Here is a 57,517-nt window from a genome sequence, read left to right as displayed (position 1 = left end):
CCAGGGCCACCTTGCGCGCCAGGCGGGCGCTGCCGCCGATGTCGGCGCGGCGGTACCAGCGTTGGAAGTAGGCGGCGTCGTAGGTCTTGTCCATGGGGCGGTGCGCGATCGGGGAAAACGGCGCCTATCGTACGGTGTTGCGGCGCGCCATGCGTCGATGTGTCGCGGCGGGCGTGCCTGCGGCGGCTTCGCCACGGCATGCGAGAATGGCCGCCAACCTACGCCAGCCGCCGGAGCGAGCGCATGCAGAGCTACTACTGGGTCAAGACCTTCCACATCGTGTTCGTGGTGGCGTGGATGGCCACGGTGTTCTACCTGCCGCGCATCCTGGTCAACCTGGCCGAGACCGCGGGCCAGCCGGCGGTGAGAGAGCGCCTGCAGCTGATGGGCCTGCGCCTGTACCGCTTCGGCCACTCGATGTTCGGCCTGGCGTTCCTGCTCGGCCTGGTGCTGTGGCTGGGCTACAAGGTCATCCCCGATTTCCCGACCATGGTGGCTCCGGGAGCTGCCGGCTGGCTGCACGCCAAGCTGGGGCTGGTGGTGGTGCTGCTGGTGTACTTCGGCTGGACCGGTCGCCTGCTCAAGGGCGTGGCCAAGGGCCGGGCGCTGCCGTCGTCGCGCGCGCTGCGCTGGATCAACGAGATCCCGCTGCTGGCGTTCATTCCGATCGTGTGGCTGGTGCTGGCCAAGCCGTTCTGAACGGGGCGCGCAGCGCATCGCACAGATGCATCCACGCATGGCGTGGATCTACTGGGTGCAGCTGTGGCTTTTGATGTTCAGGTCCGCCATGAGCGAGCCGAGCATCGCAGGTGATACAGGGGCGAAGAGGCGCCGATGTCTGAGCGCAGCGAGTTCGGCGCCGTCCCCTGATTCACCGAGAAGCGCAGGGAACCGGTGCGTGGCACCGGCTCGCGTTCGGCGGCGTGTTCTTTGGTTACTTTCTTGCACGAGCAAGAAAGTAACAAGCCGATGAATCAGGCTGCTTCGTACGTGCCGTAACTGCGCAGGCGCGTGTAGCGCTGCTCCAGCAGTTGCTCGGTGGAGAGCTTTTCCAGCGCGTCCAGCTCGTTCAGCAGCACGGCCTTCAGGCGCTTGGCCATCTGGGTCGGGTTGCGGTGGGCGCCACCGGTCGGCTCGCGCACGACCTTGTCGACCAGGCCCAGGCTCTTCAGGCGCGGGGCGGTCAGGCCCAGTTGCTCGGCCGCTTCCTTGGCCTTGCCCGCGTCCTTCCACAGGATCGAGGCGCAGCCTTCCGGGGTGATGGTCGAGTACACCGCGTATTCCAGCATCACGGTGCGGTCGCCCACGCCCAGTGCCAACGCACCGCCGGAGCCGCCTTCACCGATCACGGTGCAGATGATCGGCACCTTCAGCTCGGCCATCTCGATCAGGTTGCGCGCGATCGCTTCGGACTGGCCGCGCGACTCGGCGTCGATGCCCGGCCAGGCGCCGGCGGTGTCGATCAGGGTCAGCACCGGCAGGCCGAAGCGCTCTGCCATCTTCATCAGGCGCAGCGCCTTGCGGTAACCCTCCGGCTTGGGCATGCCGAAGTTGCGCTTGATCTTTTCCTTGGTGTCGCGGCCCTTCTGGTGGCCGATCACCATTACCGCGCGGCCATTGATGCGGGCCAGGCCGCCCATGATCGCCTTGTCGTCGGCGAAGGCGCGGTCACCGGCCAGCTCCTGGAACTCATCGAACATGACGCGGATGTAGTCGGCGGTGTACGGACGCGACGGGTGCCGGGCCAGCTGCAGCACCTGCCACGAGGTCAGGTTGCGGAAGATCTGCGCGGTGCGCATGCGCAGCTTGTCCTGCAGCGCGTGCACTTCCGCCTCGACATTGACCGCCGGCCCGGCACTGGCGTTGCGCAGTTCCTGGATCTTGGCTTCCAGGTCGGCGATGGGTTGCTCGAAGTCGAGGTAGTTCGGATTCATCGGAAGCCGTCGTGTAAAGAAGGGGGCAATTCTAGCCGAATGCGTGCAAACCACCCGTACGCCTTCGTCTGGAAGGCGACGGTAGCGCAGCCGGGCAGGCGGCGCCAGTCAGCTCAGGGCACCACCAGGGCGCTGCGGCCCATCAACTGGCTGCGCCGGGAAACGAAGTCGTTGTAGGCCTCGTTGGCCTCCCGGCCCAGGCCGCTGCCCAGGGTGGCGGTGGCCGAGGTGAAGGCCATCTGCGCAGCGAAGTCCTGCTTGCGCAGGGCCTTCTGTTCATCGGCGGTGGTGGCCTTCAGCCACTGCGCGTAGACCTCGCGCAGCGGCGCGGCATGCGCCTCGAAGGCCGGTGCCAGCGCCGGCAGGCTGGCCGGTGCCGGTTCAAGGCTGTATGCCGGGGCCACGTAGCCGGCCGGCTGTTCGCGCTTGAACGCGCCCGGCTCGCCCATGCCTTCCTCGACGTAGGCGATGAAATCCGGTGCCGTGAACACCTTGGCGACGATCTGGCCACCACTGGAATCGACGTGGGCGACCACCTTTTCCTTCGGGAACGGTTCGCGCACGCCGTAGGTCCAGGTCTTGTCGATGAACAGTTCGTGGCTCTTCTCGAACGGGCCCTCGAAGTCGACGCCGCCCAGCTCGATGCCAGCCTTGCCGGTGCCGAAGTTCTTCAGCTTGCTCTCGTCGGTGACATAGACCTCGCGAGCGATCACGTACTCGCTCAGGGTCGGGTTGATCAGGCCGCCGCGGCCATCGACGTAGACGATGAAGCGCACATCGCCGAGCGTGTCGGTGTGCAGGCGATGCTCGCCAATGGCCAGGGAGACCGGGCGCGAGCCGTGCGCAGCCACTGGCAGGTCCTGGCCGTCGATGCTCAGCGCCAGCGGCGTGTCGGTCGGGTTGTCGATCTGGAACTCGATCTTCGACGGCGAGCAGGCGGCCAGCGCCAGTGTGGCAACGAACGGGAACAGCAGGGTCTTCATCGGCAATCGTCCTTGATGACTGGAACGGGAAAACAGGAACACGAAGCAGCCAGCCTCAGCTGGCCCACGGCGGGCTGTAGCGCACCTTCAGCGTGCGTACGGCCGGGTCGGCGCGCAGCGCCTCCATCAGCTTGGAATCGATGCGCACTGCGCTCTGCCCGGAGACATCCAGCATGCCGGCGACACCGCCGTGCGGGCCCTTCAGCAGCAGGTCCAGGCGCAGCGGCGTCCGCCCCGGGCGATGGCGGTCGAGCAGGGCATTGATGCGCTCCCAGACCGGGCGCTGCTGGCGCAGGTCCAGGCGCAGCGACAGCCGCGTGGCGTAGTTGGCGCAGACTTCGTCGAAGTCCCAGCACTGGCGGATGCGCAGCGCGTAGCCACCGTTGAACTCGTCCTCGCGCAGGCCGCCCTTGACCACCAGGATGCGGTCCTTGGTCATCAGGTGGCCGAACTCGGCCATTGCATCGGAGAACGCACTGCACTCGACGCGGCCGCGGCCATCCTCCAGCTGGATGAAGATCTGGCTTTCGCCCTTGCGGCGCACGCCGACCACCTGGCCGGCCAGCACGGTCTGCACCTCCGGGCGCCAGCGCTTCTCGCCGCCACCGCCGCCACCGCTGTTGGCGCTCCAGATTTTCTCCACCGAACCCAGGTCGTTGCCTACCAGATCGCGCACATCGTCGCGCCAGGGATCGAACGGGTGGCCGCTGAGGTAGAAGCCCAGCGTATCGCGCTCGCCGTTGAGGCGCTGCAGCAGCGGCCATTCTTCGGCTTCCGGCAGGTCCAGCTGGATCGAAACGGTGCTCGGATCGGGCCCGCCAAACAGCGAATTCTGCCCGGACGCACGCTCGCGTGCCATCTGGTCGGTGGCCTTGATCACTTCCGGCAGCTGCAGCATCAGCGAGGCACGGTTGCGGCCGAGTTCATCGAGCGCACCGCAGTTGATCATCGCTTCCAGCGTGCGCCGGTTGAGCTTGGCCGAGCCGACGCGGGTGCAGAAGTCCAGCAGATCCTTGAACGGTCCGCCCTTCAGTCGTTCCTCGACCACCGCTTCGCAGGCGCCCTGGCCGACGCCCTTGATCGCGCCCAGACCGTACTGGATCGTGTCCGGCGTGACCGCTTCGAACATGAAGGCCGACTGGTTCACCTTCGGCGGCAGCACGGTCAGGCCGAGGTTGCGCACCTCGTCGAGGAAGCCAACCACCTTGTCGGTGTTGTCCAGGTCCGAAGACAGCGTGGCCGCCATGAACTCGGCCGGGTAATGGCGCTTCAGCCAGGCGGTCTGGTAGCTGACCAGTGCGTATGCAGCGGCGTGCGACTTGTTGAAGCCATAGCCGGCGAACTTCTCCATCAGGTCGAAGATTTCGTCGGCCTTGGGGCCGTCGACGCCGCCCTTGGCTGCACCTTCGCGGAAGATCTCGCGGTGCTTGGCCATTTCCGCCGGCACCTTCTTGCCCATCGCGCGTCGCAGCAGGTCAGCGCCGCCCAGCGAGTAGCCGCCGACGATCTGCGCCATCTGCATCACCTGCTCCTGGTACACCATGATGCCGTAGGTGTCCTTCAGGATCGCTTCGGTGCGCGGATCGGGATAGATGATCTCTTCCTGGCCGTGCTTGCGCGCGTTGAAGGAGGGAATCAGGTCCATCGGGCCGGGGCGATACAGCGACACCAGCGCGATCAGGTCTTCGAAGCGGTCGGGGCGCGCGTCCTTCAGCAGGCGGCGCATGCCCGAGGATTCGAACTGGAACACCGCGCCGGTGTTGCCGTTGGCGAAGATGTCCTTGTAGGTGGGCGCATCGTCGAGCGGGATCGCGGCAATGTCGACCGGCGGAATGCCCGCGCGTTCGTGGCGCTTGTTGATCGCCTTCACTGCCCAGTCGATGATGGTCAGCGTGCGCAGGCCGAGGAAGTCGAACTTCACCAGGCCCACTTCTTCCACGTCGTTCTTGTCGAACTGGGTGACCGGGTTCTTGCCGAGCCCATTTTCGTCGTGTTCGGCGTACAGCGGGCAGAACTCGCTCAGCGGCTCGGGCCCGATCACCACGCCACCGGCGTGCTTGCCGGCGTTGCGGGTCAGGTCTTCCAGCTGCAGCGCCAGATCGATCAGGTCGCGGACATCGTCCTCGGTCTCATAGCGCTGGATCAGTTCGGCCGAGGCCATTTCCGAGCTCGGGCCTTCCTTGCCCTTGCCCAGCGCATCCTTCAGGTGGATGCCCAGGATGTTCGGGATCAGCTTGGAAACACCGTCGACCAGGCCATACGGGAAGCCGAGCACGCGGCCGGAGTCGCGCACCACCGCCTTGGCGGCCATGGTGCCGTAGGTGATGATCTGGCTGACGCGCTCGCGCCCGTACTTGCGGGCGACGTAGTCGATCACCTCGTCGCGGCGGTCCATGCAGAAGTCGATGTCGAAGTCGGGCATCGACACGCGTTCCGGGTTCAGGAATCGCTCGAACAGCAGGTTGTACGGCAGCGGGTCCAGATCGGTGATCTTCAGCGCCCAGGCCACCAGCGAGCCGGCACCCGAGCCGCGGCCGGGACCGATCGGGATGCCCTGGTTCTTGCCCCACTGGATGAAGTCGGCCACGATCAGGAAGTAGCCGGGGAAGCCCATCTTGATGATGGTGTTGAGCTCGAACTCCAGGCGCTCGAAGTACTCCTCACGGGTCTTGCCCGGCGCCAGCGGATTCTTCTCCAGGCGCTCTTCCAGGCCGTCGCGCGACATCTTCTGGATCCAGGTGTCCAGGGTCTCGTCGTCGGGCACCGGGTAGTTGGGCAGGAAGTAGGTGCCCAGCCGCATCTCGATGTTGCAGCGCTCGGCCAGCGCCAGCGTGTTGTCGATCGCATCGGGGATGTCGGCGAACAGCGCGCACATCTCCTCGGCCGACTTCAGGTACTGCTGGTCGCTGTACTCGCGCGGACGCTTGGGATCGTCCAGCACGCGGCCGGTGGAAATGCACACGCGCGCTTCGTGCGCGCTGAAATCCGACGGCGACAGGAAGCGCACGTCATTGCTGGCGACCACCGGCAGGCCGCGCTGGCCAGCGGCCATCAGCGCGAACTGGTTGAAGGTTTCCTCGCCCTCGCGGCCGGTACGGGTCAGCTCCAGGTGCAGGCCATCGCCGAATACGCGCTGCCAGTCGGCCAGCTGCTGCTCGGCCAGTTCATGCTTGCCGTCCAGTGCCAGGCGCCCGGCCAGGCTCTGCCGGCCGGCCAGCGCGAACAGGTTGGCGTTGCCGGCCTTCAGCCAGTCCGGGTGGATGGCCACACCGCCTTCCGGGCGATGGCCTTCCATCCAGGCGCGGGTCAGCAGCCGCGACAGGCTCAGGTAGCCCTCGCGGTCGCGGCACAGCAGGGTCATCCGCCACGGGTCCTGGCCTTCCTCGGCGATCAGCACGTCGGCACCGGCGATCGGCTTGATGCCCACGCCTTCGGCGGCCTTGTAGAACTTGACCAGGGCGAACAGGTTGTTGAGGTCGGTCACCGCCAGCGCAGGCAGGCCGAGCTCGACCGAGCGCGACAGCAGGTTGGCCTGCTTGGCCTTCTTCGGGTCCGCCTGGTCCGGCTTGGCCGGCACGCGGATGGTCGAGTCCGCCAGCGAGAACTCGGTGTGGACGTGGAGATGTACGAAGCGGGAGTTGGACATGCCGGACCAGGTTGGAGCGCGCGGGCCCCGGGTGCTGACGGAGGTTCGTCGCCGGGGTCGGGAAGCGCTGGAATGCCCGGTCAGGGTAGCGAGGGCAGGGGGTTGCCACAAGGCTTGACAGGCCCCGGAGGACGACCGGGTTCAGGCGTGCGGGAGCCCGTTTCCTGTAGAGCCGAGCCCACGCTCGGCTGCTGCGGAAAGCCGAGCATGGGCTCGGCTCTACAAGGTCAACCGAGGCACTCCCGCACCGGGGCGAAGCTGCGCCGGTGCTCCACGCAGGGGCCGTGCTCGCGCAGGGCGGCCAGGTGGGCCGGAGTGCCATAGCCCTTGTGCTGCTCGAATCCATACTGAGGGTGGCGGGCGTGCACGGCCTGCATGTAGCGATCGCGCGAGACCTTGGCCAGGATCGATGCGGCCATGATCGCGCGGTCGATGCCATCACCGCCGACCAGCGCCTGCGCCGGCAGTACCAGGCCCTTGGGCACCACGTTGCCGTCGATGCGGGCGAAGCCGGCCACATGGGCGACCGCTGCAACGACGTCACGCATGCCCTGCAGGGTGGCCTGGTAGATGTTCAGGCGGTCGATGGTGTCCACGTCCACCAGCACCACATGCCAGGCCAGGGCGCGCTCGATGATGCGGTCATGCAGCTGCTCGCGGCGGGCAGCGGTCAACTGCTTGGAATCATCCAGGCCGTTGATGCGTGGCCGTGACGGATCGAATACCACCGCCGCCACCGCCACCGGCCCAGCCAGCGGGCCACGCCCGGCCTCGTCGACACCGGCGACCAGGCGCTCCGGCTCGATCACTGCCGTACCGTCGAACAGGGTCAGGCTGGCTGCTGCGGCGTGGCGGCGGCTCATGCCTGCGCCTGGTCGCGCATCAGCAGCTCGCCGACGGCATCGGCGGCACGCGCCGAGGCGTTGCGTCGCAGTCGCTGGTGCAGGCGCACGTACGTGTCCTGCAGGTCGCTCACCCGCTGCGGGTGGTCGAACCACTGCTGGATGGCCGAGGCCAGCCTGTCCGGCGTGCAGTCGTGCTGCATCAGTTCCGGCGCCAGGTCCTGGCCGGCCAGGATGTTGGGCAGGGCGAAGCGGTCGACCTTGATCAGGCCAAGCGCCTTGACCAGTCGATAGGTCAGTTCGTTGACGCGGTAACCGACCACCATCGGCCGCTTCACCAGCATGGCTTCCAGGGTCGCGGTGCCGGAGGCCAGCACCACCACGTCGGCGGCGATCATCGCGTTGCGCGCCTGGCCGTCAAGCACGTGCGAGTAGGCCACCGGCAGCGCCGAGCGCGACAGCTGTTCTTCGATCAGCTGCCTGCAGGCCGGGTTGGCGGCAGGCACCACCACATGCAGGCTCGGAATGCGTTCGGAGACCTGCCAGGCGGCTTCGAAGAACGGCTCGCCCAGGCGCGAGATCTCGCCGAGGCGGCTGCCCGGCAACACCGCCAGCACCTTGGCCGAGGCCGGCAGGCCGAGCGCGGCGCGTGCTTCCTCGCGGTTGCCCTGCAGCGGAATGTCATCGGCCATCGGGTGGCCGACGAAGCGCGCGTCGATGCCGTGCCGGGCATAGATCGGCGGCTCCATCGGGAACAGGCACAGCACCAGGTCGGCGCTGCTGCCGATTTTCTCGGCGCGCTTTTCGCGCCAGGCCCAGACTGACGGGCTGACGTAATGGACGGTGCGCACGCCGCGCTGTTTCAACCAGCGCTCGATGCCCAGGTTGAAGTCGGGGGCGTCGATGCCGATGAAGACGTCCGGCTGCCAGTCCAGCGCACGCTGGCGGAATGCCGAGCGCAGCTTGAGCAGGCGCGGCAGGTGGCGCAGCACTTCGGTCAGGCCCATCACCGCCAGCTCGCTGGCATCGTGCCAGGTCTGGCAGCCGGCGCTGCGCATGGCATCGCCGCCGATACCGGCGAACTCGGCATTCGGGAAGCGCGCCTTCAGTTCACGCACCAGGCCCGCACCGAGCAGGTCGCCGGAGGCTTCACCGGCAACCAGCGCGATCCGCAACGGGCGCTCGCTGAGCACCCGCTGCGCGGGAACGCTGCCGGCCATCGAGGCCAGCGGGATCACCGCGGCGCCGGCCGGCGCCTGGCCGGTCGAGCTGCTCATCGCAGCAGGGGCCTCTCGGCGTGCTCGATGAAGTCCAGCATCGCCTTCACGTCGTCGCTGTCACGCGCCTGTTCGGTCAGCTGCACCTTGGCCTCTGCCAGCGGCAGGCCCGCAACGTACAGCGTGCGGTACGCACGCTTGATGGCCGAAATGCGGTCAGCGTCGAAGCCGCGCCGCTTCAGGCCTTCACTGTTGATGCCACGCGGGCGTCCCAGCGAATCGGTACCGACCATGGTGAACGGCGGTACATCACCATTGGTCAGCGCGCCCATGCCGAGGAAGGCATGCGCGCCGATGCGGCAGAACTGGTGGGCACCGGCGAAGCCGCTGATGATCACGTAGTCGCCCACGGTCACGTGGCCAGCCAGAGTGGTGTTGTTGGAGAACACGCAGAAGTTGCCGACATGGCAGTCGTGCGCCACGTGCGTGTAGGCCAGCATCCAGTTGTCGTTGCCGATGGTGGTGATGCCGCCGCCGCCGCCGGTGCCACGGTTGAGCGTGACGAACTCGCGGAACACGTTGCGATCGCCGATCACCAGTTCGGTGCGCTCGCCGCCGAACTTCTTGTCCTGCGGCTCGCCACCGATCGCGGCATGGCCGACGAAGCGGTTGTCGCGGCCGATCCGGGTCGGGCCGTGGATGCTGCAATGGGGGCCCACCACCGTGCCGGCACCGATTTCAACGTCGGGGCCGATCAGGGTGAAGGCGCCCACCTGGACATCGTCGGCCAGGCGTGCGGCCGGGTCGATGACGGCGGTGGGGTGGATCCGCGGTGCGTTGTCAGTCATTGCTGCCTCCAGTGGATCAGCCCTTGGCGCCGGCACACATGACCTCGGCCGACGCGACGACTTCGCCGTTGACCTTGGCTTCGCCGTAGTACCAGCCCATGTTGCGGATCAGGCGCTTCATCTGCACGTCCAGCATCAGCACGTCACCGGGCACGACCTGCTTGTTGAAGCGGGCGTTTTCCACCTTGACCATGTAGAACAGCTTGGACTGCGCATCGCGGCCGAGCGTGAGCTGGGTCATGACGCCGCCAGCCTGCGCCAGCGCTTCGATGATCAGCACCCCGGGCATGATCGGGCGGCCCGGGAAGTGGCCCTGGAAGAACGGCTCGTTGATGCTGACGTTCTTCTGCGCCAGGATCCGCTTGGCCTCGACGTCGAGTTCAAGCACCCGGTCCACCAGCAGGAACGGGTAGCGGTGCGGAAGCAGTTCCTGGATCTGGCAGACGTCGATCGGAAGCTGCAGCGAATCGTTCATTCTTTCTCCTTGCCAGCAGCCAGAACGCGGCGAGCCAATGCGTCCAGCTGCTTGAAGCGCGCGGCGTTCTTGCGCCACGTGCGGTTGTCGGTCAATGGGGTGCCGGACGAGTACTCGCCCGGCTCATGGATGGAGTTGCGGACCACCGACTTGCCGGTGATCACGACCTTGTCGCAGATCTCGAGGTGGCCGACCACGCCAACGTGGCCGCCGAGCAGGCAGTAGCGGCCGATCTTGGCGCTGCCGGCGATGCCGGTGCAGCCGGCAATGGCCGAGTGCGCGCCGATCTGCACGTTGTGCGCGATCTGCACCAGGTTGTCCAGGCGCACGTCTTCGTCCAGCACGGTGTCTTCCAGCGCACCACGGTCGACGCAGGTGTTGGCGCCGATCTCGCAGTCATCGCCGATGCGGACGCCGCCGAGCTGCGGCACCTTGATCCACTTGCCGGCGTCCATCGCCAGGCCGAAGCCGTCGGCGCCGAGCACGGCACCGGGATGCACGCGCACGCGCTTGCCCAGCCTGACCCGGGTGACCAGGGTCACGCGTGCGATCAGCTCACAGCCGGAATCCAGGCTGCAGTCCTCGCCGATCACGCTGCCGGTGCCGATGATGCAGTTCTCGCCGACGACGCTGCGCGCACCCACTGAGACGAACGGGCCGATATGGGCGCTGGCCGCGACCTGGGCGCTGGGATCGATCACTGCGCTGGGATGGATGCCCGGCGGGCGGGTCGGCGCGATGTCGAACAGTGCGGCAATCTTGGCGAATGCGGTGTACGGGTCCTTGGCGACGAGCGCGGCGCCGGGGGCGGCCTCGACGTCATCGGCACGCAGGACCACCAGCGAGGCCTGGCTGTCGGCCAGCTGGGCGCGGTAGCGCGGGTTGGCGAGGAAGGTCAGCTGGCCAGGGCCGGCATGGGCGAGGGTGGCCACGCCATGGATGGCGGTAGCGGGATCGCCATGGACCTGCAGGCCGAACTGCGCGGCGAGTTGCTGGGCGGTGTAGGTGGGAGTATTCACGGCGGGAGTTTAACGTGTGACGCCATTGCGGTCATGCGGGGGGCATATGCAGCCAACGGCAGGGCCCCTCGCGGCCGGCAGAGCCAGTGTCATGGGCTGGGTCGGACGGGGCGGGACTGCGGGGGGCGGCGCAAGTACGTCCATGTAGCCTTGGTCGCCGCATCCATGCGGCTCACACCCCCGCAGCCCCGCCCCATCCGACCTCCGACGGCTTGGCGCGAGTGCCAGCCACGGAAAAACAGAAAAGATCAAAAGCAGAGCGGACGCTTCCGGCATCCAGGCCAAACGAAAACGCCGGGCAGAGCCCGGCGCTTCGCACCCCGTTTGGTGGAGAGCCCCCCTTTGTTAAGGGGGGCGCGCCAGCGGCGCGGGGGATAGGTGAAATGCGCGGGCAATTCACCGGAGGTGGATCAGTTCTGAGGAACAAAGTTCCTCAGAACTGGCCACCGAACGTGAATTGCAGGCGCTCGATCTTGTCATCGTCTTCCTTCTTCAACGGGAAGGCGTAGCTGATCGAGATCGGGCCGACCGGGGCGCGCCACAGCAGGGCCACACCGGTGGATACGCGCAGCTCGTTGGCCTTGAAGTTGTCCACGCCGGTATACACGTTGCCGAAGTCGACGAAGGCCGACACGCGCGCCGACGGGCTGTCGAACAGGCGCGGGAAGTAGGCTTCCACCGAACCGACGGTCTTCAGCGAGCCACCCAGCGGCTGGCCTTCCGGATAACCAGTGGTGACTTCGCGCGGGCCGAGGGTGTTGTCCTCGAAGCCGCGTACCGAGTTGGTACCACCGGCGTAGAAGTTCTCGAAGAACGGCAGGCCGCTGGCGGTGACGGTGCGGGTGGTGCCATCCGGATTGGTCAGCGTACGGGTGTAGTCCTTGCCGTAGGCATCGCCGTAGCCGATTTCGGCGCGGGTGTTGATCACCAGCGACGGCATGATCGGCCAGTACTTGCTGATCTGGTAGTTCAGCTTGTAGTACTCGATGGTCGAACCCGGCAGTGTGGTTTCCAGGCCCACGCGCTGGTAGGTACCGCGGGTCGGCATGAAGTAGTCGTTGCGCGAGTCGCGCGCCCAGCCCAGCTCGGTGCGCCAGGCATGGAAGGTGCGCTTACCGACGGCGTTGATGTAGTCGATGATCGACTGCGGGGTCGAGCCCTGGTAGGTGGTGATCTGGTTGCTGTCGATGCCGAACATCAGCGAGACGGTATCGGTCTCGGTCAGCGGCACACCGAACACCACCTGCGCGGCACCGTTGGTGCTGTTGTACTGCGCGGTGTTGAAGTCGGAGTAATCCAGTTCGCGCCAGGACAGGTTGTAGCCCAGCGACACGCCGTCATCGGTGAAGTACGGGTTGGTGTAGCTGAAGCCGTAGCGCTGCAGGTAGCTGCTGCGCGAGGCTTCGACCGACACGCGGTTGCCGCCGCCGAGGAAGTTGTTCTGCGACAGCTGCACCGAGGTGGTCATGCCGTAGGACTGCGAGTAGCCCAGGCCGAACACGAAGCTGCCCGAGGTGGTTTCCTTGACGTTGTAGACGACGTCGACCTGGTCGTTGCTGCCGCTGACGGCCGGGGTCTCCACTTCCACCGATTCGAAGTAGCCCAGGCGCTGCAGGCGGATCTTGGAGCGGTCGATCGCGGCCTGCGAGTACCAGCTGTTCTCGAACTGGCGCATTTCGCGACGCATCACTTCATCGGACGTGCGGGTGTTGCCGCGGAACAGGATGCGGCGCACCGACACGCGCGGGCCGGGCACGACCTGCATGTTGATGGCCACGGTCTGCTCGGCGCGGTTGGTGGTCGGGATCGGGTTCACCTTGGCGAACGCGTAGCCGATGTTGGACAGCGAATTGGTGATGGTGTCCGAGCTGAATTCCAGCAGGGCACGCGAGAACGTGTCGCCGGACTTCTGGATCACCATGCGCTCGACGTCCTCCTGCGGGAGGATGGTGTCGCCGCTGACCTTGATCTCGGAGATCTTGTACTGCGCACCCTCGGTCACGCCCGCGGTCAGGAACATGTCGCGCTTGTCGGGGCTGATCGAGACCTGGGTGGAATCGATGCTGAAATCGACGTAGCCGCGATCCAGGTACCAGGAGTTGAGCTTTTCCAGGTCGCCGGACAGCTTTTCCTTGGAGTACTGGTCGTCACGGCGGTACCACGACGCCCAGTTGTGCTCCTTGGACTCCCAGGTCTCCAGGATGTCCTTGCTCTCGAACTTTTCGGTGCCCACCAGGTTGACGTGGCGGATCTTGGCGGCCTTGCCTTCCTTGATGGCGATGGCGATGTCCACGCGGTTGCGGTCCAGCGGGCTCACCGTCGGGGTGATGTCGACGTTGTACTTGCCACGGTCGTTGTACTGGCGGCGCAGTTCCTGGGTCACGCGGTCCAGGCTCAGGCGATCGAAGGTGCCGCCCTCGGTCAGGCCGATGTCGGACAGGCCCTTGAGCAGCTGGTCGGACTTGATGTCCTTGTTGCCGGTCACGGTCAGCTTGTTGATCGCCGGGCGTTCCTTGACGGTCACCACCAGGATCGTGCCCTGGCGGTCCAGCTGCACGTCTTCGAAGAAGCCGGTCTTGTACAGGGCGCGGATCGTCTCGCCGACCTTGTTGTCGGTGATCGTCTCGCCGCGTTCCACCGGCAGGTAGGTGAACACCGTGCCCGAGCTGATGCGCTGCAGGCCATCGACGCGGATGTCGCTGACAGTGAAGGGCTCGGCTGCCTGGGCCAGGGCGGGAGCGCCGGTGACGGCGGCGAGGGCGAGGGCCAGCAGGCGGCGATTGGGGAGTCGCGTCATGTCACGTCCGGTAGGAAGGTCGATTTCATTGGTGCGGGATGCCGACGCTGTAGACGGCAACAACGTGGAAAAGTTCATCGCGGGACCAGGCCGAGGATGTCGTTGTAGAACGCCAACCCCATCAGCCCGGCCAGCAACGCCAGGCCGATGTATTGGCCGGCGGCGATGGCACGCTCGCTCAGCGGGCTGCCCTTGACCAACTCGATAAGGTAATACAGCAGGTGGCCGCCGTCCAAGATCGGGATCGGCAGCAGGTTGATGATGCACAGGCTGAGCGACAGCAGGGCAAGGAACTGCAGGAACCAGTCGAGGCCGCGCTTGGCCGAGACATTGGCCACGCGGGCGATCGTGACCGGCCCGGAAACGTTCTGCAGCGAGGCCTTGCCGGTCACGATGCGGCCCATCATGCCCAGCGAGTCGGCGGCCAGGCGGCCGGTCTCGCGCACCGCCACGGTCACCGCATCCAGCGGGCCATAGCGCAGCAGGGTGTCATAGGAGGGGCTGTAGCTGGTGGGGAAGCCGACGCCGATCTGCCAGACCGGATTGCCCTTGCCGTCCTTGCCCTGGCGCGGGGTGACTTCCAGCGCCAGGCGCTCGCCGCCACGCAGGACCTCGATCATTCCCGGCCCGCCGGCACGGCCCAGGGCCTGGATCTCGCCGATCACCTGGTCGACGCTGTCGATGCGCTGGCCGTCGATGGCCACGATCAGGTCGCCTGGCTGCAGTTGCCCTGCCACCACGGAGTCCGCAGTCAGCGACTCCACTTGCGCCGGCTGCAGCCACGACTGCCAGTGCAGGCCAGCCAGGATCGGCACCCGCCGCTCATCGAAACCCGCCGGCAGCTGCGACAGCGGCAGGGTGCGCGTGCGTACCTGGTCGGCCGTATCCAGCACTTCCAGCTTCACGTCGCGGCGGTCCATCGCGGCTGCGGTCAGCGCCATGCTGGCCTCGCCGAGGGTGACCACCTGGCGGTCGTCCACGCGCAGCACGCGGTCGCCGCTGGCCAGGCCGGCACTGGCGGCGATGCCGCTGACACGGCCGATGGTGGGCGAGTAATCCTGCTTGCCGATCACGAACATCGCCCACAGCAGCAGGATGCACAGCAGCAGATTGGCGATCGGGCCGGCGGCAACGATCGCGATGCGCTGCCAGACGGTCTTGTGGTTGAAGGCCTGGCCGCGCTCGTGCGGGTGGACTTCGACCTCGCGTTCGTCGAGGAACTTCACGTAACCGCCCAGCGGGATGGCGGCGATGGCGAACTCGGTGCCGTGCCGGTCGCGGCGCGACCACAGCGGCCGGCCGAAGCCGACCGAGAAACGCAGGATCTTGACCCCGCACAGGCGCCCGACCCAGTAATGCCCGAACTCGTGAAAGGTGACCAGCAGCCCGAGGCTGACGATCATCCACCAGACCGATCCGATGAAGTCAGTCATGCAGGCTCACAGTGGTGGGCAAGGGCGGCGGCGTCATGCTGGGCGAGGCGGTCGTTCAGGCGGCGTCGATGGCGTTCAGGGTGAGCTGGCGTGCCCGCTGGTCGGCGGACAACAGGACCTCCAGTGTATCGGCTGGCTGGGTCGGCAGTGTTGAAAGAGCGTTAGCAACCAGCTCCGGGATCGTCAGGAAACCGATCCGGCCCTGAAGAAACGCTGAAACCGCCTCTTCATTGGCGGCGTTCAGCACTGCCGGCGCGGTGCCGCCGGCCTGCATCGCCTGCCAGGCCAGCGCCAGGCAGGGGAAGGCGTCGGTATCCGGGGCCTCGAAATCCAGGCGGCCCTGGGCCAGCAGGTCCAGCCCGGCCACGCCCGATTCGATGCGCTGCGGCCAGCCCAAGCCAACGGCGAGGGTGGTGCGCATGTCCGGCAGGCCCATCTGGGCCAGGGTCGAGCCATCGACGAACTCGACCAGCGAATGGACCAGGCTCTGCGGGTGCACCAGCACCTCGATGCGCTCGCCTGGCACGCCGAACAGGTGGTGGGCCTCGATGACTTCCAGGCCCTTGTTCATCAACGTCGCCGAATCGACCGAGATCTTCGGCCCCATCGACCACTTGGGGTGGGCAACGGCCTGGGCGGGGGTGACCTGGGCCAGCTCGGCGCGGCTGCGGCCACGGAACGGGCCGCCGGAGGCGGTCAGCAGGATCCGGCGCACGCCGGCGCCGTCGACACTGGCATCGCGCGAGCGCAGGCACTGAAAGATCGCGCTGTGCTCGCTGTCGATCGGGATGATTTCGGCACCGGCACGTTCGGCCGTCCGGGTCAGCAGTTCGCCGGCCAGCACCAGCGATTCCTTGTTGGCCAGCAGGATGCGCTTGCCGGCGGCGGCGGCAGCCAGGGTCGAGGACAGGCCGGCCGCGCCGACGATGGCCGCGACCACGGTATCGCAGGCATCGCTGGCGGCCAGCTGGTCCAGCGCGGCCTGCCCGGCATGGGCCTCGGTGGCCAGTCCGGCCTCGCGCAGGCCGTCACGCAGCTCGGCGAACAGCGATGCGTCGGCGATCACCGCGTGCGCGGGTTTGTGCTGGCGGCACAGCGCCAGCAGCGCCTGCACCTGGCGGCCGGCAGCGAGCACCGTGGCCTGGTAGCGGTGCGGGTGGCGGGCGATCACGTCCAGCGTGGAGGCGCCGATCGAGCCGGTAGCGCCGAACACGGCGACCCGGCGCAGGTCTGCAGCTGCATTCATGGTCAGAACCCGAAGATTTCCTTGCCCAGCGCGAACACCGGCACGGCGGCGAGGACGCCGTCGACTCGGTCGAGCACGCCACCGTGGCCTGGGATCAGGTGGCCCGAGTCCTTGGCGCCTGCATGGCGCTTGATCAGGCTCTCGAACAGGTCGCCCAGGACCGAGGCGAACACCGCCACCACCGCGGTGATCAACAGGCCGGGCAGGTGTGCGGCATCGATGCCAGCCAGCCAGCCCAGGCCGAGGGCCACGGCGACACCGGCCAGCAGGCCGCCGAACAGGCCTTCCCAGGTCTTGTTGGGGCTGATCCGCGGCGCCAGCTTGTGCTTGCCGAAATGGCGGCCAGCGAAATAGGCGCCCGAGTCGGCCGCCCACACCAGCGCCAGCGCAGCCAGCAGCCACAGGTGGCCCTGCTGGCCCGGCGGATCGCCGCCGGCATGGATCAGCACCAGCGCGGCCCACGCCGGCACGATGGCCAGGGTACCGGCCAGCATCTTCAGGATCCGCGAGGGTGCCGACGGCTGCGCACCGAAGTTGAAGAAGCGCAACCAGACCAGCGCGGCCAGCCACCAGGCAACGCCGGCCAGCGTGGTTATCTGGAACAGGACCAGGGTGCTGCCATCGGCCCAGACCAGCAGCACCATCAGCAGCAGGTTCAGCACCAGCAGCACAGTGCGCGCCAGGGTGTCTTCGATACCGGCCAGCTTCAGCCATTCCCACAGGCCGATCAGCAGCACGGCGGCGGCGGCGGCGGCCAGCCATTGCGTAGGCAGCAGCAGGATCGCCGCAATGGCTAGCGGCGCCATGATCAGCGCGGCAAGGACTCGGGTCTTGGTCATGGGCTGGAAGTCTCGGTGGCCAGTGCGGCAATCTGGGCGCTGGTCAGGCCGAAACGACGCTCGCGACCGGCATAGGCGTCGAGCGCCTGCTGCAGCTGCCCGGCGTCGAAGTCCGGCCACAGGGCCTCGGTGAACCACAGTTCGGTATAGGCGAGCTGCCACAGCAGGAAGTTGCTGATGCGGGTGTCGCCGCCGGTGCGGATGAACAGGTCCGGAGGCGGCAGGTCGGCCAGGGCCACCTGGCTGCCCAGCAGCGATTCATCGATCTGCTCGGGCAGAAGGCGACCGGCCGCCACTTCGACGGCCAGGGCGCGCGCGGCGCGGGCGATGTCCTGGCGGCCACCGTAGCTGGCGGCGATCGACAGGGTCAGGGTGGTGTTGTCGGCGGTGCGCTGCTCGGCCAGCTGCATGCGGCTGACCAGCCCGGCGCCGAAGCGCTCGCGTTCGCCGATGAAGCGCACGCGCACGCCACGCCGGTGCAGCTCGTCCACTTCGCGGTCGAGTGCACCGAGGAACAGCTTCATCAGCGCGTCCACTTCCTCCTGCGGCCGGCCCCAGTTCTCGCTGGAGAAGGCGAACAGGGTCAGCGCCGGAATGCCCAGTTCAAGGCAGCGCTCGATGGTGCGGTTGACCGCGCGCGCGCCGGCACGGTGGCCGATCACGCGGGGGCGACGGCGCTGCTGTGCCCAACGCCCATTGCCATCCATGATGATGGCAATGTGGCGGGGCAGGGAGGCAGGCAACGGAGGCGGGACTGAAGGCATCGACTTCAGACCGACAGCAGTTCTTTTTCCTTGTCGGAAACGACCTTGTCGACGTCCTTGATGTTGGCGTCGGTCAGCTTCTGGATGTCGTCTTCGCCGCGCTTCTTCTCGTCTTCGCTGATCGCCTTGTCCTTGACCAGCTTGGCGATTTCCTTGTTCGCGTCCTGACGGATGTTGCGGATCGCGATCTTGGCGCCTTCCCCTTCCTTCTGCACCTGCTTGACCAGCTCCTTGCGGCGCTCTTCGGTCGGCGGCGGCATGTTGATGCGGATCGCGGTGCCCAGCGTGTTCGGAGTGAACTCGGCGTTGTAGAGACCCTTTTCGATCTCCTTGATCATGCCTTTGTCGAACGGGGTGACCAGCAGCGAGTGGGCGTCGGCGTTGGAGATCGACGCGACCTGGTTCAGCGGGGTGCTGGCGTTGCCATAGGCGCTGACCGTCACGCGGTCCAGCAGGGCCGGGGTGGCACGGCCGGTCCGGATGGAGGTGAGGGTGTGCTTCAGAGCGTCAATGCTCTTGGCCATGCGCGTCTGCGCGTTGTTCTTGATGTCGTTGAGCATCGCCCGGTCCTGGATGTATCTGGAATCGGGCGATTATAGGCGAATACGGGACGCTGCCGGGCCTGAATCGGCCCGGTTGTCGCTTTGCGCTCAGGCTCAGGCCGGGTCGCGGCCCTGGACCAGGGTGCCGATGTTCGCGCCGTTGAGGATCTTCAGCAGTTCGCCCGGCTGGCCCATGTCGAACACGCGCATCGGCAGGTCGCTGTCGCGGGCCAGAGCGAAGGCCGCCGTGTCCATCACTTCCAGGCCGCGGCGGATCACTTCGTCGTAGCTCAGGCTGTCGAAGCGGACCGCATCGCTGTGCTTGTTCGGGTCCTTGTCGTACACGCCATCGACCTTGGTGGCCTTCAGCAGCAGGTCAGCGCCGATCTCGATCGCGCGCAGCGCGGCGCCGGAGTCGGTGGTGAAGAACGGGCTGCCGACGCCGGCAGCGAAGATCACCAGGCGGCCCTTTTCCAGGTGGCGGATGGCGCGGCGGCGGATGTAGTCCTCGCACACGTCGTTGATCTTGATCGCGCTCATCACCCGGGCCTTGGCACCCAGCTTCTCGAGGGCGTCCTGCATGGCCAGGGCGTTGATGACGGTGGCCAGCATGCCCATCTGGTCGCCGGTTACGCGGTCCATGCCGCCGGCGGCCAGACCGGCGCCGCGGAAGATGTTGCCACCTCCGATCACCAGCGCGACCTCGGCACCGGCCTGCTGGGCTTCGATGACCTCACGGGCGAGGCGATTGATGATCTTCGGGTCGATGCCGTAGTCCTCGTCTCCCATCAGCGCCTCCCCGGACAGTTTCAGAAGGATGCGGCGATAGGCGAGCTTGGACATGGGGACCTCGGGTGCGTGGAAATCGCGGGCGATTCTACGCGCATGCGGCGTTGTGCCAAAGTGTTTTGTGCACTGCGGCGCAGAATCCGGTGGTTCGCCCGGTCGGCCGGGGCGTCCCGTTCAGCCCAGTTCGGCGCTGGCCGTGGCCGACAGCTCGTCATGGCCCAGCGCCCCCGGCGAGCGGGCGATCACCCGGTTGCGGCCCAGGTTCTTGGAGCGGTACAGCACGTCGTCGGCCGCGCGCAGCAGGTCCTGGACGTCGGCGAAGCGCTCGTAGCCGCCTTGGGTGGCCACGCCGGCGGAGAAGGTGACGAACAGCGGACCACCCTCCAGCTCGGCCATCGGCGTGGCGACGATGTTGGCCAGCACCCGGCGGATCACGTCCAGGGCCACGCTTTCGCTGGTGTTGGGCAGCAGCGCGACGAACTCCTCGCCGCCGAAGCGGGCCACGGTGTCGCTGTTGCGCAACTGGCCCTGCAGCTTGCCGGCGAAGGCGCGCAGCACCTCGTCGCCGGTCAGGTGGCCGTGGGCGTCGTTGATCTTCTTGAAGTCGTCCAGGTCGATGAAGGCCACCGACAGTGGCCAGCCCTGGCGGCCGGCACGCAGGAATTTCTCCTCCAGCACCGCTTCCAGCTGGCGGCGGTTGAGCACGCCTGTCAATGCATCACGATGGGCCTGGTCGGCCAGGCGCTTGGCGCGCGCCTCGAATTCGTCGGCACGGCGGCGTGCCTGGTCGGCATCCTGCAGTTCGCGCAGGTTGCGCAGCGTGGCCAGTTCCTGCGCGTGATCGATCAGCTCGCGTACCCGCGCCGGCGAATTGAGGCTGGCATCGAACAGGCTGGCGATGTCGGGCAAGGCCTCGCTGATGCGGGCCAGCACCTGGTCGAAGCGCGCGCTGTCCAGCTCCAGGCGGTCGTGCACCTGCTGCAGTGCGCGCTCGCGCGCGGCATCGGCATCGTTATCCAGCCAGATGTCGGCCACTGCGCCGGACAGTTGCACGCAGACCTGGAATGGCGATTCGGCGGCGTCCTCGTCCTCGCTGTGGCTGATGCTCTCCACCAGGTAACGTGGCAGGCCCCATTGCTCGGCCACCCAGGCGCCGACGTCGGCGTGGCTGCAGCCCAGCGCCTCGCGCTCGCGGGAAACCAGGTCGATGTTGTCGCGTGCCTCGCGCAGCAGTGGCAGGTAGCGCTCCGACTCGGCCTGGGCCAGGCACAGCACGCCCAGGTCCTGCAGCAGTCCGGCCAGCATCAGCTCCTCCAGCCGGCGCAGGCCGCGCGCCTGGCCCAGTTGGCTGGCGGCCAGGGCACTGAGGATGCTGCGCTTCCACGCGCGCTGGCGCAGGTCATGATCGGCGCCACCGCCGGTCAGGCCCTGGGTGACGGTGAAGCCGAGGGCGAGGCTGATCGTGGCGTTCAGGCCCAGCATGGTCAGCGCCTGGCCGAGGTTCTCGATGCGGCGGCGGCTGGCATACAGCGGCGAATTGGCGATGCGCAGCATGCGAGCGCTCAGCGCCATGTCGATGGCGATGATGTCGGCGGCGGTGGCGATGTCCGCTTCCGGGTCCTGAGCCAGTTCGATGATGCGCAGGGCAATACCGGGTGGCGAAGGCAGGTTGCGGCAGAGCGCCAGGGCAGCTGTCAGCTCGGGAGGCATGTCGGGTCGTTCAATTCCATTGGGACAAGAATACCTAGGAATGCATCACAGTCCGCGATTTTCGTTCCTGCTAAGTGACTGAGGATTCCCTGCGACTGAGTATCGGCTTGATTCGAGCGCAACGCAAAGGTGCCGGTTGTGCGCACCGACGGTGCGCACCCACCGATGGGCCATGGGTTAATCCCTGGGCCCATGCATAAAAAAAGAGCCGCGGTTTCCCGCGGCTCCTTCTGGTCGCTTCACAGCCGGAGGGCTGGAATCAGACCTGCATCGCCTTGGCAACTTCGGCGGCGTAGTCTTCCACCACCTTTTCGATGCCTTCGCCGACGATCAGCAGCTTGAAGCCTGCCACGTCCGCACCAGCGGCCTTGACCACCTGCTCGACGGTGGTGTCGCCCAGCACGTAGGTCTGGCCGTACAGGGTCACGTCGCTGACGATCTTGTTGATCTTGCCGCTGATGATCTTTTCCAGGATGTCGGCCGGCTTGGCCTTGTCCTTCTCGGTCATCTTGGCCAGCTCGATTTCCTTTTCCTTTTCAACGAACTCGGCCGGAACGTCCGCAGCCTTGTTGTGCGGCGGCTTCAGCGCGGCCACGTGCATCGCCAGGCCACGGGCCAGCTCGACGTCGCCGCCGATCAGGTCGACCAGCACGCCAACCTTGCCGTTGGTGTGGACGTAGGCACCGATGTTGCCGGTGGTGTCGACCTTGACCATGCGGCGGATCTGGATGTTCTCGCCCAGGGTCTGCACGGCGGTGGCGCGGGCTTCTTCAACGGTGCGGCCGTCGGCCAGCGTGGCGGCCTTCACGGCTTCGACGTCGTTGGCGCCCGATGCCAGGGCGGCAGCGGCGACGGCGTTGACGAAGGTCTTGAAGTTGTCGTCGTTGGCGACGAAGTCGGTTTCCGAGTTGACTTCGACCAGCACGGCCTTGCCGCCGTCCTGGGCCAGGCCCAGACGGCCTTCGGCGGCCACGCGGTCAGCCTTCTTGTCGGCCTTGGCAGCGCCGGACTTGCGCATGGCTTCAGCAGCGGCGTTGATGTCGCCGTTGGCTTCGGTAAGCGCCTTCTTGCATTCCATCATGCCGGCGCCGGTGCGCTCGCGCAGTTCCTTGACCAGGGAAGCAGTGATTTCCACGGGATTACCTCACGAAAGAAAGGGGTTGGGCCGGCATGGTGGCCGGCCCGTGTGACACGGTCCTGTCACGCGCCAGGGGCTGCGTGCAGGGAGGGTGGACGCCGGGCGTCCACCCGGGGCCTGGATCAGGCCTGGGCGTCGTCGCCCTTCTTGGCAGCCTTCTTGGCCGGAGCGCGGCGGGCCGGCTTCTCTTCGCCTTCAGCAGCGGCTTCCGCGAACTCTTCCTCGCGCACCGAAGCGGCGTGCGGCGCAGCGGCCTTGCCTTCCAGCACGGCGTCGGCAGCGGCGCGGGCGTACAGCTGCACAGCGCGGATGGCGTCGTCGTTGCCCGGGATGGCGTAGTCCACCAGTTCCGGGTTGTAGTTGGTGTCGACCACGGCGATGACCGGAATGCCCAGCTTCTTGGCTTCCTTGATCGCGATGTCTTCGTGGCCGATGTCGATCACGAAGATGGCGTCCGGCAGACGGTTCATGTCCTTGATGCCGCCCAGCGAGGCTTCCAGCTTGTCGCGCTCGCGACGCAGGCCCAGCACTTCGTGCTTGACCAGCTTCTCGAAGGTGCCGTCGGTTTCACCGGCTTCCAGTTCCTTCAGGCGGGCAACCGACTGCTTGACGGTACGGAAGTTGGTCAGGGTGCCGCCCAGCCAACGCTGGTTCATGAACGGCATGCCGCAACGCTCGGCTTCTTCCTTGATGGTTTCGCGGGCGCTGCGCTTGGTGCCCAGGAACAGGACGGTGCCGCGCTTCTGGGCAACCGACGAGATGAAGTTCATCGCATCGTTGAACAGCGGGACGGTCTTTTCCAGGTTGATGATGTGGATCTTGCCGCGGGCGCCGAAGATGTACGGAGCCATCTTCGGGTTCCAGTAGCGGGTCTGGTGGCCGAAGTGGACGCCGGCTTCCAGCATCTGACGCATGGTGACCTGGGGCATTGCAATACTCCTGATATGGAACCAGCGATTCCGCCCGCGGGATAGGTATGCGGGACGCGTGGAAGCGCGATCGGTTCCGGGGTTGGGCTTCCCTGTTGCCTCCGTGGCCGAACTCCTTGCGGAGCACCCCGGCACGGATGGGGGCAGCAGGTGTGGATTCACCGGTGACGTCCGGTGTGGACGGGCTCCCGCGCACGCAGGCGGCAGGAATCCGGTCGATTATAGCCCGCTGGGGGCGTCCGCTGCAATGGCAGGGTCAGATGCGGCCAGATCGACCTCGCGGCCGTCCTGCAGGCGGGCCCGGAAGTGGCCGCCCACATAGCCATCGGGGCGGGCAGGCAGGGGCCAGCGGCGTTCATGGCCTGCGAGGATGTAGCCGGCCAGCCCGGCCACCAGCAGCGACGATTGGCCGTCGGCCGCTGTGAACCGCAGATCGTGCAGGCGGCCATGCAGCGTACTGGAATTGCTGAGTCGCAGCATGGCCTGAGGCCCATGTGCCTCGACGCGGGCCTGCAGCCGGGCCTGCAGCGCTGGCGCCGCTGGGCCGCGGAACAACGGCAGCGAGTAGCGGGGCAATCCCGGCAAGGCCGGCGCCAGTACGATCCGATAGGCCTGTTCACCCACCGATGCTGGCGGACCGCCTGGCAGCAGCCAGACGCGCTGGGTGCTGCCAGGGGCCAGGTCCAGCCGCGCGGGGCTGACCCGGATCCGGTCGCTGGGCTGCAGTCGTTCGGCGTCCAGTTGCTGCTCCCAGGCCAGCACCTGCACCTGGCCCTGCCAGCGGCCGGGCCCCGGATTGCGCAGCCATAGTTCGGCGCGGCCGCCTTCGGCGGGTAGCTGCAGGGTGGTCGGCAACAGCTCCAGCGCCGCCGAGGGCTGCGCCAGCAGCAGTCCAAGCAGGATCAGCAGCGCGCGCATCAGTAGATGAGGGTCACGGAGGGCATTGCGCTGTCGTCTGTCGCCGGTGGTGCGAGGTCGCGGACCTGGGGCGGCACCTTGGGGGCGTCACTGCGCTGGTGTGGCGCCGCGCAACGGGGAGCGCCGGCATCGTCGCTGCAGGATTCGACCACGGTCAGCCGGATCTGCAGCGTGCTGCTGCGCGGTTCGGCGCGGGCCGGCGTGCTGGCGACCAGCATCGCCCCGATCAGAAATGCGCGAACCACCTGCCACCCACCGTGCTGAAAGACTCGCTGCGCGGTATCGGCCGGATGCGCCGCAACTGTAGCGCCGAGCCCGCGCTCGGCACGGCCTTCGTCCGGTGGGTGCCGACCGTTGGTCGGTACGCAGGTCAGTAGGTGATCGTCACCGTCACCAGGTCGTTGTAGGTGCCGGCCGGGGGCTGGCCGGTGACCGGCGGTACCCGGCCGTAGATGGTCAGCTGCTGTGCGCTTCCGGTGCCGGTGCTGCTGGCCGTGTCGACCGTCAGGGTGTTGCCCCAGCGCTGGCTTCGTGCCGGATCCCGGTACAGCTCGTAGGGCAGGTAGTAGGTGCCGCTGCCGATGGTGGTGGCCATGCGCCGGGTGGTGGTGGCGGCGGGATTGTTCTGGCCGTTGTTCAGGCCGACCTGGAAGGCGGTGTTCTTCAGGCAGGTCAGGGTCAGGGTGGCGGTCTGGTCGATGTTGGCCGGGATGCCGCCGGTGACGTTGCCGAAATTCATGTTGGTGGTGACGTAGCTGCCGCACTGCGGCAGCACGTTGGCGGTGGCGGTGAAACTGAAGGCCGCGCTCGCGCTGTTGGTACCGGTGGCGCCGCCGTTGCAGGTGGCGGGAACGGTGGCGGTGCCGAGCAGGACTTCGTTCCAGGCCCAGGTCAGCACCACGCTGGCGCCGCTGAAGGTGCTGCTGTACGCGCCGGAGGCCAGGACCTGGTTGGCCGGAATCTGACCGAACAGCTGCACAGTCTGCGCACCACTGCCGCCGGTCAGCAGCGGTACGTTGTAGCTCATGGTCAGCTCCTGCGCTGGCGGCGTGCCGCGCGGGACCAGGCCAGTGACCTGGCCGAAGCTGGCGTTGTTATATAGCTGGAAATTCATCGTGTCGCCGGTGGAGGTGGCCATCGTGCGGAACGTGGAACTGCTGCCGCCGCCACTGCCTGCGCCGATGCCCACGCAGACGCGCACGCCGGTGGTGGCCAGCAGGCTCAGCGCGGCGGTGGTGCAGGTCACCGTGATGTTGAGGTTGGCCGTGCTCGGGCCGGGTGCATTGCTGTTGATGTTGCCGAACGGCAGGGTCGGATTGGCGACCGCCGTGCAGACCGCGGTGGCACCGGCCGGCGCCGCTGCCAGCAGGCCGGCCCACAGCAGCAGGACGAGCAGCAGCACCTTCATGGCGCCACCTCCGGAATGCACTGCTGCGGTGCCGGCTTCGGGCGGGCACCGGACGCCACCACCTTGGGCGGGTCCGGTACCTTCACCCGGCACGGGCCATGGCTGGTGGTGACGTACAGCACGCTGCCGGCGGCGACGTCTTCCAGATAGAGCAGGCCGTCGTAGCCGACCGTGGCCTGGCGACCGTCAGGCAGCTGCACCTCGCTGCCCACCTCCAGAGGCTGGCCGTCCATCGCCAGCAGGGTCAGGCTCAGTGACGACCGCGAACGCAGCTGGAAGGTCACGCGGGTGCCGGCGCGCTGGCGCGGCGTGACCCAGTCCTCGATGCGGTCGGCACGCATGTCTTCGGGCAGGTCCAGGGTGTCGATCGAGACCCGGTTGCGCTGCCAGGACAGCAACGGACTGACCAGCAGCAGGCCGCGATCGTCGGTGACACCGATCAGGCGGTTCTCCAGCCGTACCGGGACGCCGCCGACGCCACTGGTGCTGATCACCGCGAACGCATCGGATACCTCGCGCGTGGCGAAGGCGTGCCCGCCCATCCACACCAGGCTGCCGCTGGCACTGGCGTAGGCATGGTTGAGCCCGCCCTGGCGCGAGGCACCGAAAGAATAGCGGCCGACATCGTTGAGGATGCCGACCTCGGCCAGGCCGCCGTTGCCGTCCTCGCCGTGGCGCAGCTGCGCGCGCCAGCCGACGCCGCCGGCGCTGCCATCGCCGGGCACCGGCTGGGTCACGTCCGCGACCCAGCTCTGGCTGTCGCCGTTGCGCTGGCTGGAGAGGCTGGCCTGGCGATTGTTGCCCAGGCTGGCAGTCATCGACAGGTAGATGCTGCGGTCATCGCTGCGGTCGAGGTTCTGGTTCACTGACAGGTAGGCCGACCAGCGTTGGCTCCAGGTGCGCGACCAGAACAGGCTGGCATAGCGATTGTCGTCGCCGTCGGGGTAGCGCAGGCGCAGATAGCTGGCGCTGAGCGTGCCCAGCCGCAGCAGGTCCAGGCCGACCGTGGCCTGCTCGCTGATGCTTGGTGGCAGGTTGCCCTGCAGCGCGCCCAGGTCGCGGTAGTCGCCGTGGCTGCGCACGCTGCGCAGATTGACGTTGAAGCGACGGTTGTTCCAGCTGTAGCCCAGCGCCCATTGCCCACCCTGCAGGCCGTGGTAGTCACTGTGCGCATAGGCGGCATTGAACACGCCGGCGGCGCCGAGCAACCACCAGCCGCCAATGCCGCCCTGGGCCAGGCCGCCGCCGCCTTCGGCATGCGCCTCGCCGGTGAACGTGTCGGTGACACCGCCGCGCCAGCTGGCGCTGGCCACCGTGCGATCGTCATAGGCGAAGGAGCGCTCGCCGAAATCCCGGCGCAGGTGGCCGACGCCGACCGACCAGTCCGACAGGCCCTTGGCCAGCAGCTGCTGGGTGCCGTAGAAGCTGAAGTCCAGCGTCTGCATGCGGCCGAATGCGTCGGTCACCACCACCTGCGCGTTGCCGGTGCCGCTGATGCCGGGCTGTGCTGCGAGCTGGAAGGGACCGATCGGCACCTGCCCGCTGTACTGGCGCAGGCCATCGACATACAGCTCGACAGTGGAGGGCACCACGGCCTGGCCGAGGAAACTCGGCGTGGGCGTCAGCACGCGGTAGGGCTGCAGGCCATAGTTGCGGCCGATCTGCAGGCCACCCAGGCGCACGGGGCGGGTCCAGTCGACGAACCCGCTGTAGAAATCGCCGATCTCCAGGGTCGTTGCGCTATCGGGGAAATCCAGGCTCCAGCGCGTGTCCAGGCGCACGCTCTCGCCGCGCCAATGGCGGTCGCCGGGTTGCTGGTAGCGGCGGCTGATGGCGGTGTTCTCGAAAGTGCCATTGCCGACGCCGAATACGCGCAGCTCCGAGCTCAGGCTGAGGTTGCCGAGCGTGTCCACCCGGCTGCCGTAGACGTTGTAGTTGAGCAGCACGCCGGGCGAGGCGCTGCTGGTGGGGGCGCGCGTCTGCGGGCGGCTGAGCACGGTGGTCGGCAGTGTCAGCTGGTCCAGCGGCACGTCCAGCGCCAGGGTCTGCATGTGGGCGTCGTAGCGCACCACCGCACCGCTGATCTGGTCCAGGTAGACCGGTGCATCGCCGCTGGCGTTGAAGCCGAGCTGGCGCAGCACTTCGGGGCTGGCCTGCAGCCGGCCACGGTTCTCGGTGAACGGCAGCAGGCCGCGCGGCGTGCTGTTGAGCGACACATCCAGGTACAGCGTCTGGCTGGCGGTCAGTGGGGTGGGGGCGGGCAGGATCGCATCGGCCGACACGCCGGATACATCAGCCGCCGTGGCCACGCCGGACACATCGGCGGCCTCGGTCGCCGCGGGAGCCAGGGCAGCCAGCAACGCGCCCATCAACGCCTCAGCGAGCCGGTGGGGGCGACAGTGGCGTCTGTTCCGACTCGCCATTGAGCTTGGCCGTGATCTGGTCGTTGTCGCGGTCGATCGCCGTGCGTTCGATCGGCCAGCGCATCACCTGACCGGGCAGTACGTAGCCCAGCAGTCCAGGATGGACGATGCGTGGGCGCGTGGCGCTGCCCAGCGCGAGATCGGCGATCTGAGCGTAACTGTTGCCCGAATTGGCTACTTCGACGCCGTTGCGGCCGTCCGCCAGCTTTACCAGCCGGGCCTGCAGCTGCGGCGCCAGCGTGCCGGCCGAGGGCTGCACGAACACCGGGATCGAATAGCGCAGGACGAACTGCATGCCACCCGCGCGGATGGCCAGGTCGGGCACCTCGTCAACGATCAGGCGGTAATGTTGCTGTGCCGCTGGCGGTTCCTTGTCCGCACGCATGACCCGCACCAGCTGCTGCTGTCCGGCGGCCAGTTCCTGCATTGGCGGAGTGGCCATCAACGCATCGGTGGGCAGCAGCTGTTCCTGGCCGTCCTGCTGCACCCAGCGGAACACGCGTACCTGCAGCTTCACCGGTGAGGTGCCGCTGTTGGTCAGCCACAATTCGCCGGCACGCTGGCGGGCTTCCAGCTGCAGGCTGGTCGGGGCCACCTGCAGGCTGGTGGCGCCGGCGGCCGCGATGGCAAGCAGGTACAGGGCGAGCAGCGCCACGCCGGTGGCGCGCCACGGGCGGGATCCGGCCATGCGGGCGTGCTCCATCAATAGGTGATCGTGGCGGTAACCGTATCCAGGTAGCTACCGGCGGCCGGGTTGTTGGTGCTCAGGTTCAGGATCTGGCCGTAGACGATGTAGGGCACGGCCAGGCCTGTGCCGATGCCGGCCTGGGTGTTGGTGCCGGTTGTGGCACCCCAGACCAGGGTGTGTGCGGCATCCTGGTAGAGCTGGTAGCCGACATAGTTGTTGGCGGTCACCGCGGCGTTGGTGTTCTTCATCCGGCGGGTGGTGACGTCGTTGGCGGTGCCGGCATTGGCGCCCGCATTCAGCGAAATCGTGTACGGGGTCAGTGCCGAGCACTGCGCGGTCACCGTGCCCTGGCCCAGGGTGGGCGTGGCGGTGGTCGAGGCCGCGGTGCCGAAGTCCACGTTGGTGGCCGCCGCCGCGGTGATGGTGCAGGCCTTGGTGACCACCAGGGTGACATTGAAGGTGGTGGTATCGGCGGCCAGTGCCGGGCTGGACAGCAGGAACCCGGCCACGGCCCATGCCAGCGGGGATCGAACTGGGGATCGCATGAACAACCTCCCTGACCCGAAGGTCCGTTGAACAAGGCGAAGACGGCACGTTCGGTGCCGCTTTGACGACGGTGGATCCAGCTTAGGAGGCGTAAGTGTCTGTAATCCGTGATAATTAGGCAGACGAAAGAGCGGAGACCATCACGCTTTCACTTTCCTTGCCGGAACCGTGCATGACCCGGATCGGCAGTTGGGTGGCGTTCGTTCAGATTGCGGCCGGATCGGCGATAATGGGTGCCATGAGCGTGAATCTGAAAACCCCGCAGGAAATCGAGATGATGCGCATCGCCGGCCGCCTGGCCAGCGAAGTGCTCGACATCGTCACCCCCCACGTCAAGCCCGGTGTCACCACCGAGGAACTGGACCGCATCTGCCACGACCACATCGTGAACGTGCAGGGCGCGATTCCGGCCAACGTCGGCTACCGCGGCTTCCCGAAGACCGTGTGCACCTCGGTCAATAACGTCATCTGCCATGGCATCCCCAGCGAAGGGAAGGTGCTCAAGGATGGCGACATCATCAACATCGACGTCACCGTCATCAAGGATGGCTGGCACGGCGACACCAGCCGCATGTACTTCGTCGGCACCCCGTCGGTAATGGCCCGCCGCCTGGTGGAAACCACCTACGAAGCCATGTGGCGCGGCATCCGCGCGGTGCGCCCGGGCGCCACCCTGGGCGACATCGGCCATGCCATCCAGAGCTATGCCGAAGGCGAGCGTTTCAGCGTGGTGCGCGAGTACTGCGGCCACGGCATCGGCAAGGTCTACCACGATGAGCCGCAGGTGGTGCATTACGGCCGCCCGGGCCAGGGCCTGGTGCTGCAGCCGGGCATGACCTTCACCATCGAACCGATGATCAACGAGGGCACCCGCTACAACAAGGTGCTGCCGGATGGCTGGACCGTGGTGACCAAGGACCGCAAGCTGTCGGCGCAGTGGGAGCACATGGTCGCGGTCACCGAGACCGGCGTCGACGTGCTGACGCTGTCGCCGGGCGAGTCGCAGGTTTCCTGACGATGCTGCCGGCGAGTTCGCTGCTGGACACGCCGGCCGCGTCGCTCAACGACCCGGACTGGGCTGCTGCCGCGCGCCAGGCGCTGCAGCAGGCCGACGCGCGCCTGTATCGCCGCTTCGACCAGGGCGACAACATTGAGCGCCTGCTGGCGCTGCGGGCGCGCGCGGCCGACCATCTGATCCGCCTGGCCTGGCAGCGTTGCCTGCCGGCCGACAGCGGCCTGTCGCTGTTCGCGGTCGGTGGCTATGGCCGGGGTGAACTGTTTCCGCGTTCGGACATCGACCTGCTGGTGTTCGGCGACCCGCCCGCACAACGGGCGCATGAAGCGGCATTGGCACGCCTGTTCGCGCTGCTGTGGGACTGCGGATTGGCGGTCAGCCATGCGGTGCGTTCTGCATTGCAGTGCCGCGAGGCGGCGGCTGACCAGACCGTGCTGACCGCGCTGATCGAGGCGCGTCCGATCCTGGCTGATGATGCAGCGCGCCGTGCGCTGCGCGAGGCCATCGACGACCGCGAGCTGTGGCCGGCGCGTGCCTTCTTCCTGGCCAAGCTGGAAGAGCTGCGCAACCGCCACCAGCGCTTCGGCGACACTGCCGACAACCTGGAACCGGATCTCAAGGATGGTCCCGGCGGCCTGCGCGATCTCAACACGCTGGGCTGGATGGCGCTGCGCGCCTTCGGCGTACGCGACCTGGAAGCGCTGGTCGGCCTGGGCCACCTGGGCGCCGACGAAGCGGCTGCGCTGAAGCGCGAGCGTGCGGTGCTGGCGCGGCTGCGCTTCGGCCTGCACCTGGTCGCGCGCCGCCCGGAAGAACGGTTGCGCTTCGATTACCAGAAGACCCTGGCCGCGCGCCTGGGCTTCGAAGACGATGCCGAGAATCTCGGTGTCGAGAAAATGATGCAGGGCTTCTACCGCGCCGCACTGGTGGTGCGCCGGATCAGCGACCGCCTGCTGCAGCGCTTCGAGGAGCAGTTCGATGGCGAGGCCCAGCCGGAACCGCTGACCGTAGGCTTCTCCCTGCGCCGCGGCTACCTGGCCGCGAACGAGGCCGACTGGCCGCGCGGTGACATCGGCCAGGTGTTCGCCCTGTTTTCCAGCTGGGCCAACAATCCACAGGTGCGAGGCCTGCATTCGCTGACTGCGCGCGCGCTGGCCGAAGCACTGCCGTTGTTGCCGGCCTACGACCAGGCCGATGCCGATGCACGCGAGCAGTTCCTGTCCCTGCTGCGCGGCCAGCGCCCGGTCGACACGCTTTCGCGCATGGCGCGGCTGGGCGTGCTTGGCCAGTGGATCCCCGCGTTTGCCCAGGTCAGCGGGCGCATGCAGTTCGACCTGTTCCATGTCTATACGGTCGACCAGCACACGCTGATGGTCCTGCGCAACATCGGCCTGTTCGCCAGCAGCCGTGCCGACGAGCGCTTCTCGATCGCGCACGAAGTGTGGCCCCGCCTGCGCAAGCCGGAACTGCTGCTGCTGGCCGGCCTGTTCCATGACATCGCCAAGGGCCGCGGCGGCGACCACTCGGAGCTGGGTGCGGTGGACGCGCGTGCGTTCTGCCAGGCGCATGCGCTCAGTGGCACCGATACCGAGCTGGTGGCATGGCTGGTCGAACAGCATCTGCGCATGTCGGTGACCGCGCAGAAGCAGGACATCGCCGATCCGGTGGTGATCCATCGCTTCGCCACCCTGGTCGGCAGCCGCGACCGCCTGGACTACCTGTACCTGCTGACCTGTGCCGACATCGCCGGCACCAGCCCGAAGCTGTGGAATGCCTGGAAGGACCGCCTGCTGGCCGACCTGTACTTCGCCACCCGGCGCGCGCTGCGCGAGGGGCTGGAGCATCCGGTACCGGCCGCCGAACGCGTGGCCGAGGCACGTGACAGCGTGCGCGCACTGGTGCGCGAGCAGGGTTACGACGACGCCACCATCGATCGCCAGTTCGCGGTGATGCCGGATGAGGGCTTCATTCGTCTGCGCCCCGAGCAGCTGGCCTGGCAGGCAGCCGCGCTGGTACCGGTGAAGCAGGGCCAGGCGCTGGTGAAGGTGCGCCGGATCAGTGTGGATGACCCGGCGCTGGAAGTGTTCGTGCACTCGCCCGACCGCGACGGCCTGTTCGCCGCGATCGTGATGACCCTGGACCGCAAGGGCTATGGCATTCACCGCGCACGCGTGCTGGACGGTCCGGCCGATACCATCTTCGATACCTTCGAAGTGAACCCGGCCGACACGTTTGCCGATGGCAGCAGCGCCAACCTGGAGGCGGCGCTGCGCGAGGCACTCAGTGGTGACCTGTCGCGCCTGCGGCCGTCGCGCCGTGTGGTACCTCGGCAACTGCGGCACTTCCGCTTCGCCCCGCGCATCGAGTTCCGCGATGAACCGGGCGCAACCCGTTTTGCCCTGGTCGCTCCCGACCGTCCCGGCCTGCTGGCCGATGTGGCGTTCGTGCTGCGCAACCAGGGCCTGCGCGTGCATGATGCGCGCATTGCCACGTTCGGCGAGCGCGCCGAAGACACCTTCGTGATCAGTGACGAACACGACCTCCCCCTGACTGAACCTGCCCGGCAGCAGCTGCATGACGCAATGCTGGCCTGCCTGGACCCTGATCGAAACGCCGGAGACCCCGCCTGATGGCCACCAAGCCCGCCAAGAAGACCGCCGCGACCCCGAAGAGCGCAGCGGCCCGGAAACCTGCTGCAGCCGCACCGGCCGCAAAGAAGGCCACTGCGCCGAAGAAGGCCGCTGCGGTGAAGGCCCCGGCGAAGAAAACGGCTGCGGTCAAGCGTGCTGTGAAGAAGCCGGCCCCGGCCAAGAGCGCCGAAGCCGTCCGCGCCGAAACCATCGCCCGCAAGTCGCTGCGCAAGCCGTCGGCACCCGGCGTGGAAGAACTCAGGTTCGGCATCGAGAGCGCCTTCGAGCGCCGCGCCACCTTGACCCTGCATGAGCTGGAAGGCTCGACCAGGCCGCTGGTCAACCGCGTGATCGACGGTCTCGAGAGCGGTGAATTCCGCGTCGCCGAGCCGGACGGCCAGGGCGGCTGGAAGGTCAACGAGTGGCTGAAGAAGGCCGTGCTGCTGTATTTCCGCGTCAACGACATGGCGGTGGTCGATGCACGACCGGCACCGTTCTGGGACAAGGTCGAATCGCGCTTCGCCGGCTATGACGAAGCGAAGTTCCGCCGTGGCGGCGTGCGCGTGGTGCCCGGTGCGATCGCCCGCCGCGGCACGTACTTCGGCAAGGACGTAGTGTTGATGCCGAGCTTCACCAACATCGGCGCCTACGTCGGCGAAGGCACCATGGTCGACACCTGGGCCACCGTCGGTTCCTGCGCGCAGATCGGCCAGCACTGCCACCTGTCCGGCGGCGCCGGCATCGGCGGCGTACTGGAGCCGCTGCAGGCCAGCCCGACCATCATCGAGGACCACTGTTTCATCGGTGCGCGTTCGGAAGTGGTGGAAGGCGTGGTGGTCGGCCACCACAGCGTGATCGGCATGGGCGTGTTCCTCAGCCAGAGCACCCGCATCTACAACCGCGCCACCGGCGAGATCAGCTACGGCTACATCCCGCCGTACAGCGTGGTGGTGTCCGGCTCGCTGCCGAGCAAGGACGGCACCCACTCGCTGTACTGCGCGGTGATCGTCAAGCAGGTTGATGCCAAGACCCGCAGCAAGACCAGCGTCAACGACCTGCTGCGCGGCCTGGCCGACTGAAGGTGAGTGCGCCGGAGGACCTGGCGCAGTCCGCGATCTACCTGCATCCGTCCGACAACGCGCTCGGACGGATGCTGCCGCGCCTGCTGCACGCTCCGCGCTGGACCCGGTTGCGCCGGGCACTGTCGCGGCGCTGGCCGATGCCGGTGCTGGCCAGCGACGTGCGCGACGTGATCTACGCGAGCTGGTGGGTCGATGTGCGCCATGCCCCGCCAGTGCCACCTGGCCATCACTACGTGGTCCATGCTGGACGCACGCCTTACACCGTTCTCAGCTATCGCCATGGCCATTTCGGGCCGGTGCTGGCGGGACCGTTGCGCTGCTTGATGCCGTCGCCAAGGCAGAGCAACTGGCGCTGGTACCTGCGCCGTGACGATGATCCAGGCGGGGCCCCGGTGGTGCTGTTCGATCGCAACGTGATGGACCAGCTGGCCTTCGTCGCCGGCGCGCGCGCTTTCAGCGATGCCATGCAGCCCCACCTGTCCACGCGCTTCGAGCATGTGGTGCGCGCCGATGGCGATGGGCACACCCTGATCGAAGGCGGGCAGGGCAGTGCGCCTGCCCTGCACCTGCAGTGGCGGGCCGCTGCGGGCTGGGAGGACGGGGCGTGGCGGGGGGCCTTCGGTGGCCATCAGGCCCTGCTGCGCTTCCTGACCTGCCAGGATGAGGCCGTTGCGCGCACCTGTGACCGGCGCTGGGCCAGCACCCGCATCGCGCTGCCGGTGGATGTCGACAGCCTGCAGCCGCTGCAGCTGGAAGGCGAACTGCAGTGCCCGCGCCTGCAGGCGATGGACGTGGCGCTGCACGAGGGGATGGCCTTCCGGCTGCCAAGGGTACCGTTCCGGGTCGTGTCCGAGCGCCTGTTGTGAGATTCTGGGCCTCTGTTTTCCAGCATCACAGATGGCCATGAGCACCACTGTCTACGGTTTGAAGAACTGCGATACCTGCAAGAAGGCGACCAAGTGGCTGGACCGCTTCGGCGTGCCGTACACCTTCGTTGACTACCGCGACAACAAGCCCAGCCCGGAAACACTGCTGGCGTGGGCTGAGCAGCTGGGTGGCCTGGCCGCGATGGTCAACAGGTCCTCCACCACCTGGCGGCAGCTGCCGGACAACCGCAAGGCCGCCGATTCCGAGGCCGAATGGAAGCTGCTGCTGCGCGAGTACCCGCAGCTGATCAAGCGCCCGCTGGTGGTCACCGCCGACGGCACGGTCAGCCAGGGTTTCAGTGACAATGGCTTCAAGGCCCGCTTCGGCGTGGGTGACGCGTGAGCGCGGTCCTCGACCTGACCTGCGAGCTGATCGCACGGCCCTCGGTGACGCCCGATGATGCCGGCTGCCAGGCACTGCTGGCGGCACGCTTGAAGCAGGCCGGGTTCCAGTGCGATCACCTGCGGCTGGGCGAGGTCGACAACCTGTGGGCGACCCATGGCCAGGGCGCGCCGGTACTGGTGTTGCTGGGCCATACCGATGTGGTGCCGACGGGGCCGCGCGAGGCCTGGACCAGCGATCCTTTCACGCCGACGATCCGTGATGGCGTGCTGTATGGTCGCGGCACCGCCGACATGAAGGGCAGCGTGGCGGCGTTCGTGGTGGCGGCCGAGCAGTTCGTTGCCGCGCATCCCGATCACCCCGGCACGCTGGCGGTGCTGCTGACCAGCGACGAGGAGGGCGATGCCATCGATGGCGTGCGCCACGTCGCACGGCTGTTCGCCGAGCGCGGCCAACGCATCGACTGGTGCATCACCGGCGAGCCGTCGTCGACCGCGACGCTCGGTGACCTGCTGCGCGTGGGTCGTCGTGGCAGCCTGTCGGCCAAGCTGCGGGTGCAGGGCGTACAGGGCCATGTGGCGTACCCGGAGAAGGCACACAACCCGATCCACCAGGCGGCGCCCGCCCTGGCCGAGTTGAGCGCACGGCGCTGGGATGACGGCTACGAGAGTTTCCCGCCGACCAGCCTGCAGGTCTCCAACATCCATGCCGGTACGGGCGCCAACAATGTGATTCCCGGCGAGCTCGAAGTGGATTTCAACATCCGCTACAACCCGCACTGGGATGCGCCGAAACTGGAAGCGGAGATCACCGCGCTGCTGGATCGGCATGCCCTGCAGTACACGCTGAAGTGGCATCGCAGCGGCGAACCGTTCTACACCCCGGAAGGCACCCTGCGCGCCACTGCGCGTGCGGTGCTGGCCGAGCACATCGGCCGTGCACCGGAGGAAAGCACTGGCGGCGGCACGTCCGATGCCCGCTTCATCGCGCCATTGGGCGCGCAGTGCATCGAAGTGGGGCCGGTCAACGCCAGCATCCATCAGGTGGACGAGAACGTGCGCGTGGACGAACTGGAAGCACTGCCCGGGCTGTACCAGAACCTGGTGGAACGGCTGCTGGTGTGAGGACGGTGGGGTGAGAATGGTGGGTGCCGACCGTTGGTCGGCACGCATCCCGCCGGGGCTGCATCCCTGTAGAGCCGAGCCATGCTCGGCTGGTTTTGCCCGGCAGAAGCAGCCGAGCATGGCTCGGCTCTACTATTCCGAAAAGAGGAAGAACGGCGGCTCGACCGCCTTCTTCCAGTAACTCGGCGCGGCCATGTAGAAGTCCTGCGCTTCGGCCCCGGCGAACCAGAGCGCCGCTGCGTCGGTGTCCTTCTCCACGCCCGGCGCACCGCGGCCCAGCAGCAGCCCGGCGAAGTACTGGCCGAACACATTGCCCTTCGCACCGGCGCGCTGGTACAGCTGCAGCGCACGCGCAGGATCGCGTGGCAGGCCTACGCCCTTTTCCAGCAGCGCGCCCAGATCGACCTGTGCGTCGGCATCGCCACGTCGGCGCGACGCTGGATCTGCGCAACCCGTGGATGCACGGTGTCACCCTGTGCGGCGACCGCATCCGGCCGTCGTGACGATGAACCCGGATAGCGCTCGTAGATCATTCCGCGCAGGTCCCAGCGCAGTGCCTGTTGCGCGTCGCCTTGCTGGCGATAGGCCTTGGCGAGTTCGTGGAACGCATAGGGATTGCCGTGGTCGGCGGCCGCCAGATAGGCACGTTCACCGCATCGCCAGGACGCGCGCAGCACCGGTGCCGGGTTGATGTGGGGGCTGTCGGCATGGCGCAGCGTGCCGGAGATCCAGATCCTGCCCAGTGCTTCTTCCGCCCTGGTGTTGTGGAGGGTCGAGGGCGTGACCGCTGCGGCGCGCTCGTAGTAGTCGATGGCGCGCGGATCGTTGAAGTGTTCGAAGGTCTGCGCGGTATCAAAGGCACCCTCGAAGCTGCCGTCGGTGCCGCGTTGTTCCAGGCCCCGCAGCTGAGCCGGCGGCAGGGGCGACGGCCGGAGCAGGGTCTGGCAGGCGGCCAGGCCCAGACAGGGCAGGGCGGCCAGCGCGGCGCTGCGTCCAGTGCGGTGTTGCATTTCCATTACACGTTTCACGGCGGGCCATTATGCGCGCCGGGGAGTGGTTGCCAACGCAACGGTTGCGCCGTGCCGGAAACCGGGGTAGGGTCGATGCCATGTCGATCCGCCTGGCCACCGCCGTCAATAACAACAACCGCAATAATCTGCGCGCGAATAATCGTGCGCGGCCGATGCGGGACTGCGCCCTGGGTAGATAGACAGCAACACACGCCCGGACACCAGAAAACCCGCATCGGTCGATGCGGGTTTTTTTGTGCCCGGGCGCAGCCCCACCCGGGCCTGGATGGCCGGTCGAACACCCTCCCACCCGTGAAATTCCCCCAACAGGAGCTCCCCCATGTGTTCGATCTTCGGAATCTTCGGCCTGCAGGCCGGTGACGATCTTCCGGCCCTGCGCCGCCATGCGCTGGAACTGTCGCAGCGCCAGCGCCACCGCGGCCCGGACTGGAGCGGCGTGTATCTTGACGAAGGTGCGCTGCTGGTCCACGAGCGGCTGGCCATCGTCGACCCGGCCGGCGGCTCGCAACCGCTGCTGTCGGCCGACGGCCAGCTGGCGCTGGCGGTCAACGGCGAGATCTACAACCACCAGCAACTGAAGGCCGCACTGACCACCGCCTATGACTTCCAGACCGGTTCGGACTGTGAAGTGATCAATGCGCTGTACCGCCAGGGCGCTTCGCCGGCGCAGTGGCTGGAGCAGCTCAATGGCATCTTCGCGTTCGCGCTGTGGGACCGTGGTGCCGGTCGTGTGCTGGTGGCGCGTGACCCGGTCGGCGTGGTGCCGCTGTACTGGGGCCACGATGCCCAGGGACGTCTGCGAGTGGCCTCGGAAATGAAGGCACTGGTCGATACCTGTGCCGACGTCGCCCAGTTCCCGCCGGGCCATTATTTCGACAGTGCCAGCGGTGAGCTGGTGCGCTACTACCAGCAGCCGTGGCGCGACTACGCTGACGTGCAGGGTCGCCAGGCCGATCTGGCTGAACTGCGCCAGGCCTTCGAGCATGCGGTGGAGCGCCAGCTGATGAGCGATGTGCCGTACGGCGTGCTGCTGTCCGGTGGCCTTGACTCGTCGCTGGTGGCGGCGGTGGCCGCGCGCTATGCACGTCGTCGCATCGAGGATGGGGGACAGACCGAAGCCTGGTGGCCGCGCCTGCACTCGTTCGCGATCGGCTTGAAGGGCTCGCCCGATCTGGCCGCCGCAGCGATCGCCGCCGAAGCGCTGGGCACCGTGCATCACGGTTTCGAGTACACGTTCGAGGAGGGCCTTGATGCACTGCCGGAAGTGATCCGCCATATCGAAACCTATGACGTCACCACCATCCGCGCATCGACGCCGATGTTCCTGCTGGCACGGCGGATCAAGGCAATGGGGGTGAAGATGGTGCTTTCCGGCGAGGGCAGCGACGAGATCTTTGGTGGCTACCTGTATTTCCACAAGGCGCCGGATGCGCGTGAATTCCACGACGAACTGGTACGCAAGCTCGACGCGCTGCACAACTACGACTGCCTGCGCGCCAACAAGTCGATGATGGCCTGGGGCGTGGAGCCGCGTGTGCCGTTCCTGGATCGCGAATTTCTCGATGTGGCGATGCGCTTCGACGCCGCGCACAAGATGGTCGGTGCGGGCTTTGGTGGCCGCCGCATCGAGAAGGCGGTGCTGCGCGAGGCGTTCGAAGGCTACCTGCCGGACAGCATCCTGTGGCGGCAGAAGGAGCAGTTCAGCGATGGCGTTGGCTATGGCTGGATCGACGGGCTGAAGGCGCATGCCGAAGCTCAGGTGAGCGACCGTGTGCTGGCAGCGGCCGACAAGCGCTTCCCGCACAACCCGCCGCAGACCAAGGAGGCCTACTACTACCGTCATCTGTTCGAGCAGTTCTTCCCGAGCCGTGCGGCCGCCGAGACCGTGCCGGGTGGCAAGTCCATCGCCTGCTCGTCGCCGGCGGCGATCGCTTGGGATGCCAGCTTCGCCGCAGCTGCAGATCCGTCGGGGCGCGCGATCGCTGGCGTGCACGAGCAGGCACTGGCGTAAGCCCCGAAAAAGGGACGGAGGGGGGCCGGGGCGCTTGTGCCACTAACGACTTAATCCCCTCCGTCCCCTTTTTGTATGATCGCCCCCCTGCACATTGGGGAATGTTCATGGACGTACACAGCGGGGGCCCGGCGCCACCGACGAAGTGGGGATGGCGCTACCTGGCCTGGGCCGGGGTCCCGCTGCTGGCTGGCGTGCTGCTGGCCCGTTATGCCGGGCCGGCGGCGCCCGAGGCTGTTGCCCGCGCTACGGCCACGGCCGAAGCCACCTGGGTGCAGCATCTGGCGTCGCCGCTGGGCCTGTTCCTGCTGCAGCTGCTGGTACTGCTGCTGGTGGCCAAGGGCGCGGGGGCGCTGCTCAAGCGCATGGGACAGCCGGCGGTGATCGGCGAAATGGCCGCCGGCCTGATGATGGGCCCATTGATGCTCGGCAGCCTGTTGCCGCCGCTGCATGGAGCCCTGTTCCCGCCCAGCTCGCTGGGCCCGCTGGGCATGCTCAGCCAGTTGGGTGTGCTGATGTTCCTGCTGGTGGCCGGTGCCGAGCTGGACCTGGCGGGGCTGCGTGGACGCCGGCGTTTTGCCTTTACGGTCAGCCATGCCGGCATCGCGGTGCCGTTCGTGCTTGGCGTCGCCCTGGCGATCTGGCTGTACCCGCAGCACGGTCCGCAGGGCGTGGGCTTCACCGCATTCGCACTTTTCGTTGGCATATCGATGAGCATCACGGCCTTCCCTGTGTTGCTGCGCATCCTTGCCGACCGCGGTATCACGCAGGCGCCACTGGGGCAGACCGCGATTGCCTGCGCTGCATTGGGTGATGCCACCGCGTGGTGCCTGCTGGCGCTGATCGTGGCGGCTGCACAGGCCAGCGGATGGCTGCCGGCCAGCCTCAACCTGCTGTGCGTAGTCGCCTTCGTGGCGCTGATGCTGGGGCTGGTGAAGCCGTGGTTCGCCCGCCAGCAGATCGCGCCGGGTGGTGAGGGACGCTGGCTGCTCGGCATCCTGCTGCTGTCGCTGGCCAGTGCCCTGGTCACCGAGATGCTCGGCATCCATGCGCTGTTCGGTGCGTTCGCGGCTGGCGTGGCGGTGTCGTCAAATGTGCAGTTGCGCGAGCTGCTGATGGCGCGCGTCGAACCGTTCGCGGTGACGCTGCTGCTGCCGCTGTTCTTCGCCATGACCGGGCTGCGCATGCGCGCCGATACGCTGCAGGCCAGCGATGTCCTGTTGTGCGTGGTGGTGATCGCGGTAGCGACGACCGGCAAGCTGCTGGGCACCTTCAGTGCCGCACGCAGTGCCGGCATGCCCACCCGTGAGGCGTGGCGGCTGGGTGCACTGATGAACACCCGTGGCCTGATGGAGCTGATCGTGCTCAACCTGGGTTACGAACTTGGCCTGCTCGGTGACCGGCTGTTCGCGGTGCTGGTGATCATGGCGCTGGTGACAACGGCGATGACCGGGCCACTGCTGAACCTGATCGAGCGGCGTAGAAGCTGATCCGGTAGCGCCGCGCGGGCATTCTGTAGAGCCGAGCCCATGCTCGGCTCCGCGCCAGAAGCAGCCGAGCATGGGCTCGGCTCTACAGCGTGCAGCGCTGTGGGTGCCGCCGTCAGCGCGCCGGCACCAGCGTCATGGTGTGCTGCGCCTTGCCCGGCAGGAACGGCGTCGGCCGGCCATGCACCCAGTCTTCGTGGCCGGCACCCCAGTAGGGCGACAGTGGATGCCCACTCTGGCCGCCGGGCATGTGCACGATGCCGTCCGCCTCGTGGCCCGGTGAAACCACCATGCGCTCGGAAGCGCCGAAGTTCGGCGTCTGCACGCGCGGCATGTCGCGGTCGCCGGGCAGGCGGTTGGCCGGCATGCACAGCCAGCGTTTGGCGATGTCCGGCAGCGCCCGTGCGATGGGATGGCAGATCGCCGCGGTATTGCGTTCGCCCCAGCTGCGTTTGGCCAGCGGTCCCTGCCTGGTCAGCTCACTTTCGGTACGGCGTGCGGCGTCGATCAGCAGTGCATCCCAGCTGTCGAAGGCCGGTGGCAGCAGATTGGCCGGCCGCTGCTGCAGCATCGGCCAGGCCACGCCTTCCAGCTGCGCCAGTCGCGGCTCCAGATAGTCATCGCCCAGCTGCGCATTGGCCGGTGCCAGCAGTGCATCGGACAGTGTTGCCATCACCTGCGTACGGAACTCGCGCACCACCCGGTAGCTGACCGAGCTGGCCGAGGCACGGCCGTCCCATTGATGGCTGACTTCCTTCAAACGCTTCAGTACAGGGTCGTCACTGCGCTCGATGACGTCGTGCAGCAGGGCCCACCAGCGCTGCAGGAACACCGCGCGATCGTCGAGCTGGATCGCCAGCAGGTCGTGCTCGTCGAAGCGCTCCTGGATCGCCAGCAGGTCACGGATCTGCCGCGCCCGTGCTCCCAGGTCATAGCCACCGTTGCCGACGCTGGCCAGTGCCTCGCCGTCGAGGACGCGGCCGTTGGCGGTCCACAGGCGGTGGTTGGGTGGATCGATCAATGCCGGCGAGGCATCGCTGCGGATCGGCCAGGGGGCGCAGTCCTGGTTGTGGGCGGCGTTGAAGCCGGCCGGCGCGCAGCCCGGACCGCGATCCGGGCGGGCGCCGATCAGGCGCCAGGCGATGCGTCCGGTGCGGTCGCCGACCACCAGGTTCTGTGCGGGAATGCCGGCGTGGTCGGCGAACTGCAGGGCCGCGTCCAGGTCACCGGCGCGGGCCAGGTCACCGAAGTCCAGGCGCACCGCACCGGGCAGCTGGGCGACCCAGCGCAGCGCGTCGCCGCTGCCATCGGCATGCGTGTGCAGGATCGGTCCCCAGGCGGTTTCGCGTACCGGGAACAGCACATCCGCCCGGCCGGCCACCGCAATCCGTTCTTCATGCACCGTCACTGCGGCATTGGCCGGTTCGGTGCGGTAGTCCGCCGTGTCGATGTAGCTGTTGGTGAAACCCCAGGCGACGTGCCCGTTGCTGCCGACGATCACGGCCGGAAGGCCCGGCAGCGAGAAGCCGGTGACGTCGACCTGGCCGCCAGCGGCCTGCGGGTCGGGGTAGCGCAGGCGCACGCGGAACCACAGGCTGGGTGCGCGCAGGCCCAGGTGCATGTCGTCGGCAACAATGGCTCGGCCGTCGGCGGTGAGCGCACCGCCTACCGCGAAGTTGTTGCTGCCGACGGCGTCGGCTTCTTCCTGCCCGGTGCCCGGCTTTCCCTTCAGCGTGCGCAGGTCCAGCTGGCTGGCATCGGGCAGCGTGGCGTTGCCGGTCGGTTCGCCGAACAGCGGTGCATCCCATTCAGTGCCGTCGTGGGCGATCAGTGCGTACAGCGCCGACGGCACCACCGCGCGGATGCGGCTCAGCGCAAGCTCGGTCTGGTTGCCGGGATCCTGCAGGTCGGCGTACATGGCCAGCCCGGTCAGCACGCTGTCACTGGCCTGCCAGGGCTGCGGTGACTGCCGCAGCAGCAGATAGGCCCACGGGCGCACGGAGAGATCGGCCAGGCCCTTGTTGACGCCATCCACGTAGGCGCGCACGGACGCGCCGTTGTCGCCCAGTGCGGCCTGCAGATTCGCCTCGGTGCGTGCTCGCAGCCGGTGCACGCGCATGCGCTTGTCGGCGTCGATGGCCTTCGGCCCGAACAGCGCCGACAGCTCGCCAGCGGCACTGCGGCGCATCAGGTCCATCTCGAAATAGCGCTCCTGCGCATGCACGCGGCCCAGCGCGCGCATCGCATCGGTCTGGCTGCCGGCCGTGATGGTGACCACGCCCAGCGCATCGCGCTCGATGGTGACCGGCTTGGCCAGGCCCGGCAGTGGATGCTCGCCGTCCAGGTCGGCCAGGCTGCCGTGCAGCAGCAGCCACAGGACCAGTGCGGTGATCAGCACGATGGCGATCACTACGCCCAGCATCCAACGCCATGTACGTCGCATCGCACGTCCTTTCCGAACTCGTGGGCCGATTGTAGCCGCAGGCGCAACTGCGACTGATTCCGATTAGATCACCGTATTCTGAAATGCGGCACCCTATGCCGCATCGATTCACAGGAGCCCCCCATGAAAGGCAACCCGGACGTCATCGCCTGCCTGAAGGAACTGCTGCGCGGCGAGCTCGCTGCCCGCGACCAGTACTTCATCCATTCCCGCCGCTACGAGGATCAGGGCCTGTTCGCACTGTACGAGCGCCTGAACCACGAGATGGAAGAGGAAACCCAGCACGCCGATGCGCTGCTGCGCCGGATCCTGTTCCTGGGTGGCGACCCGGACATGCGCCCGCATGCCACCGAGCCGGGCAAGACCGTGGAGGAGATGCTGCAGAAGGATCTCGACACTGAATACGCCGTTCGGAACAATCTGGCCGCCGGCATGAAGCTGTGCGAGGAGAAGGGCGACTACGTGAGCCGCGACATCCTGCTGGCGCAGCTGAAGGACACCGAAGAAGACCATGCCTGGTGGCTGGAACAGCAGCTGGGCCTGATCAAGCGCATCGGCCTGGAGCTGTACCAGCTGAGCAAGATCGACGGCAGCGGCGCCCCGGCGCACTGAGCCGGCACCGCTTTTTGTAGAGCCGAGCCAATGCTCGGCTGCCTCGCTTCATGTAGAGCCGAGCCATGCTCGGCTGCTGTTGGATCCGAGTCGAGCCCGGCTCGACTCTACAAAAGTTCTGTCGCCCACCAGCACCGGAGCACCGCCAGCCAGCCTTCGCCCGCCAGCCGCTCCACCGCCCGCCAGCCGACAACGAAAAAGCCGGGGAATGCCCCGGCTTTTTCGTGTCCGGGGTCAGATCCGTTTTCGACGAAAACGGCTCTGATCCCATTGGCTTGGAAATTGCCAACCGAGGTTGGCGTGTACCGGGGTAATGCGTGTCAACCAAGGTTGACACCCACCTCAACCAAGGTTGACACCTGCCAGGGGCGGTGTCCGGGGTCAGAGCCCTTTCCGGTGGAAAGGGATCCGACCCCCGTGCTCCTCACTCCACCGACAACCCTTCCACCTTCTGCCAGCCGCGCGGCAGCAGGTGGCCGCGGGTGGCGCGGGCGCCGAGGTAGGCGTCGAGCTCGTTGAACTTCAGCCCCATCGTGCGCTGGCCGGCGCGTACCTGCAGGGTCTGCCCCGGGCTGATCGCCACGATGGCGACCACGCGTTCGGTGGCGAGCTTGGCCTTCGGGATCTCGATGATCTTGTTGCCCTTGCCCTTGTCCAGTTCCGGCAGGTCGTTGGCGGCGATCGCCAGCAGGTTGCCGGAGCTGGTCACTGCCACGATGCGGTCGGTGGCGACGTTGGCCACTGCCGACGGGGTCAGCACCGACGAACCGGCCGACAGGTTCAGCATCGCCTTGCCGGCCTTGTTGCGGCCGATCAGGTTCTCGAAGCGGGTGACGAAGCCATAACCGTGGCTGGAGGCCAGCACGAAGCGGGTGTCCGGCTCGGCGCTGGCCAGGGTCACGAAGCTGGTGCCCGGTGCCGGCGAGAAGCGGCCGGTCAGCGGTTCACCATTGCCACGCGCGGAGGGCAAGGTGTGCACCGGCGTCGAGTAGGCGCGGCCCTCGCTGTCGAGGAACGCGACCTGCTGGGTGCTGCGTGCGCGCACCGCGCCCTGCAGTCCGTCGCCTTCACGGTAGGACAGGGCAGATGCATCGACGTCGTGGCCCTTGGCGGCACGGATCCAGCCCTTCTCCGACAGCACCACGGTCATCGGCTCGCTCGGCACCAGCTCGGTCTCGTCGATGGCCTGCGCCGCCTGACGCTGCACCAGCGGCGAACGGCGTGCGTCGCCGAACTTCCTGGCGTCGGCGGTCAGTTCATCGCGGATCAGCTTCTTCAGCTTGGCCTTGCTGTCGAGGATGCCGAGGATCTTCTCGCGCTCCTTGGCCAGTTCATCCTGCTCGCCGCGGATCTTCATTTCCTCCAGGCGGGCCAGCTGCTTCAGCTTGGTTTCCAGGATGTACTCGGCCTGTTCCTCGGACAGGCCGAAGCGCGCGATCAGCGCGGCCTTCGGCTCGTCTTCGGTACGGATGATGTGGATCACCTCGTCCAGGTTGAGGAAGGCGACCAGCAGGCCTTCCAGCAGGTGCAGGCGGCGCTCGACCTTCTGCAGGCGGTGCTGCAGGCGGCGGGTGACGGTGTTGCTGCGGAAGGTCAGCCATTCGCTGAGCAGCATCTTCAGGTTCTTCACCTGAGGACGGCCGTCCAGCCCGATCACGTTGAGGTTGACGCGGTAGCTGCGCTCCAGGTCCGTGGTAGCGAACAGGTGGCCCATCAGCTGGTCGGCGTCGACCCGGTTCGAACGCGGCACCAGCACCACGCGCACCGGGTTGGCGTGGTCGGATTCATCGCGGATGTCTTCCAGCCACGGCAGCTTCTTGGCGCGCATCTGTGCGGCGATCTGCTCGATCACCTTCGACGGCGACACCTGGAACGGCAGCGCCGTGATCACGATGTTGCTGGCTTCCCTGGTGAAGGTCGCGCGTGCACGCACGCTGCCGTTGCCGGTCTCGTAGATGTTGCGCAGGTCATTGGCCGCGGTGATGATCTCGGCGCTGGACGGGTAGTCCGGGCCCTGCACGTGTTCGCACAGGTCGCGCACGCTGGCGTCGGGGTTGTCCAGCAGGTGCAGCAGCGCGCTGACGATCTCGTTGAGATTGTGCGGCGGCACGTCGGTGGCCATGCCCACGGCGATGCCGGTGGTGCCGTTGAGCAGCAGGTGCGGCAGCCGCGCCGGCATCCAGGTCGGCTCCTGCAGGGTGCCGTCGAAGTTCGGGGCCCAGTCGGTGGTGCCCTGGCCCAGTTCGCCCAGCAGCACTTCGGCGATCGGGGTCAGCTTGGATTCGGTGTAACGCATCGCCGCGAACGACTTCGGGTCGTCACTGGAGCCGAAGTTGCCCTGGCCCTCGATCAGCGGGTAGCGGTACGAGAACGGCTGCGCCATCAGCACGAGTGCTTCGTAGCATGCACTGTCGCCGTGCGGGTGGTACTTACCGATGACGTCACCGACGGTGCGTGCGGACTTCTTCGGCTTGGACGCGGCATTCAGGCCCAGCTCGCTCATCGAATAGATGATGCGGCGCTGCACTGGCTTCAGGCCGTCGCCGATGAACGGCAGGGCACGGTCCAGGACCACGTACATCGAGTAGTCGAGGTAGGCGCGTTCGGCGTACTCGCGCAGCGGCAGTTGTTCGAATCCGTGGAACACGGGGCGGGCAAGTTCGGTCATGCGGCGTTGTTACCTATGTCGGGAGGCGGCGACGGTGGTCGCCGCTCGCAATCCTGTGATTATCCGGATGCGGCGGGGGATGCCAAGCCGCGCGCAGGGTCCAGCCCGGTTTCCAGGCCGTGGCCGGCCCGCGCCAGGTAGCGCCCCGGTGGCAGCCCGAAGTGGCGGCGGAACACGGTGACGAAGGCGCTGGCGCTGCTGAAGCCCAGTGCGTGGGCGATGTCGGCGACGCTGCGGCCATCGGTCAACTGGCGCAGGGCTTCGGAGAGCCGGGCCTGCTGCCGCCACTGAGCGAAGCTGAGCGTGGTCTCGTCGCGGAAGTGGCGGGTCAGGCTGCGCGGTGACAGGCCGGCCCAGTGCGCCCATTCGGCCAGGCTGCGTTCGTCGGACGGGTCGGCCAGCAGCTGCGAGGCGATCTTCAGCAGGCGCCGGTCATGCGGCATCGGCAGGTGCATGCGCTGGCGTGGCGCTGTGCGGATCTCGTCCACCAGCACCTCGATGATGTGCTGGCGTTCGGAGGTGGTGTCGTAGCCCGGTGGCCAGTCACAGATGCGGTCGGCGAGCGCCTGCGCCAGCTTGGACAGGCCCAGCACGCAGGGATCGGAGGGCAGGGTGGCACAGACCGGAGCTGCCAGCGCCATGCCCCAGCCACGCAGGGGTCCGTCGAGGGTGACCGTGTGCGGCTCCAGCGGCGGCATCCAGCCGGCCGAGCCCGGCGCCAGCGACCAGGTGCCGTGCGAGGTACGGGTGGTCAGCAGGCCGCGCTCGACGCAGATCAGCTGCGCGCGCTGGTGATGATGCCAATCCACTTCACGGACCAGCCCTTGCGGGCTGTCGAAGCGGAAACCAACCACCGGGGGACCGTCGTTGCGCTCGAACCAGTCCAGTGCTTCGTCCCTGAGCAGGCGTTTGGGGGTAGGGATTTCTGCCTTGTTCATCATGTCTGCTGGCTGAAATGTGTCATCCATTGGCTGGATTGTACTACCGGGCCACCTGACCAGGTCATTAAGGTAGGCGCCTTCACTGATCCAGCCCACTGCTGCAACACAGCATTCGATGCCAGATCGAATATTTCCATTGAGAAATATTTTTTTTGGAAGAGAATGCTCCCCCATGATCTGTCCTGCAACCACTCCCCCCAGCTTCGGCCTGCTGCTGCGCCAGGTGCGCGACGGCCTGGTCCGCCAACTCGACGCGTCCATGGCTGAAGAAGATCTGGGCATCGGCTTCACCCACTACATCGGGTTGAAGGTGCTTTCGAACATGGCGCCGTGCACCGCCAACGAACTGGCCCAGGCCATCGATCAGGTGCCCAGCGCGGTGACCCGGCTGCTGGACAAGCTCGAAGCGCTGGGCTGCGTCCGCCGCGAACCGCATGCGCAGGACCGGCGGGCATTGCAGATCGTGCTGACCGACGAAGGCCGCGCGCTGTGGGCGCGCTTGAAGCTGCGTGGCGACGCGGTGATGGATTACGCCCTGCGTGATCTTTCCGCCGACGAGCGCACGCTGCTGCTGTCCCTCCTTACCCGAATCCGCGATTCACTGACGACCCCATGAACCCGATCCCGCATTCCACTCTCCGCCGGTCCGGGCGCGCGCTGCTGGTGTCAGCGCTGGCCCTGGCCCTGGCCGCCTGCGCCAGCAGTCGTGGCCTCAACCCGCAGGGCCACGTGCTTGACGTGGACAGCCTGCACAGCGAACGCACCCTGGCCGACACCGACCTGAGCGCCACTGGCTTCCCGGCGCAGGACTGGTGGAAGGCACTGGGTGATGCGCAGCTGGACGCGCTGGTCGCAGAGGGCCTGGCCGGCCACCCGAGCCTCGACGCCGCCGATGCCCGCCTGCGCCAGGCCCAGGCCCAGGTCGGCACCGCACGTGCCGACGAACTGCCGAGCCTGTCGGTGTCCGGTGGCTACACCGGCCTGCGCCTGCCCGAATCGATGGTCGGCAGCGAGATGGGCGGCCGTTACGGCGGCAGCAGCCAGGTTGCCTTCGACTTCAGTTATGGCGTGGACCTGTGGGGCGGCAAGCGCGCCGCCTGGGAAGCCGCCGTGGACGGCGCCCATGCCGCCACCGTTGAAGCGCAGGCCGCGCGCCTGAACCTGTCCACTGGCATCACCCAGGCCTATGCCGATCTGGCCTACGCGTGGCAGCTCAACGACGTAGCCGAGGAAGAGCTGACCCGTTCGCAGAAGTCACTTGAACTGACCCGCCAGCGCCGCAGCGCCGGCATCGACAGTGATCTGCAGGTGCGCCAGGCCGAGGCCCGTGTGCCGGCCGCGCAGCAGCAGGTGCAGGCCGCCCAGCAGCGTATCGACGCGGCCCGCACCGCACTGGCCGCGCTGGTCGGCAAGGGCCCGGACCGTGGCCTGTCGATCCAGCGCCCGCAGCCGTTGAACCCGATGGCGCTGCAGCTGCCGGGCGTGCTGCCCAGCGAACTGCTCGGCCGTCGCCCCGACATCGTCGCCGCACGCTGGCGCGTGGAAGCGGCCGACAAGCAGATCAAGGTCGCCAAGACCAAGTTCTACCCGAGCTTCAACCTGACCGCGCTGGCCGGCGTGGTCGCCCCGAATGTGGGCGACCTGCTGAAGAGCAGTTCCACCTTCGCCTACATCGGCCCTGCGCTGAGCCTGCCGATCTTCGAGGGCGGCAAGCTGCGCGCCAACCTGGCCAATACCGATGCGCAGTACGACCTGGCGGTGGCCAACTACAACCAGACCGTGCTCGATGCGCTGCGTGATGTGGCCGACCAGGTCAACGCGGTGCGCTCGTTGGCACAGCAGGCGCAGTCGCAGCAGCAGGCGGTGGACACCGCACGCGCTGCCTTCGACCTGGCCCAGCAGCGCTACCGCGCCGGCATCGGCAGCTACCTGGACGTGCTGACCGCGCAGTCCACCCTGCTGCAGTCGCAGCAGCAGCTGGCCGGCCTGCAGTCGCAGCAGGTGCAGTCCTCGGTGCGCCTGAGCAAGGCGCTGGGCGGTGGTTTCCAGCCCACTGACGCCGACCGCGCACCGATCGCCTCCCATTCCGATTCCTCGCATTCCTGAAGATCTCCGACATGAGCCAGACCCAAGACACCGCGGCCCCGGCCGCCCCCAACCGCCGCGGCCACCTGCTGCGCGGCCTGTTCGTGATCGTCGTGCTGCTGCTTGCCGCTTTGGCGCTGTGGTACTTCATGTTCGGCCGTTGGTTCGAAGAGACCGACGATGCCTACGTGCAGGGCAACCAGGTGCAGATCACCCCGCTGGTGGCCGGCACCGTGGTCGCCATCAATGCCGATGACGGCATGCGCGTGGAGCGCGGCCAGCTGCTGGTGCAGCTGGACCCGTCCGACACCGCAGTGGCGCTGCAGCAGGCCGAAGCCAACCTGGCCAAGACCGTGCGCCAGACCCGCGGCCTGTACCGCAGCGTGGAAGGCGCGCAGGCGGACCTGAACGCCCGCCAGGTGACCCTGAAGCGCGTGCGCGAAGACTACGCCCGCCGCAAGGACCTGGCCGCCACCGGCGCCATCTCCAACGAAGAACTGGCCCACGCCCGCGACGAGCTGGCCGCGGCCGAAGCGGCCGTGGCCGGTTCGCGCGAGACCGTCGAGCGCAACCGCGCGCTGGTCGACGACACCGTGATCGCCACCCAGCCGGACGTGCAGGCCGCCGCTGCGCAGCTGCGCCAGGCCTTCCTCAACAACGCCCGCGCCGGCATCGTTGCACCGGTCTCCGGTTACGTCGCCCGTCGTTCGGTGCAGGTCGGCCAGCGCGTGCAGCCGGGCAATGCCCTGATGGCCGTGGTGCCGACCGAGCAGATGTGGGTCGAGGCCAACTTCAAGGAAACCCAGCTGCGCCACATGCGCCTGGGCCAGGAAGTGGAGCTGAAGTCGGACCTGTACGCCGGCGACGTGAAGTACAAGGGGCGCATCCAGAGCCTGGGCCTGGGCACCGGCTCGGCGTTCTCGCTGCTGCCGGCACAGAACGCCAGCGGCAACTGGATCAAGATCGTGCAGCGCGTACCGGTGCGCATCGCCATCGATGCCAAGCAGCTGGCCGAGCACCCGCTGCGCATCGGCCTGTCGATGAAGGCCGAAGTGAGCCTGCGCGACCAGAAGGGCGAAGTGCTGCCGAGCACCCCGGCCAAGGGCACGGTGTTCGACACCGACGTGTATGCCAAGCAGCTGCATGATGCCGACGAGGTGATCCACACGATCATCCAAGGCAACCTGCCGCAGCAGCAGGCGAAGGTGGGCTGAGGTCGCCATGTCCGCACAAGCTCCAGCCGCGCCCGGCGCTCCGGGCGCACCGGCGGCGCCGGCTGCGGCCTCCGGGTTCCTGCCGCCCAGCGTCGCCCTGTGCACCGTAGGCCTGGCGATGGCGTCGTTCATGCAGGTGCTCGACACCACCATCGCCAACGTCTCGCTGCCGACCATCGCCGGCAACCTCGGCGCCAGTTCGCAGCAGGCGACCTGGGTCATCACCTCGTTTGCGGTCAGCACGGCCATCGCGCTGCCGCTGACCGGCTGGCTCAGCCGCCGTTTCGGCGAACGCAAACTGTTCGTCTGGGCGACCCTCGCCTTCGTCATCACCTCGCTGCTGTGCGGCCTTGCGCAGAGCATGGGCATGCTGGTGGTGTCGCGTGCGCTGCAGGGCTTCGTGGCCGGCCCGATGTACCCGATCACGCAGTCGCTGCTGGTCTCGATCTATCCACGTGAGAAGCGCGGGCAGGCATTGGCACTGCTGGCGATGATCACGGTGGTGGCGCCGATCTGCGGCCCGATCCTCGGTGGCTGGATCACCGACAACTACAGCTGGGAATGGATCTTCCTGATCAACGTGCCACTGGGCATCTTCGCCGCGCTGGTGGTGGGCAACCAGCTGAAGGGACGCCCGGAGCAGATCGAGAAGCCGAAGATGGACTACGTCGGCCTGATCACGCTGGTGATTGGTGTCGGCGCGCTGCAGCTGGTGCTCGACCTGGGCAACGACGAGGACTGGTTCTCGTCGATGAAGATCGTGGTGCTGGCCTGCGTGGCGGTGGTGACGCTGACGGTGTTCCTGATCTGGGAACTGACCGACAAGGATCCGATCGTCGACCTGAAGCTGTTCCGGCACCGCAACTTCCGTGCCGGCACGCTGGCGATGGTGGTGGCCTATGCGGCGTTCTTCAGCGTGGCGCTGCTGATTCCGCAGTGGCTGCAGCGTGACATGGGCTACACCGCGATCTGGGCAGGCCTGGCGACTGCGCCGATCGGCATCCTGCCGGTGATCATGACGCCGTTTGTGGGCAAGTATGCGTCGCGCTTCGACATGCGGATGCTGGCCACCGTGGCCTTCATCGTGCTGTCGATGACCAGCTTCCTGCGCTCGAACTTCAACCTGCAGGTGGACTACATGCACGTGGCCGGCGTGCAGCTGATCATGGGTATTGGCGTGGCGCTGTTCTTCATGCCGGTGCTGCAGATCCTGCTGTCGGACCTGGATGGGCGCGAGATCGCGGCGGGCTCCGGCCTGGCGACGTTCCTGCGCACGCTGGGCGGCAGCTTCGCGGCCTCGCTGACGACGTGGCTGTGGGCGCGGCGTACCCAGGTGCACCATGCCGACCTGACCGAGCACATCTCGGCCTATCAGCCGGGCATGCAGGAGCAGGTCACTGCAATGGGGCGGGGCGACCTGCAACATGGCGCGGCGGTACTGAACAACATGATCAATCACCAGGCATCGCAGATGGGTTTCAACGACATCTTCTTCCTGCTGGGCTGGATCTTCCTGGCGATCATCACCTTCCTGTGGCTGGCCAAGCCGCCGTTCGGCGCAGGCGCGGGTGCGGCGTCCGCGGGCGGTGGGCATTGATCGACCATTGGCGTTGAAACGCAGAAAACCCCGCCGCAAGGCGGGGTTTTTCTTTTGGTAGATCCACGCCATGCGTGGATGGATCCCGGGGTCGTGTGGGTTCCCGAATCCCGGAAACGAAAAAACCCGCTTTCGCGGGTTTGATCATCTTGAGTCGTGGTGCCCAGGAGAGGACTCGAACCTCCACGGTTTTACCCGCTAGTACCTGAAACTAGTGCGTCTACCAATTCCGCCACCTGGGCGACTCAGGAGAGGAATTGTGCGGCACGGCAGAGAGTGTGTCAACAACATTTCACACTTTTTTCTGCGGTTGCACGCCCAGGTGGTGCAGCAGGCTGCGCATCGCCGGTGACAGCTGCGCCCACCCGGCGAAACAGGCGCACAGGCGGCGTTGTGCCCACGCATCGGCAAGCGGCACCGCAACGGTATGCGTACTGCGTCGATGCTGGCGCGCGATGCTCCGCGGCACGATGCCGACACCGATGCCGTGGCCGACCATGATGCAGACACCCTCGAAGGTCTTCATGCGGATGCGCACATCGAGGCGGCGCCCGATGTCGCGGGCCTGGTCTTCGATGTAGATCTGAAGCGCATTGCCATCGGCGAGGGCAACGAAGGTCTCGCCGGCGGCATCGGCGAAGGTCACGCTGCGCAGTGATGCAAACCGGTGATCGGCAGGCAGCAGCATCACCAGCGGATCTTCGGCCACCACATGCTGCTGCAGGCCGGTGGCGTCAACCGCATCACTGATGATGCCGGCCTCGGCCTGGCCAGCGCTGATTGCACGCACGACTTCGGGGCTGGTGCGCTCCAGCAGTTCCACGTGCAGGCGCGGGCGTTCGGCCAGCCACGGTGCCAGCCGCGGGGGCAGGTAGTTGGTCAGCGCAGCGGTGTTGGCATACAGGTGCAGGGTGCCACGCGCGCCGTGCGCGAATGCCTGCAGCTCGCCGCGCAGCTGCGCCTGCTGTTGCAGGATCAGGCGTGCATGGTGGGCGAGGGCGGCGCCGGCTTCGGTCAGGCTGACGCCACGCGGGTGCCGGTTCAACAACGCGGTGCCGGCGTCGGCTTCGATCGTGCGCAGGCGTTCGCTGGCTGAAGCCAGTGCCAGGTTCGCCTGCGTTGCGCCGGCCGTGATGCTGCCCGCCTCGGCAATCGCCAGGAACAGCCGCAGGTCGGCGATGTCCATCCGCATGTGATGCCCTCGTCGCAACGCCCGAGCCTTCGGGTCAGCCGAAGGGTGGGCCGGGAAGACCGCATTGTGCGCCGGGCGACGGCCCGATCCAATGAAGGCATGAATGAATCGATGTACTTCTATGGGTTGCTGGTGGTGGTGTTCGTGCTGGCCGGCGTGGTCAAGGGCGTGACGGGCATGGGGCTGCCGACGGTGGCGATGGGCCTGCTCGGTGGCGCGCTGTCGCCGGTGGCGGCGGCGTCGATGCTGTTCATCCCGACCTTCGTCACCAATGCGTGGCAGCTGCTGTCCGGGCCGTCACTGGGCCACATCGTGCGGCGCCTGTGGCCGATGATGCTGGCCGTGGTGGTGGTGACGCTGGGTTCGGCAGCGTTGCTGGTACGGGTCGATCGCAGCGGGTCGCGGGTTGCGCTGGGCGTGGCCCTGATGGTCTATGCCGCCTATGCGTTGCTTGCGCCGGTGTTCCGCGTGCCGCAGCGGCGCGAGCGCTGGCTGGGGCCGCTGGTGGGCGCGCTGTCCGGCGTAGTGACCGGCACCACCGGCGTGTTCGTGATGCCGGCGGTGCCGTACCTGCAGTCGCTGGGGTTGCAGCGCGAAGAGTTGGTGCAGGCGCTCGGGTTGGCGTTCACCGTGTCGACGATTTCGCTGACCACCGGCCTGGTGCTGCACGGTGCGTTCGGCATCCAGCAGCTGGGGCTGAGTGCACTGGCGGTGCTGCCGGCGCTGCTGGGCATGTGGTTGGGGCAGGTGATCCGGCAGCGCATCAGCGCACGGGTGTTTCGGGCGTGCTTCCTTGGCTTCCTGCTGCTGCTCGGCCTGGAGCTGGTGCTGCGGCCATTGTTCTGATGCCAAATTCCCGGCATGAAAAAACCCGCTTTCGCGGGTCTTTCTCATTCTCGACGTGGTGCCCAGGAGAGGACTCGAACCTCCACGGTTTTACCCGCTAGTACCTGAAACTAGTGCGTCTACCAATTCCGCCACCTGGGCGTCGAGGAGCGAAATTATGGGCTGTTGTTACGGAGGTGTCAACACCTTGGTGAAGACATTCCGAACAGCGCCTCGCGGTGTCCTGCTCAAGGAAGGGGCGTTCCCGCGCTGGATCGCAGGCAAAAAAAATCCCCGCCGAAGCGAGGAGTTTTTTCGTTGGTGCCCAGGAGAGGACTCGAACCTCCACGGTTTTACCCGCTAGTACCTGAAACTAGTGCGTCTACCAATTCCGCCACCTGGGCGTTCCAGAGGCGCAATTGTGAAGATGAATCCGGGAGCTGTCAACGACTTCCTGAAATTATTTCATCCAACGCCTCCAGGGCGGGCGCTGACCCGTTCTGCACGCCATCAACGGCTACCATGTAGGGCGATGACTACCAAAAAACCAAGCAAGGGCGGGAGCAAGTCCCGCAGCCAAGGCCCGAAGAAGGGCCCGAAGGCGGGCGCAGCCCGCACCACCAAGCCGGGCAAGCCGCTGCCAGGCTGGTTCCCCGAATTGAATGAAGGCGGTGCGCCGCCACGCGGCCGCAAGGTTCGCACCGCTGATGCGGCAGCACCCGGCCCGGCCCCGGGCCGCAAGCTGCCGCCGACCGGCAAGGTGATCGACGATCCCTATGCCGCCCGCGAAGCCGAGAAATACGAACAGCCCATCGCCAGCCGCGAGGCCATCCTGGCCCTGCTGGAGCGTTGCGAAGGGCCGCAGACCGCCGAGGAACTGGGCGCACGCCTGGGCCTGACCGCCCCGGACCGTGCCGAAGCACTGTCGCGCCGGCTCGGCGCCATGGTCCGCGATGGCCAGCTGGTGCAGAACCGCCGAGGCGGCTTCGCCCCGATCCAGACCCTGAACCTGGTCACCGGCGTGGTGATCGCCAACCCGGAAGGATTCGGTTTCCTGCGTCCGGTCGAGGGCGGCGACGACCTGTTCCTGCCGCCGTATGAAATGCGCAAGGTCATGCACGGTGACAAGGTGCTGGCCCGAGTGACCGGCATCGATCACCGTGGCCGCCGCGAAGGCAGCATCGCCCGCGTGCTGGAGCGCGGCATGACCCGCCTGATCGGCCGCTTCAGCGTCGAGATGGGGATCAATTACGTGGTACCCGATGACAAGCGCGTGCAGCGCAACGTGCAAGTACCGCCGGACCAGACCGGGGGCGCGCGTGATGGCCAGCTGGTGGTCTGCGAACTGACCCAGGCCCCGGACAGCCGCCGTCCGCCGATCGGCCGCATCATCGCCGTGCTCGGCGACAAGCTGACCGCATCGCTGGTGGTGGAGACCGCCATCCACGGTCACGAGCTGCCGTTCGAGTTCCCGCAGGAGGTGCTGGATGAAGCGGCCTCGGTGCCGCTGGTGGTCGAACCGGCAATGATCGGTGACCGCGTCGATCTGCGCAGCACGCCGCTGGTTACCATCGATGGCGAGGATGCCAAGGACTTCGACGACGCGGTGTACTGCGAGCCGAATGCCGACGGTTTCCGCCTGGTGGTGGCGATTGCCGATGTTTCGAACTACGTCCGCCCCGGCACGCCGCTGGACGAGGAAGCGCAGAAGCGTGCGACTTCGGTCTACTTCCCCGGCTTCGTGGTGCCGATGCTGCCGGAGACGCTCTCCAACGGCATCTGTTCGTTGATGCCGAAGGTCGACCGCATGTGCTTCGTCTGCGACATGCAGATCGACCGCGAAGGCCTGGTCACGCATTCGCGCTTCTACGAGGCGGTGATGAACTCGCACGCGCGCCTGACCTACACCCAGGTGTGGAAGGCGGTGGGCGAGGACGATGCCGATACCAAGGCCTGGATGGGTGACCTGCTGCCGCAGGTGCAGCGCCTGCACCAGCTGTACAAGGTGCTGTCCAAGGCGCGCGCCAAGCGCGGTGCCATCGAGTTCGAAAGCAGTGAAGTGCGCTTCGTGCTGGACAACCGTGGTGAAGTCACCCAGGCCGGCATGCTGGTGCGCAACGACGCGCACAAGCTGATCGAGGAATGCATGATCGCGGCCAACGTCGAGGCGGCGAAGTACCTGCTGTCGCGCCACGTGCCGGCCCCGTATCGCATCCACGAGAAGCCGCCGGAAACCAAGTACGCCGACCTGCTGGAATTCCTCAAGGAGTTCAAGCTGAGCCTGCCGCCGTGGTCGAAGGTGCGCCCGGGTGACTACACCAAGCTGCTGAAGAAGATCCGCGACCGCCCCGATGCGACGCTGCTGGAGTCGGTGTTGCTGCGCAGCCAGAGCCTGGCGATCTACAGCCCGGAGAACCACGGCCACTTCGGCCTGGCGCTGGAGGCCTACGCGCACTTCACCTCGCCGATCCGTCGCTATCCCGACCTGCTGGTGCACCGCGCGATCAAGCATGCGCTGTCCGGCAAGCCGCTGGACAAGTTCACCTACAACGCCCGCGAGATGGCCGCGCTGGCGCTGCAGTGTTCCGAGCGTGAGCGCCGTGCCGACGAGGCCGAGCGCGAGGTCGACGAGCGTTACCGCGCGGCGTGGATGGAAAAGCACGTGGGCGGCCAGTTCGACGGCGTGATCAGCGGCGTGACCAGCTTCGGCCTGTTCGTCGAGCTGGACGAGTCGAAGGTACAGGGTCTGGTCCACGTGACCCAGCTGCCGCAGGACTATTACAAGTTCGACGCGACCCGCAAGACGCTGACCGGCGAGCGCCGCGGCGGCAGCTACCGGCTGGGTGACCGCGTGCGCATCCTGGTGCTGAAGGCCAGCATGGAAGAACGCAAGATCGACTTCCGCCTGGTGGAACACAAGGGTGAGGACGAGGGCGATGGCCTGCCGCCGCTGCCTGAGCGGGGCAAGCCGGCCAAGCGGAAGAAAGAGAAATATTGATGACCGTGGTAGTGCCGGCCGCGGGGCGGCCTCCCTGGGACCCACCGCCCCCCCCGGGTTGCCGCCCCCCGCCCGCCCCCCCCCCACACAAACCAATCAACGCCCAACCCCAAAAACCCGCCCCGGCCACAGCGGCCCCCAACCCAAACCACTGCCGGG

At 67.2% G+C, this 57,517-nt stretch carries 44 protein-coding genes, 3 tRNA genes and 2 pseudogenes (1 of these 49 cut by a window edge); 16 read left to right on the top strand and 33 right to left on the bottom strand.

The features are described 5' to 3' along the window. A protein-coding gene (locus RCF13_RS25020; RefSeq protein ID WP_061480171.1) for a class I SAM-dependent methyltransferase crosses the window boundary here: on the bottom strand, window positions 1–94 show its start. The gene continues 497 nt to the left of window position 1, outside the view; the window shows 94 of its 591 coding nt (coding positions 1–94); its start codon is at window positions 92–94; its stop codon lies beyond the left edge, outside the window. A gap of 149 nt (window positions 95–243) precedes the next feature. On the opposite strand from RCF13_RS25020, the gene RCF13_RS25015 reads away from it, so the two are divergent. Continuing rightward, a complete protein-coding gene (locus tag RCF13_RS25015) occupies window positions 244–699 on the top strand; it encodes a CopD family protein (protein WP_134968328.1) in 456 nt (151 codons plus the stop codon). 275 nt (window positions 700–974) lie between these two features. Here RCF13_RS25015 and RCF13_RS25010 read toward each other — a convergent pair whose 3' ends face one another. The 24 genes and pseudogenes from RCF13_RS25010 to RCF13_RS24895 form a co-directional block, all read right to left on the bottom strand. After that, window positions 975–1,934 (bottom strand): acetyl-CoA carboxylase carboxyltransferase subunit alpha, encoded by a 960-nt coding sequence (locus RCF13_RS25010; protein WP_005415839.1) that lies wholly within the window; start codon window positions 1,932–1,934, stop codon window positions 975–977. 113 nt (window positions 1,935–2,047) lie between these two features. Then, window positions 2,048–2,917, bottom strand: a complete 870-nt coding sequence (locus RCF13_RS25005; protein WP_061480173.1) for a hypothetical protein — start codon at window positions 2,915–2,917, stop codon at window positions 2,048–2,050. 55 nt (window positions 2,918–2,972) lie between these two features. Then, on the bottom strand, window positions 2,973–6,563 hold the full coding sequence (dnaE, locus tag RCF13_RS25000; protein WP_049416729.1) for a DNA polymerase III subunit alpha: 3,591 nt from the start codon (window positions 6,561–6,563) through the stop codon (window positions 2,973–2,975). A 227-nt stretch (window positions 6,564–6,790) separates the two neighbouring features. Continuing rightward, window positions 6,791–7,426 (bottom strand): ribonuclease HII, encoded by a 636-nt coding sequence (locus RCF13_RS24995; protein WP_061480174.1) that lies wholly within the window; start codon window positions 7,424–7,426, stop codon window positions 6,791–6,793. Next, a pseudogene (gene lpxB, locus RCF13_RS24990) lies at window positions 7,423–8,586 on the bottom strand (lipid-A-disaccharide synthase); the annotation flags it as partial. The pseudogene lpxB and the gene RCF13_RS24995, both read right to left, overlap by 4 nt. 92 nt (window positions 8,587–8,678) lie before the next feature. Then, a complete protein-coding gene (lpxA, locus tag RCF13_RS24985; protein WP_005415844.1) occupies window positions 8,679–9,470 on the bottom strand; it encodes an acyl-ACP--UDP-N-acetylglucosamine O-acyltransferase in 792 nt (263 codons plus the stop codon). A gap of 16 nt (window positions 9,471–9,486) precedes the next feature. Next, on the bottom strand, window positions 9,487–9,945 hold the full coding sequence (gene fabZ, locus RCF13_RS24980) for a 3-hydroxyacyl-ACP dehydratase FabZ (RefSeq protein ID WP_005415845.1): 459 nt from the start codon (window positions 9,943–9,945) through the stop codon (window positions 9,487–9,489). Beyond that, window positions 9,942–10,964: a UDP-3-O-(3-hydroxymyristoyl)glucosamine N-acyltransferase gene (gene lpxD / locus RCF13_RS24975; RefSeq protein WP_134968329.1), complete on the bottom strand. Its 1,023-nt coding sequence runs from the start codon at window positions 10,962–10,964 to the stop codon at window positions 9,942–9,944. The genes fabZ and lpxD overlap by 4 nt, the downstream gene beginning before the upstream one ends. Window positions 10,965–11,397: 433 nt before the next feature. After that, window positions 11,398–13,761 (bottom strand): outer membrane protein assembly factor BamA, encoded by a 2,364-nt coding sequence (gene bamA, locus RCF13_RS24970; protein ID WP_053497093.1) that lies wholly within the window; start codon window positions 13,759–13,761, stop codon window positions 11,398–11,400. Between the two features lie 74 nt (window positions 13,762–13,835). Beyond that, the gene (rseP, locus tag RCF13_RS24965; RefSeq protein WP_065197093.1) at window positions 13,836–15,194 is read right to left on the bottom strand and encodes an RIP metalloprotease RseP; all 1,359 of its coding nucleotides are present in this window, start codon (window positions 15,192–15,194) and stop codon (window positions 13,836–13,838) included. 55 nt (window positions 15,195–15,249) lie between these two features. Further along, on the bottom strand, window positions 15,250–16,440 hold the full coding sequence (locus RCF13_RS24960) for a 1-deoxy-D-xylulose-5-phosphate reductoisomerase (RefSeq protein WP_231352626.1): 1,191 nt from the start codon (window positions 16,438–16,440) through the stop codon (window positions 15,250–15,252). 2 nt (window positions 16,441–16,442) lie between these two features. Then, window positions 16,443–17,279: a phosphatidate cytidylyltransferase gene (locus RCF13_RS24955; RefSeq protein WP_061480179.1), complete on the bottom strand. Its 837-nt coding sequence runs from the start codon at window positions 17,277–17,279 to the stop codon at window positions 16,443–16,445. Then, on the bottom strand, window positions 17,276–18,043 hold the full coding sequence (uppS, locus tag RCF13_RS24950; RefSeq protein ID WP_049412139.1) for a polyprenyl diphosphate synthase: 768 nt from the start codon (window positions 18,041–18,043) through the stop codon (window positions 17,276–17,278). Before uppS ends, RCF13_RS24955 begins: the two co-directional genes overlap by 4 nt. A gap of 5 nt (window positions 18,044–18,048) precedes the next feature. Then, entirely contained in the window at window positions 18,049–18,603 is a 555-nt protein-coding gene (gene frr, locus RCF13_RS24945; protein ID WP_061480180.1) for a ribosome recycling factor, read from the bottom strand. 96 nt (window positions 18,604–18,699) lie between these two features. Further along, window positions 18,700–19,428 (bottom strand): UMP kinase, encoded by a 729-nt coding sequence (gene pyrH / locus RCF13_RS24940; RefSeq protein WP_005415854.1) that lies wholly within the window; start codon window positions 19,426–19,428, stop codon window positions 18,700–18,702. Window positions 19,429–19,548: 120 nt separating this feature from the next. Then, complete coding sequence (locus tag RCF13_RS24935; protein ID WP_308141627.1) at window positions 19,549–21,084, bottom strand: GGDEF domain-containing protein; 1,536 nt, start codon at window positions 21,082–21,084, stop codon at window positions 19,549–19,551. Between the two features lie 259 nt (window positions 21,085–21,343). Beyond that, window positions 21,344–22,219 (bottom strand): translation elongation factor Ts, encoded by an 876-nt coding sequence (gene tsf / locus RCF13_RS24930; protein WP_061480182.1) that lies wholly within the window; start codon window positions 22,217–22,219, stop codon window positions 21,344–21,346. Between the two features lie 125 nt (window positions 22,220–22,344). Next, window positions 22,345–23,151, bottom strand: coding sequence for a 30S ribosomal protein S2 (gene rpsB / locus RCF13_RS24925; protein ID WP_005408748.1), 807 nt, complete (start codon window positions 23,149–23,151; stop codon window positions 22,345–22,347). Between the two features lie 219 nt (window positions 23,152–23,370). Then, window positions 23,371–24,069 (bottom strand): molecular chaperone, encoded by a 699-nt coding sequence (locus RCF13_RS24920; RefSeq protein ID WP_231352627.1) that lies wholly within the window; start codon window positions 24,067–24,069, stop codon window positions 23,371–23,373. Then, on the bottom strand, window positions 24,069–24,287 hold the full coding sequence (locus RCF13_RS24915) for a hypothetical protein (protein ID WP_061480195.1): 219 nt from the start codon (window positions 24,285–24,287) through the stop codon (window positions 24,069–24,071). The genes RCF13_RS24920 and RCF13_RS24915 overlap by 1 nt, the downstream gene beginning before the upstream one ends. A gap of 152 nt (window positions 24,288–24,439) precedes the next feature. Next, window positions 24,440–25,477 (bottom strand): spore coat U domain-containing protein, encoded by a 1,038-nt coding sequence (locus tag RCF13_RS24910; RefSeq protein WP_134968332.1) that lies wholly within the window; start codon window positions 25,475–25,477, stop codon window positions 24,440–24,442. Then, entirely contained in the window at window positions 25,474–27,846 is a 2,373-nt protein-coding gene (locus RCF13_RS24905) for a fimbria/pilus outer membrane usher protein (protein ID WP_231352629.1), read from the bottom strand. Before RCF13_RS24905 ends, RCF13_RS24910 begins: the two co-directional genes overlap by 4 nt. A 7-nt stretch (window positions 27,847–27,853) precedes the next feature. Continuing rightward, complete coding sequence (locus RCF13_RS24900; protein WP_072166808.1) at window positions 27,854–28,603, bottom strand: molecular chaperone; 750 nt, start codon at window positions 28,601–28,603, stop codon at window positions 27,854–27,856. Continuing rightward, window positions 28,603–29,133, bottom strand: a complete 531-nt coding sequence (locus RCF13_RS24895; RefSeq protein ID WP_061480187.1) for a spore coat U domain-containing protein — start codon at window positions 29,131–29,133, stop codon at window positions 28,603–28,605. Before RCF13_RS24895 ends, RCF13_RS24900 begins: the two co-directional genes overlap by 1 nt. A 173-nt stretch (window positions 29,134–29,306) precedes the next feature. On the opposite strand from RCF13_RS24895, the gene map reads away from it, so the two are divergent. Genes map through dapE form a run of 6 tightly spaced genes read left to right on the top strand, consistent with a single transcriptional unit; the run spans window position 29,307 to window position 36,254 of the window. After that, the gene (gene map, locus RCF13_RS24890; protein WP_032954052.1) at window positions 29,307–30,149 is read left to right on the top strand and encodes a type I methionyl aminopeptidase; all 843 of its coding nucleotides are present in this window, start codon (window positions 29,307–29,309) and stop codon (window positions 30,147–30,149) included. Window positions 30,150–30,151: 2 nt separating this feature from the next. Continuing rightward, window positions 30,152–32,779 (top strand): [protein-PII] uridylyltransferase, encoded by a 2,628-nt coding sequence (locus RCF13_RS24885; RefSeq protein ID WP_231352630.1) that lies wholly within the window; start codon window positions 30,152–30,154, stop codon window positions 32,777–32,779. After that, window positions 32,779–33,858 (top strand): 2,3,4,5-tetrahydropyridine-2,6-dicarboxylate N-succinyltransferase, encoded by a 1,080-nt coding sequence (dapD, locus tag RCF13_RS24880; RefSeq protein WP_061480189.1) that lies wholly within the window; start codon window positions 32,779–32,781, stop codon window positions 33,856–33,858. The genes RCF13_RS24885 and dapD overlap by 1 nt, the downstream gene beginning before the upstream one ends. 2 nt (window positions 33,859–33,860) lie before the next feature. After that, window positions 33,861–34,727 carry a hypothetical protein gene (locus RCF13_RS24875; protein ID WP_231352631.1) on the top strand — a complete coding sequence of 289 codons (867 nt, stop codon included), beginning with the start codon at window positions 33,861–33,863 and terminating at the stop codon, window positions 34,725–34,727. A gap of 31 nt (window positions 34,728–34,758) precedes the next feature. Continuing rightward, on the top strand, window positions 34,759–35,130 hold the full coding sequence (locus RCF13_RS24870) for an arsenate reductase (RefSeq protein WP_172412123.1): 372 nt from the start codon (window positions 34,759–34,761) through the stop codon (window positions 35,128–35,130). Then, a complete protein-coding gene (gene dapE / locus RCF13_RS24865) occupies window positions 35,127–36,254 on the top strand; it encodes a succinyl-diaminopimelate desuccinylase (RefSeq protein WP_134968656.1) in 1,128 nt (375 codons plus the stop codon). The genes RCF13_RS24870 and dapE overlap by 4 nt, the downstream gene beginning before the upstream one ends. A gap of 132 nt (window positions 36,255–36,386) precedes the next feature. Here the strand turns inward: dapE and RCF13_RS24860 are convergent. Then, window positions 36,387–37,264 (bottom strand): annotated as a pseudogene (locus tag RCF13_RS24860) (tetratricopeptide repeat protein). A 340-nt stretch (window positions 37,265–37,604) separates the two neighbouring features. Between RCF13_RS24860 and asnB the strand changes: the two are divergent. Beyond that, window positions 37,605–39,296 (top strand): asparagine synthase B, encoded by a 1,692-nt coding sequence (asnB, locus tag RCF13_RS24855; protein ID WP_072166802.1) that lies wholly within the window; start codon window positions 37,605–37,607, stop codon window positions 39,294–39,296. Window positions 39,297–39,397: 101 nt separating this feature from the next. Beyond that, window positions 39,398–40,786, top strand: a complete 1,389-nt coding sequence (locus RCF13_RS24850; protein WP_231352632.1) for a cation:proton antiporter — start codon at window positions 39,398–39,400, stop codon at window positions 40,784–40,786. 112 nt (window positions 40,787–40,898) lie between these two features. On the opposite strand, the gene RCF13_RS24845 is transcribed toward RCF13_RS24850, so the two are convergent. Then, window positions 40,899–43,226, bottom strand: coding sequence for a penicillin acylase family protein (locus RCF13_RS24845; protein WP_231352633.1), 2,328 nt, complete (start codon window positions 43,224–43,226; stop codon window positions 40,899–40,901). A gap of 123 nt (window positions 43,227–43,349) precedes the next feature. Between RCF13_RS24845 and bfr the strand changes: the two genes are divergently transcribed. Continuing rightward, window positions 43,350–43,838 (top strand): bacterioferritin, encoded by a 489-nt coding sequence (bfr, locus tag RCF13_RS24840; RefSeq protein ID WP_005415872.1) that lies wholly within the window; start codon window positions 43,350–43,352, stop codon window positions 43,836–43,838. A gap of 424 nt (window positions 43,839–44,262) precedes the next feature. Here bfr and parC read toward each other — a convergent pair whose 3' ends face one another. Together parC and RCF13_RS24830 are read right to left on the bottom strand one after the other, a co-directional pair. Next, complete coding sequence (parC, locus tag RCF13_RS24835) at window positions 44,263–46,506, bottom strand: DNA topoisomerase IV subunit A (protein ID WP_061480666.1); 2,244 nt, start codon at window positions 46,504–46,506, stop codon at window positions 44,263–44,265. Between the two features lie 59 nt (window positions 46,507–46,565). Further along, window positions 46,566–47,447 carry a helix-turn-helix transcriptional regulator gene (locus RCF13_RS24830; protein ID WP_181357922.1) on the bottom strand — a complete coding sequence of 294 codons (882 nt, stop codon included), beginning with the start codon at window positions 47,445–47,447 and terminating at the stop codon, window positions 46,566–46,568. A 172-nt stretch (window positions 47,448–47,619) separates the two neighbouring features. On the opposite strand from RCF13_RS24830, the gene emrR reads away from it, so the two are divergent. From emrR to emrB, 4 genes are read left to right on the top strand one after another with little or no spacing between them, the layout of a single operon-like run. Continuing rightward, the gene (gene emrR, locus RCF13_RS24825) at window positions 47,620–48,063 is read left to right on the top strand and encodes a multidrug efflux system transcriptional regulator EmrR (RefSeq protein WP_005415875.1); all 444 of its coding nucleotides are present in this window, start codon (window positions 47,620–47,622) and stop codon (window positions 48,061–48,063) included. Next, window positions 48,060–49,553 carry a multidrug efflux transporter outer membrane subunit EmrC gene (emrC, locus tag RCF13_RS24820; RefSeq protein ID WP_231352634.1) on the top strand — a complete coding sequence of 498 codons (1,494 nt, stop codon included), beginning with the start codon at window positions 48,060–48,062 and terminating at the stop codon, window positions 49,551–49,553. Before emrR ends, emrC begins: the two co-directional genes overlap by 4 nt. Window positions 49,554–49,564: 11 nt before the next feature. Further along, the gene (emrA, locus tag RCF13_RS24815; RefSeq protein WP_061480663.1) at window positions 49,565–50,746 is read left to right on the top strand and encodes a multidrug efflux MFS transporter periplasmic adaptor subunit EmrA; all 1,182 of its coding nucleotides are present in this window, start codon (window positions 49,565–49,567) and stop codon (window positions 50,744–50,746) included. Between the two features lie 7 nt (window positions 50,747–50,753). Further along, window positions 50,754–52,343 carry a multidrug efflux MFS transporter permease subunit EmrB gene (gene emrB / locus RCF13_RS24810; protein WP_134969116.1) on the top strand — a complete coding sequence of 530 codons (1,590 nt, stop codon included), beginning with the start codon at window positions 50,754–50,756 and terminating at the stop codon, window positions 52,341–52,343. 157 nt (window positions 52,344–52,500) lie between these two features. On the opposite strand, the gene RCF13_RS24805 is transcribed toward emrB, so the two are convergent. Together RCF13_RS24805 and RCF13_RS24800 are read right to left on the bottom strand one after the other, a co-directional pair. Beyond that, window positions 52,501–52,585: transfer RNA gene (locus RCF13_RS24805), tRNA-Leu, on the bottom strand. A 50-nt stretch (window positions 52,586–52,635) separates the two neighbouring features. Then, a complete protein-coding gene (locus tag RCF13_RS24800) occupies window positions 52,636–53,535 on the bottom strand; it encodes a LysR family transcriptional regulator (protein WP_134969115.1) in 900 nt (299 codons plus the stop codon). A 99-nt stretch (window positions 53,536–53,634) separates the two neighbouring features. On the opposite strand from RCF13_RS24800, the gene RCF13_RS24795 reads away from it, so the two are divergent. Beyond that, entirely contained in the window at window positions 53,635–54,381 is a 747-nt protein-coding gene (locus tag RCF13_RS24795; protein WP_134969114.1) for a sulfite exporter TauE/SafE family protein, read from the top strand. Between the two features lie 56 nt (window positions 54,382–54,437). Here RCF13_RS24795 and RCF13_RS24790 read toward each other — a convergent pair. Further along, window positions 54,438–54,522 (bottom strand) — tRNA-Leu (locus tag RCF13_RS24790). A 157-nt stretch (window positions 54,523–54,679) separates the two neighbouring features. After that, window positions 54,680–54,764, bottom strand: a tRNA-Leu gene (locus RCF13_RS24785). 128 nt (window positions 54,765–54,892) lie between these two features. Here RCF13_RS24785 and rnr point away from each other — a divergent pair. Then, window positions 54,893–57,358, top strand: a complete 2,466-nt coding sequence (rnr, locus tag RCF13_RS24780) for a ribonuclease R (protein WP_134969113.1) — start codon at window positions 54,893–54,895, stop codon at window positions 57,356–57,358. Window positions 57,359–57,517 lie beyond the last annotated feature (159 nt).

This window comes from Stenotrophomonas maltophilia group sp. RNC7 (assembly GCF_030910085.1).
Taxonomy (GTDB): domain Bacteria; phylum Pseudomonadota; class Gammaproteobacteria; order Xanthomonadales; family Xanthomonadaceae; genus Stenotrophomonas; species Stenotrophomonas sepilia.
Note: the sequence above shows the minus strand (reverse complement) of the source record. Positions and strands in the feature narration are given on the sequence as shown.

What these genes read in the sequence shown, in the direction of transcription:
- rseP (WP_065197093.1), bottom strand. Translation starts at nt 15,194, where the DNA reads ATGACTGACTTCATCGGATCGGTCTGGTGGATGATCGTCAGCCTCGGG.
- rnr (WP_134969113.1), top strand. Translation starts at nt 54,893, where the DNA reads ATGACTACCAAAAAACCAAGCAAGGGCGGGAGCAAGTCCCGCAGCCAA.
- dnaE (WP_049416729.1), bottom strand. Translation starts at nt 6,563, where the DNA reads ATGTCCAACTCCCGCTTCGTACATCTCCACGTCCACACCGAGTTCTCG.
- parC (WP_061480666.1), bottom strand. Translation starts at nt 46,506, where the DNA reads ATGACCGAACTTGCCCGCCCCGTGTTCCACGGATTCGAACAACTGCCG.
- RCF13_RS24955 (WP_061480179.1), bottom strand. Translation starts at nt 17,279, where the DNA reads ATGACCAAGACCCGAGTCCTTGCCGCGCTGATCATGGCGCCGCTAGCC.
- RCF13_RS24795 (WP_134969114.1), top strand. Translation starts at nt 53,635, where the DNA reads ATGAATGAATCGATGTACTTCTATGGGTTGCTGGTGGTGGTGTTCGTG.
- RCF13_RS25010 (WP_005415839.1), bottom strand. Translation starts at nt 1,934, where the DNA reads ATGAATCCGAACTACCTCGACTTCGAGCAACCCATCGCCGACCTGGAA.
- RCF13_RS24960 (WP_231352626.1), bottom strand. Translation starts at nt 16,440, where the DNA reads ATGAATGCAGCTGCAGACCTGCGCCGGGTCGCCGTGTTCGGCGCTACC.
- emrR (WP_005415875.1), top strand. Translation starts at nt 47,620, where the DNA reads ATGATCTGTCCTGCAACCACTCCCCCCAGCTTCGGCCTGCTGCTGCGC.
- bfr (WP_005415872.1), top strand. Translation starts at nt 43,350, where the DNA reads ATGAAAGGCAACCCGGACGTCATCGCCTGCCTGAAGGAACTGCTGCGC.
- uppS (WP_049412139.1), bottom strand. Translation starts at nt 18,043, where the DNA reads ATGCCTTCAGTCCCGCCTCCGTTGCCTGCCTCCCTGCCCCGCCACATT.
- pyrH (WP_005415854.1), bottom strand. Translation starts at nt 19,428, where the DNA reads ATGTCCAAGCTCGCCTATCGCCGCATCCTTCTGAAACTGTCCGGGGAG.
- emrC (WP_231352634.1), top strand. Translation starts at nt 48,060, where the DNA reads ATGAACCCGATCCCGCATTCCACTCTCCGCCGGTCCGGGCGCGCGCTG.
- emrA (WP_061480663.1), top strand. Translation starts at nt 49,565, where the DNA reads ATGAGCCAGACCCAAGACACCGCGGCCCCGGCCGCCCCCAACCGCCGC.
- RCF13_RS25005 (WP_061480173.1), bottom strand. Translation starts at nt 2,917, where the DNA reads ATGAAGACCCTGCTGTTCCCGTTCGTTGCCACACTGGCGCTGGCCGCC.
- RCF13_RS24885 (WP_231352630.1), top strand. Translation starts at nt 30,152, where the DNA reads ATGCTGCCGGCGAGTTCGCTGCTGGACACGCCGGCCGCGTCGCTCAAC.
- RCF13_RS24915 (WP_061480195.1), bottom strand. Translation starts at nt 24,287, where the DNA reads ATGCTGGTCGCCAGCACGCCGGCCCGCGCCGAACCGCGCAGCAGCACG.
- RCF13_RS25015 (WP_134968328.1), top strand. Translation starts at nt 244, where the DNA reads ATGCAGAGCTACTACTGGGTCAAGACCTTCCACATCGTGTTCGTGGTG.
- fabZ (WP_005415845.1), bottom strand. Translation starts at nt 9,945, where the DNA reads ATGAACGATTCGCTGCAGCTTCCGATCGACGTCTGCCAGATCCAGGAA.
- RCF13_RS24850 (WP_231352632.1), top strand. Translation starts at nt 39,398, where the DNA reads ATGTTCATGGACGTACACAGCGGGGGCCCGGCGCCACCGACGAAGTGG.
- dapD (WP_061480189.1), top strand. Translation starts at nt 32,779, where the DNA reads ATGGCCACCAAGCCCGCCAAGAAGACCGCCGCGACCCCGAAGAGCGCA.
- emrB (WP_134969116.1), top strand. Translation starts at nt 50,754, where the DNA reads ATGTCCGCACAAGCTCCAGCCGCGCCCGGCGCTCCGGGCGCACCGGCG.
- RCF13_RS24920 (WP_231352627.1), bottom strand. Translation starts at nt 24,069, where the DNA reads ATGCGCGCGCTGCTGATCCTGCTTGGACTGCTGCTGGCGCAGCCCTCG.
- RCF13_RS24845 (WP_231352633.1), bottom strand. Translation starts at nt 43,226, where the DNA reads ATGCGACGTACATGGCGTTGGATGCTGGGCGTAGTGATCGCCATCGTG.
- RCF13_RS24900 (WP_072166808.1), bottom strand. Translation starts at nt 28,603, where the DNA reads ATGGAGCACGCCCGCATGGCCGGATCCCGCCCGTGGCGCGCCACCGGC.
- frr (WP_061480180.1), bottom strand. Translation starts at nt 18,603, where the DNA reads ATGCTCAACGACATCAAGAACAACGCGCAGACGCGCATGGCCAAGAGC.
- RCF13_RS24870 (WP_172412123.1), top strand. Translation starts at nt 34,759, where the DNA reads ATGGCCATGAGCACCACTGTCTACGGTTTGAAGAACTGCGATACCTGC.
- RCF13_RS24895 (WP_061480187.1), bottom strand. Translation starts at nt 29,133, where the DNA reads ATGCGATCCCCAGTTCGATCCCCGCTGGCATGGGCCGTGGCCGGGTTC.
- rpsB (WP_005408748.1), bottom strand. Translation starts at nt 23,151, where the DNA reads ATGCCCCAGGTCACCATGCGTCAGATGCTGGAAGCCGGCGTCCACTTC.
- asnB (WP_072166802.1), top strand. Translation starts at nt 37,605, where the DNA reads ATGTGTTCGATCTTCGGAATCTTCGGCCTGCAGGCCGGTGACGATCTT.
- RCF13_RS24830 (WP_181357922.1), bottom strand. Translation starts at nt 47,447, where the DNA reads ATGATGAACAAGGCAGAAATCCCTACCCCCAAACGCCTGCTCAGGGAC.
- RCF13_RS24995 (WP_061480174.1), bottom strand. Translation starts at nt 7,426, where the DNA reads ATGAGCCGCCGCCACGCCGCAGCAGCCAGCCTGACCCTGTTCGACGGT.
- RCF13_RS24905 (WP_231352629.1), bottom strand. Translation starts at nt 27,846, where the DNA reads ATGGGCGCGTTGCTGGCTGCCCTGGCTCCCGCGGCGACCGAGGCCGCC.
- bamA (WP_053497093.1), bottom strand. Translation starts at nt 13,761, where the DNA reads ATGACGCGACTCCCCAATCGCCGCCTGCTGGCCCTCGCCCTCGCCGCC.
- RCF13_RS24800 (WP_134969115.1), bottom strand. Translation starts at nt 53,535, where the DNA reads ATGCGGATGGACATCGCCGACCTGCGGCTGTTCCTGGCGATTGCCGAG.
- RCF13_RS24910 (WP_134968332.1), bottom strand. Translation starts at nt 25,477, where the DNA reads ATGAAGGTGCTGCTGCTCGTCCTGCTGCTGTGGGCCGGCCTGCTGGCA.
- map (WP_032954052.1), top strand. Translation starts at nt 29,307, where the DNA reads ATGACCCGGATCGGCAGTTGGGTGGCGTTCGTTCAGATTGCGGCCGGA.
- lpxA (WP_005415844.1), bottom strand. Translation starts at nt 9,470, where the DNA reads ATGACTGACAACGCACCGCGGATCCACCCCACCGCCGTCATCGACCCG.
- RCF13_RS24935 (WP_308141627.1), bottom strand. Translation starts at nt 21,084, where the DNA reads ATGCCTCCCGAGCTGACAGCTGCCCTGGCGCTCTGCCGCAACCTGCCT.